Here is a 57,671-nt window from a genome sequence, read left to right as displayed (position 1 = left end):
CCTCGACAATGCCTACCAGCGCGAGCTGATGCGCATTCTCACCCAACTCACGGCCCAGCTGCGCCCCCACATTCCAGACCTGCGCAAGGCCTACCAATACCTGGGGCTGATTGACTTCATCCGAGCCAAGGCCCAACTGGCCCGCCGCCTCGAAGCTACGCTGCCGGTGCTGCACCCGCAGCCGATGATGCGCTGGAAGCAGGTGCGCCATCCGCTGCTCTACCTCACCTTCCTGGCCCACGCCAAGGACAACCCCCGCGAGGTAGTGCCGCTCGATATTGAGCTGACGCCCGAGCAGCGCATTTTGCTGATTTCGGGACCGAATGCCGGCGGTAAGTCGGTGAGTATGAAAACGGTGGGCCTGGTGCAGTACATGCTGCAATGCGGGTTGCTGATTCCGGCCGGCGAGAAGTCGGAGGCCGGCATGTTTGATGATGTATTCATTGATATCGGCGACGAGCAGAGTCTGGAAAACGACCTGAGCACGTACTCCTCGCACCTGCTTAATATGAAGCAGTTTATCACGCTGGCTAATAAGCGCAGCCTAGTGCTGATCGACGAATTTGGTACCGGCACCGAGCCTAGCCTGGGCGGCGCCATTGCCGAGGCCGTGTTGGAGCAGCTCAACCGGGCCCGCGCGTTCGGCGTCATCACCACCCACTACACCAACTTGAAAAACTACGCCGAGCGCACGCCCGGCATCGTGAACGGGGCCATGCGCTACGACCCCGATAAGCTACAGCCGCTTTACCGCCTCGAAATTGGTAAGCCGGGTTCCTCGTTTGCCATCGAAATTGCCCGCAAGATTGGCCTGCCCCGGCAGCTCGTGGAGCGGGCCAGCCAGCTCGTGGGCAAGGATAAAATCCGCTACGACCAGCTGCTCGAAGGTCTCGAAAAGGAGAAAACCGAGCTGGAGCAGCGCACCGCCGAAGCCGCCAAAGCCGAGCGCCGCCTGAAAAAAGCCGCCCAGGAATACCAGGACCTCAAACGCTACCTCGACGATACCACCCAGGAAACCCTGCGCACGGCCAAGGCCCAGGCCAAAACGCTGCTCCGCGACACCAACCAGCAAATCGAGGCCACCATCCAGGAAATCCGGTTGGGCCAGGCCGACAAGGAGCGCACCAAGGAAGCCCGTGGCAAGCTCGACACCTTCGTGCGCGAGAAGCTGCAGATTGAGCCGCCGAAAGCCCGCGCCACCCGTGAGCTGGCCGACCCGGCCACCCTTAAGCCCGGCGACAAAGTGGCGCTGCTGGGCCAGGAGGGCCACGGCGAAATCATGAGCGTGAAGGGCAAAACCGCCGAGGTATCGTTCGGCGGCATGAAAACCATCGTCAAGATTGGCCAACTCGAAAAGCTCACGCGTTCCGAAATCCGGGAGCGGGAGAAGAAGGCGGCCCGGCTGGCTCCGGCTCAGTATGCGGGTTCGGGCTTCAATACCACTGGCCGCATGGCTACCTTCAACCCCACGCTGGATTTGCGCGGCGAGCGGGCCGAAGATGCGCTGACCAAAATTCAGAGCTACGTCGACGATGCCATCATGCTGGGCATCCCGGAAATCAGAATCCTGCACGGCCGCGGCAACGGCGTGCTACGCCAGATTGCCCGCGACTACCTGCACCGCGCCCGCGAAGTAGCCAGCGTAGCCGACGAGCACGCCGACCGCGGCGGCGACGGCGTAACCGTGGCCGTATTGAAGTAGGCCGAGATAATTAACAAACAAGAACGTCATGCTTCGGCTCCGCTCAGCATGACGTTCTTCGAAAGCAGTACCTTACCGAAAAGCAGCCAATCAAGGCTCGCTCACATCAAAACCATCCTCCTCTTGCATCCTCGCAACCCCCACAACGGCCGCTACGATTTCGCCCAACTCACGGCCGCCAGTCCTGCCCTTGCGCCCTTCGTGGTGTCCAATCCGGCCGGTGATAATAGCATCGACTTCGCTAACCCTGCCGCCGTGAAGGCCCTGAACCAGGCGCTGCTACGGCAGCACTACGACGTGCAGCACTGGGACGTGCCGGCCGGCTACCTCTGCCCGCCCATCCCTGGCCGCGCCGACTACCTGCACTACGCCGCCGACCTGCTGGCCACCGACAACGCGGGCACCGTACCCACCGACAAAGCCGTGCACGTGCTCGACATTGGCGTGGGCGCTAATTGCGTGTACCCCATCATCGGCACCAAAGCCTATGGCTGGCGCTTTGTGGGCTCCGAAACTGATTCGGTGGCCTTGAAAGCGGCCAAGAGCATGGTGGCGGCCAACCCGGCACTGGCGAATCGGGTGGAGCTGCGGGCGCAGAGCCATCAGGCTTTTGTGTTCGAGGATATTGTGAAGCCCCGCGAGGAGTTCGATCTGGTGGTATGCAACCCGCCGTTCCACGCCTCGGCCGAGGAAGCCGCCAGCGGCAGCCGCCGCAAGGGCCGCAACCTGGGCTACCCCAAAACGAGTGGTGCGCCGGTGCTCAATTTCGGGGGGCAGAACACGGAGCTGTGGTGTGAAGGTGGCGAGGAGGGATTTTTGAAGCGCATGGTAGCCCAGAGCGTGGGTGTGCGCGAGCGGGTGCTGTGGTTCAGCACGCTCATCTCCAAAAAGGAAACCCTGCCCAGCATCTACCACTTCCTCAAACTAGCCGGCTCGCCCGAAACCCGTACCATCGAGATGAAGCAGGGCCAGAAAATCAGCCGCATCGTGGCCTGGACCTTCCAGACCCCCGAGCAGCGCCAGGAGTGGGCCGCGCGTCGCTGGAAGGCACACCAGCAAGCGTCGCAGCCGATTTAACAAAGCGTTTGTCAACGCAAAAAGCGTCTCCCCGGTATGGGGAGACGCTTTTTGTCTTTATTCAACATTTGATTTGCACCGACTACTACCTAGCGGCCGGCAGTACCGCGAATCATGATAGTACCGGGCGCGGATTCGGTCTTGGGCGACTGAGCCAGCCACACATCCACGAGCGTGGCGGTTTGCCCGGCCGTGGGGCGCACAATGTGCAGCTGGCCGATGGCAGCTGGCGCAATGCGCAGGCCGGCCACTGTGGGCGCGTCGAGCGGGTGGCCATTGAGGGCGAACAGGACTGGGCCGTTTATGCCCAGCTGCTTGCCCAACTTGGCAAACGACTGGCTTTTTATGCGTTTGGCCAGTTTAATATCTATGATGCCCGCCCCGAGGTTCCGGAGCTGAACGGGATATTCTGCTTTGTTGCCCTTATACACCATCACCGCTTTGATATCGTTCGGGGGCAATTTGTTCAGCATGCCATTGACGATAATAGTGGAGTTCAGCACAAAGACGGCTTGCGCCTGAACCACTGAAGGCAGGGTATACGCGGTGGTTTGCTGGGCTAGGGTAGTGTAGGCATTTCCCCAGCCGCAGGCCAGCAGGATACCCGTCAGATAAAGTCGATTTGTACGCATATGGGATAGTAAAAAGAGTGGATGGAAAGGTCGTGAAACGTAAATAGAAAGTGGTTGCCGCATTGCTATAAAGCTCAGTAATATATTGCTAATCAGTTTAAAAAAAAGGCAGCTCCCTTTTCGGGAGCTGCCTTTTACGACTTGCCAGAGCCGGTGAAAATTCTCACCTCTCCGTTCTGGCAACCTACTCCACAACCACGCGGCTGATCTGCGTGGCTTCGGGGGTTACGATTTGCACTATGTACAGACCGGCTTTCAGGGCGGAGGCGTCTACGCTCACGTCCTGGCCGTTAAGGGGCTTGGTCTGGTCGAGTACCACGCGGCCGGTGGCGTCGCGTAGCACTACGCGGGCCGTGCGGGCAGCACCCGTCTGCACCCGCAGGCTGAACTTGCCGGTGGTGGGGTTGGGGTACACCTGCACGCTGCTGCGCTGGATGCTGGCGTTTTTGGTGGCCAGCACTAGGTTGCACACCTGCACGCCGTTGTTCTGGTCGGCAATGCGCTGGGCAAACTCCTGGTAGTACTGGTTGGTAATGCGCTCATCATGCACAATCAGCGTATTCTCGTCGTTTTCGGTGTTGGCCGACAGGCTCCAGTTGTGCGAGCCCACGAACACCTGCGGGTCCGACTGGGGCGCGGTAGCGTCGATGATGGCGTACTTGTGGTGCATGATGCCGGTCGGGTTGTCCAGCATGAGGCGCGCGCCAAGTACAGTTTTGATGTTGTCGAAGATGTCTTGGGCGGCGGAGTTGGCCTGAATGCTCTCCATCAGCATCTCCGAGCAGCCGGCTATGTTTTTAGTCCGGATCTGGTTGGCAATGGCGTTGCCGATATCGGTTTGGGTGAGCAGCATGGTAGCAATGTGCAGGTCCTGATCGGCCGACTGGATGGCGTCAATCAGGCGGCCATTCACGTTGTCGGTGGGCGAGAACCACGACTCTACCTGCTTGCCGGCAATGCTGAAGTAGTGCGGCGTGTTGTCGGTTTTGCGCGAGCCGAACAGGGCCGTAGCCTGGGTGCCGCCGCCCCACATTTCGTTGAACTCGACGGTGTAGGTGCGGGCCAGCGACTGGTCCTGCACGGCAATGGAGTTGTTGCGGTCGGTGCTGAGCTGGGCGGGCGTCCAGTTGGTCGAGCCGGTCCAGACCCAGGGCTGGTTGGGCTCGGCGCTGTTGGCGTCAATCACCACAAACTTGTTGTGCATGATGTTCTGCAGCGTCTGGCGCTTAATGCGCGGGATGGCGGGGTCGAGGCTGGAAAGGCTGATGTTGGCGTTTTCACCTTCGTAGATAACGCGCACGTTTACACCGCGGGTTTTGGCGGCATTCACGGCCGTTACAATTGTGGCGCTGTTCCAGTTATAGATGGCAATGTCGAGCGTCTGCTTGGCCAGGCCAATGTAGCGGGCCACCGTGTCAGCCATGGCGCCGTTGGGCAGGTACAGGGCAGTGTTGCCGGGCAGGGCCAGCGCCGAATTCACGGTGCTGGTGAAGTAGGTGCGCATCTTGCCCGTCGAGTTTGAAGCCGTAATCATGGGCACTACCCGCGACTCGGAGAGGCCCACGGCGTTGGTGCTGCTGGCCTTCACGTAGTAAATGGTGGCCGGCTGCAGGCCCGTGATAGCGAGGCTGTGGCTGGTAGTGCTGGCCGTGTTATTTACGGCCGTAAACGGGCCAGCAGGGCTGGAGGCGTACTCCAGCTTGCTGCTGCCGGCGTTCTGGGTAACGAAGTTTACCGTGAAGCCGGTGGTGCTGATATTGGTAGGGTAGGGCGTAGCCAGGAAATTAGGCGTGTTGCCCTGCCGGAAGTCGGCGTAGAGGCGCGGCAGCAGCTGGTAGCCAGCCGCAGCACCGCCGCCCGTCGGGGCCGTGTTGGTGAACTGGCTCATGATACCGACCACATCGAAAACGCCGGTAGGCGAGGGCTTGCCCACCAGCCCGTCGGGCCCGTCGGAAGCCCGGTTCACGTACATCACGGTAGCGGCGTTGCCACTCACCCGGTAAGAGGTGTTGGCCGAAAAGGCCGATACCGGCGCGCCCGCAACAGTGGTTACGGTGGTGGCATCTACCAGCTTCACCAGCTGGCCCTCGTACTGCTCGGCGTAGGCGGCAGTGGCAGTAGCCACCGAAAACTCGACAGGCTTAGGCAGCGGCCGGTTGCCGGCTACTACCTCAAGCGAGGTGATGGGGTCGATTTCAAGCAGCCCCCGGAAATCCTTGAGCACGCCGGTAACCAGAATCGAGTCGCCGGCTACTACCGAGCCGAGTTGGGTGGCCGAATACACGGCAATGCCGCCGGTGCCGTCCTGCATGTAGCGGATGGCCCCTAGCTCGGCGCCGTTGGTAACGATGCCACGCAGCGTAACGGTGGCTCCCGAGGTATTGAAAGTTGGTGCCTGCACCCGGGCGGCCCCAATAGTAATAGCAGTTTGCGCCTGCGCCGACTGCCAGCCGGCCAGACTCAGCAGCAACGCCAGCAAGGGTAATTTTTTCATCAAACGAGAGGCAGAAAAGGGGTGGAAAAAGTAGGCTACCCGCAGGCAGACATGAGACAAAGATCTTGATTTCAGCGACAAAATGCGAGGCGGCCGGATGAAGTTTGCATGATGCCGGCCTTGGCCGGCCCGCGGCTACATAATGTTCACTTCGGGGTGCAGCTCGATGCCGAACTTCTCGCGCACTGAGGCAATGATTTCGTAGGCCAGGTCGCGAATATCCTGGCCTTGGGCGCCGCCGTGGTTCACGAGCACCAGCGCCTGCCGGTCGTGTACGCCGTGGGGGCCGCGGCGCTGGCCTTTCCAGCCGCACTGCTCGATCAGCCAGGCGGCAGGTACCTTCACGCCGCCCGGCACGGGGTAACCCGGCAGACCCTCAAACTGGCTTTTCAGCTCATCGAACTTGGCCTGCGAGACTTCGGGGTTTTTGAAGAACGAGCCCGCGTTGCCAATCTGGGCCGGGTCGGGCAGCTTGCTGCGGCGGATGCTGCTGACAGCCTCACTGATATGCAGCGGCGTAGGCTCGCCCTCGATGCCCATGTCCTGGAGCGTCGTCTGGATGTCGCCGTAGCGCACGTTGGGGCGCGCCTGGCGATGCAGCCGTAGCAGCACGCTGGTAACGATGAACTGATTTTTGAGCGGGCCTTTGAATACGCTTTCGCGGTAGCCGAAGCCGCACTCGGCCCCCAAAAACGTGCGCAGCCGGCCGGTAGCCAGCTCCAGGGCCTCCAGCTGCTCGAACGTGTCTTTCAGCTCGGCCCCGTAGGCGCCGATGTTCTGGAGCGGAGCCGCGCCCACCGTGCCCGGTATTAACGACAGGTTCTCGATGCCGCTCAGCTCCTGGCCCAGCGCATACTGCACCAGCGCATGCCACGATTCGCCGGCGCCTGACCGTACCAGGGCTGTTTCGTCGTCTTGGTCCACCACTTCGAGCCCCCGGATTTCGTTTTTGAGCACCACGCCCTCGAAGTTGCGGGTGAACAGCAGGTTGGAGCCGCCGCCGAGAATAAGCTTTTCGGCGGCCTGCACCTCGGGTAGCGCCAGAAGCGCCCGTAACTCATCAACCGAAGCAAAGCGGGCAAACCAGCGGGCCGTTACTTCGAGGCCAAAGGTGTTGTAGGGGCGGAGCGAAACGTTGGATTCAAGCGTGGGGGCGGGGTTCATAGCAGCGGCGAAACGTGAGAACCCAAAGGTACATTAGTTGTCAGTTGTCAATGGGCAGCCCGACAAGCCCCGCCCCTACACCATGCTGTTTCCAACCTGCCAGTAACTCCCGCCCCAATTACAACTGTTCAGACTGCCAACTCCGTATATGCCAGCCCGGCCCTACCAGCCGGTCACTTCTTCCGAACATTTCCTTCTGATATGCAGCGTATTTCCCGCTTTACTTCCCGCCTGGCCTTGGGTACTTTGCTGACTGCCGGCGCGCTGGCTTCCGGCGGCTGCGGCTACGTTGGCTACCTGATTCCGCTCAACCCAACCTCGCAGGACGGCCGCACTCTCGACCATTCGGCCTGGGATGGGCTGCTCAAAAAGTACGTCGATGAGCAAGGAATGGTGAATTATAAGGGCCTCAAGCAGGATAGCGCCTCGCTGAATTCCTATCTGAAAACCCTCGGTGACAACCTGCCAGCCAAGAATTCGCCCGCTGATGAGAAACTGGCCTACTGGATCAACGTTTATAATGCCTTCACGCTGCAGCGCATTATCCGGTCGTATCCGGTAAAGAGCATCAAAGACTTAGGCGGCGACAAAATCTTCGTCAATACCGTCTGGGACCAGGATTTCATCCCGCTCGGCGGCAAGCGCTACACGCTCAACGACATCGAGCACCGCATCATCCGCAAGCAGTTCGACGACAACCGCATTCATTACGCGCTGGTGTGCGCCGCCATGTCGTGCCCGCCGCTACGGCAGGAGGCGTATGTGGGTGCCAGAGTGCAGGAACAGCTCGCCGACCAGGGCCGCAGCTTCATCAACAACCCCCAGAAAAACGACCTCACGCCTGCCGCCACTCCCACGCTGTCGGCCATCTACAACTTCTACCCCGGCGACTTCGAAAAGAACGGCAGCACTTCCATCCAGGATGCCGTAAACCGCTACGCCAAGCAGAAGATAGCCCCTGACGCAAAGCTGAGCTACAAGGAGTATAATTGGAGTCTGAACGAGCAGTAAGGAGTTGGTCACTTGTTAACGATGTAGGGGCGGGGCTTGTCCCCGCCCCTACATCGTGCTTCACTGCGCGCTGGATGACGTTCTAACAGCTAACCACGCTGGACCCGGTAGCCGTTCAGGGCGTAAAATAGCAGGTAGGCATAGCAGAGGGCGGGTAGGATGAAGGCCACACGCAGGCCACCGCCGTGGGTAGCTACCAAGCCCATGAGCGGGGGGATAATAGCCCCGCCCACGATAGCCATAATCAGGTACGACGAGCCTTGTTTGGTGAATCGGCCCAGCCCCGTAATGGCCAGCGGGAACACTACGGGCCAGATAATAGCATTACATAGGCCGCAGAGCACCACCAGCCACAGCGCAGTTTCGCCTTGGCTGAAAATGGAGAGCGTAACCAGCGCCACGCCCGCCGCGCACACGCCCGCCAGCAGCTTGCGGGCATCGAAGCGGCTGAGCAGCGGAATGCCGATGATGCGGCCCACCATCACGCCAAACCAGTAGGAGGCCACCAGCACCGCGCCCACGGCCTTGGTGAAACCGGCTGTGGTGTCGATGGCTTCGGGCGTGTTGCCGAACAGTGCGGCGGCCCAGTTGGTGGCCAGGCTGAGGATGCGCACCAGCTCCTGCGTAAAGCCGCTGAGTTGGCGGATATCCTGGGCTTCACCGTAGCGGATGATGAACGAGCCGATGCCCACTTCCACGCCCACGTACACGAAAATGGCCACTACGCCTAGCGTCAGGTGCCGGAAGCTGAGGGCTGAGGAGCGGCCGGTTTCGGCGGCGGCCTGCGCGGCGGCAGCGTCCTCATCGGCGGGCAGGCTCTCAATTTCGGGCAGGCGCACCAGGAAAAACAGCAGCGCCAATATCCCTAGAAATACGGCCAGGCCGATGTAAAGCGGTTTTACAAGCGCGGCTTCCTCGCTCAGGCGCTGCTCCAGCGGCAGTTGGGCCAACTGCGCCTTGAGCATCGTGGAGCCCCCGAATAGGATCAGGCCGCCGATGAGCGGCGAAAGGGTGCCGCCCAGCCCGTTGGCCACACCCACGATGCTCACCCGGCTGGCGGCAGTGCGGGCCGGGCCCAGCACACTCACGTAGGGGTTGGCCGCCACCTGCAATAGCGTAATGCCGGCCCCCAAAAAGCTAAGCGCCAGCAGAAACAGCGAAAACGTACGCGAGTTGGCAGCTGGTACGAACAGCAGCGCGCCCACGCCCATCACGAGCAGGCCCAGCACAATGCCGCGCTTAAACCCCAGCTTTTCCAGCACCCGCCCTGCCGGCAACGACATCAAGAAATAGGCCCCAAAAAAAGCCGACTGCACGGCCGTCGACTGGAAATCGGTGAGCTGGCACACGTCCTTGAGGTAGGGCATGAGCACGTCGTTGAAGTTAGTGACGGCCCCGAACAGGAAGAACAGGGTGGTCATGAGCACCATCGGCCCCACGTAGGAGCGGGCGGTGGCCGGCGCGGCGGCAGTAGCGGAAGAAGAGGCGAGGGGAGCGGCCATGGGGGAAAGTAAAAAGCCGGCGCACGGGCCGGCTCAGCAATGCTACGGATTTTGGGTGAAATGCCGGGAGATTTAGCACTTTTTCGTCCTGGCTCTTCGGCCCCGGAAACACGCTTAACCTCCCAGTAGCGCCAGCGTCCGTGGGTCTGACTCGCCGCCGAAAAACCGCTCCAGCACCGCCCCAAACACCGCCGACGCGCCCGGCACGGCCCCGAACAGCGTCATCGAGGAGCTGAGCTTCAAATCGTCGGGGCTGCCGAGGATGCGGGTCGCGTCGGACGAATCCAGTTGCAACAGTGCCTCGCAGATGTCGAGCAGCCGCGGCCCCAGCACCGGGTGGGCCAGGTAGGCGGCGGCTTCGGCCGCATCCGCTATGCCGTAGAAGCGGGCCGTTTCGCTGAAACCCAGGCCCCGAAGCTGCGGGAAAATAAACCACATCCAATGGCTGCGCTTGCGGCCGTTGCGGATTTCCGTTAGGGCCGTTGGGTACGTGGCCTGCTGGGCGTCGAGGAAGCGTTGGAGGGTGGGCATGGATTGGTAGTCTAAATTTCTTCAGCTGCCGGACTTTGTGCAGATAGGTCGATACTTTTGGAAGCCTTGGACATTGTCTCTATATTTTCAATTTCTTGTTGTAATTTGTCAATGAAGTAAACTAGATAGATTGCGACCATATTAAACCCCATGATTATAAATTCTTCCTCACTATTGATAGTAAATTGAGATTCGGAAAGTGAAAAATTAAAAGTGAATTTAAAGTCATCAGTGTAATCAATGCTTGCTATCAGTGCGAGCCCTGCAACAAACTTGAAAGCAAACCCCGAAACTGAAAAATTTATCACTTGTAGGGCTTGATTAATTATTGAAAGTTTAAGTCCAATCTCTGTTTCTTCTTTCAACAAATGATTTCCGCAGTAGATAGAGAATGAATAAAGTCCAGCGGCAAAAATAAAAATTAGAATTAAAATCCCGGTTATTGTCACTGTTTGCGCAATTAGCCATATTATCAGTATGATGCCAATTACACCGCCAAAAATTTGATAGTATGCAAGCCGTTTGATTTTCGTTTGTATGTCGTCATTCAAAATCTTATTCTTAGATGTCGATGTCATTTACTCGTCTTTAGTATTAGCCATAACACTCTGATTAACGCAGCTCAATGGCGCTTACCTAACTGATAATGGCCCGATACCTGCCACCATCCGCCGCCCCAAGATACACGCTTGCCCCAGATTTCCGACCTTTGCGGCTTCACCTGACTCTTCCCTATGTCTGCCAACCGCCGCGACCAGCCGTTTTACATGACCGCCACCACCCAGTTCGGGCTCGAAGAAGTGCTGGCTCAGGAGTTGCGCGAGCTGGGCGCGAAAATCGAGAAGGTGGGGCAGCGGGCCATTGAGTTCAGCGGCAACCAACAGCTGCTCTACGAGGCCTGCCTGTGGTGCCGCACCGCCGTGCGCATCCTGCGGCCCTTCGCCGGCTTCTCCGCCCCCGACGAAAAATCTCTGTACCGCGAGGTGGGCCGAATCGACTGGACCAAGTACCTGCGCCAGGACCAGACGTTTGCCATCACGGCCGTCGTCAACAAGTCCAACCTGGAGCACTCGTTGTTCGTGGCCCAGCTCACCAAAGACGCCATCGTGGATCAGTTCCGCAACCGCACCGGCGAGCGGCCCAACGTAGATGTGCGCAACCCCGACATCCGGCTGCATCTGCACATGCTGGAGAACGAGGTGGTGTTGAGCCTCGATGCCTCGGGCGAGTCGCTGCACAAGCGCGGCTACCGCCAGCAAACCAACGTGGCCCCGCTGAATGAGGCCCTGGCCGCCGGCCTGCTGCTGCTGTCGGGCTGGGATGGCAAAACGACCCTCGTGGACCCCATGTGCGGCTCGGGCACCATTCTTACCGAGGCCGCCCTCATCGCCCAGCGCATCGCGCCGGGGCTGTACCACCAGGGCAAGTTCGGGTTCGAGCACTGGGCCGATTTCGACGCTGTGCTCTGGGAAACCGTGCAGATGGATGCCCGCCAAATGCGCCTGGAGGAGCCCCAGTGCTATATCGGCGGCTCCGACCTGAGCCGGGACTTCATCGAGCTGGCCCGCGAAAACATAGCCGCCGCCGACCTCGAAGACTTCATCCGCCTCGGCGTGCGCGACGTGAAGGACGCCGCCGCCCCCGCCCGCGCCGAGCCCGGCATTGTGCTGACCAACCCACCCTACGGCGAGCGAATCGGCGAAGAAACCGAGATGGACGACCTCTACAAAACCATCGGCGACACGCTGAAAACCGGTTTCCAGGGCTACGACGCGTATATTTTCACCGGCAACCTACTGGCGGCTAAACGCGTCGGCCTGAAAGCCTCGCGCCGTATTCCTTTATATAATGGCCCGATTGACTGCCGGTTGCTGAAGTACGAGCTGTACCGGGGCACGCGGAAAGTGGTGAAGGAAGGCGAAGAGGGAAGCGAGCAGGAACGGACGAAAACTGAATAGAAAGAGTGAAAACTAGTCCGTCATGCTGAGCGAAGGCGCAGCCGTAGTCGAAGCATCTCTACCGCAGTGCTAACTCTTTCGCCTGCTTAGTCATTGCAACGAAGCGGTAGAGATGTTTCGACTACGGCTGCGCCTTCACTCAGCATGACGTTCTATTGTGCCAATTTACCTGTTTAACTTACGCATCAACCTCACCCCGCTCATGAAAAAACTGCTCCTGCTGCTGTTGGTCCTGTTGCCGCTGCTGACTTTTGCCCAGTCTATCACTCGCGTAAACCCGACCAACTGGTGGGTGGGCATGCAGGAGCCGAAGGTACAGTTGCTCGTGTACGGCCCTCAGGCTGGCACACTGACCTACACGGTCGAATATCCCGGCGTCACGCTTACCAAAACTGGCACCGTTGAGAACCCCAATTACGCCTTTCTCGACCTGACTATTGCGCCCGATGCCAAGCCCGGCACCGTGCGGCTGGTGGGCCGGAGCGGCAACAAGCTCATCACCCACAAATGGGAGCTGAAGGCCCGTGACAACCGCCCTAAGGGTCAGGGCGTAACCGATGCCGACCTGATTTACCTGGCCATGCCCGACCGGTTCGTGAACGGCGACCCGAAAAACGATAAGTTCAAAGACCTGGCCGACCCCGACGCCGACCGCGCCAACCCCTTTTACCGGCATGGCGGCGACCTACAGGGCGCGGCTCAGAAACTCGATTACCTGCAGGACTTGGGCGTAACGGCAGTTTGGCTCACGCCGGTCATCGAAAACAACCAGCCCCTCACTGATGAGGGCGGCACTATGCGCTCGGCCTACCATGGCTACGGTTTCACCGACCATTACACCGTTGATAAGCGGCTGGGTGGCAACGCGGCCTACCTCGATTTCGTGCAGCAGGCGCATACCAAGGGCCTGAAAGTGGTGCAGGATGCCGTGTACAACCACGTGGGCATCAACCACTGGTTTGTGAAGGACTTGCCCTCTAAGGACTGGCTGCACCAGTGGCCCAGCTACACCAACACCAGCTACCGCTACCAGCCCATTACCGACCCGCACGCAGCCAAAACCGACCGGCTCGTGACCACCGACGGTTGGTTTGTACCCTTCCTGCCCGACCTCAATCAGCAAAACCCTTACGTGGCCAACTTCCTGATCCAGCACGCGCTGTGGTCAGTCGAAAACTTTGGGGTGGATGCCTGGCGGATTGACACCTACCTCTACAACGACCAGCCGTTCATGAACCGCTGCAACGCGGCGCTACTGGCCCAATACCCCAACATTCACATCTTCGGCGAGTCGTGGGTGAACAACGTGGTGGACCAGGCCTACTATGTGCGTAACAAGCTGGATTTCCCCTTCAAGTCCAATCAGCCCGGCGCCCTCGACTTTGTGCTGGAGGGTGGCATGCTGGCTGCCCTGAAGGAAGTGGGCACCCCCGGCGCCACCGGCTGGGACAACGGTGCCCAGCGCGTGTACCAGGCCCTGGCCCAGGATGCCGTGTACCAGGACCCCAATAAGCTGGTTACCTTCCTCGACAACCACGACCACAACCGCTACCTCTCGGAAGTAGGGGAGGATGTGGACAAGTATAAAATGGGGCTGACCTGGATGCTGACTACCCGCGGCATTCCGAGCATCTATTACGGCACCGAAATCCTGATGAAAAACTACAAGGACCCCTCGGATGCCGAAGTGCGCCGCGACTTTCCCGGCGGCTTCCCCGGCGACAAAGACAATAAGTTTACGGTGGCCGGGCGCACCGCTGCCGAAAACGACGCCTTCAACTTCGTGCGCACCCTGGCTACCTACCGCCGTACGCACCCCGTGCTCAGCTCGGGCCAGCTGATGCAGTATCTGCCCGAAAACGGCCTCTACGTGTACTTTCGCTACGATGCTAACGGCACGGTAATGGTCGCCACCAACACCACCGACAAGGAGGCTTCATTGCCCACCGTCCGCTTTTCGGAGCGTATGAGTGGCTTCACGCAGGCGAAAAACGTGCTGACGGGAGAAGCCGTAGCCAACCTGAACACGCTGACGCTGCCCGCCAAAACGGCCGTGGTGCTGGAGCTGGGGAAGTAGTATAAAGCTACCAGAACGGCGTAGGGTGCGGGGCTTGTCCCCGCCCGCCGTTGAACAGTCCGCGTGGGATTCGTTCAATGGCGGGCGGGGACGAGCCCCGCACCCTACGCCGTTTTGGTGGAAGGATTTACTTCCTAGGGTTATTTCTGGTAGCTCTTGCAGGCCTCCACGCAGGCGCGGCAGGCTTCAGCGCACTTCTGGCAATGGTCGTGCTTATGCTTCCCGCACTCGTCGGCGCACTTCTGGCAGATTTCGATGCACTCCTTAAGCACGTGCTGGGCGTGGTCGGAGCCGCGGGCGATGAAGGCGTGAGTGAGGCGGCAGATGTCGGCGCAGTCGCGGTCGAGGCGGATGCAGGTCACCATCATCTTGATATCATCTTCGTTCAGGCAGGCGGTGGCGCACATTTCGCAGGCGGCAATGCAGCGGGCGAGAGCATCGAGAACCTGCTGGTTCTGGGTGGCGGAAGTGGTGGATTGGCTCATACTGGAAAGGAGATAGATTAAATGAATTACTAGCCTCTTGTACGGGAGCCTGCTACGGCCGGACGTGCACGATTTTGCAGGCCGCGTGCACGATTCCCGCTTTGCGCAGGTTCATTTCCTGCTTTCCCCCGCCGCCATTTACCTTACCTTTGCGCTATGCTATTCGCCGCCGAACCCCTCGCCCCAACCATCGAATCTGCCCGCCTTGTGCTGAAAAAGTACTACGGCTACGACACGTTTCGGCCGATGCAGGAGGATATCATCAGCAACATCATGGGCGGGAAGGACACGGTGGTGCTCATGCCCACCGGCGGCGGCAAAAGTGTCTGTTTCCAGGTGCCGGCCGTGGTGCAGGAGGGCGTCTGCATCGTAGTGTCGCCGCTGATTGCCCTGATGAAAGACCAGGTGGAAGCCCTGAAGGCCAACGGTATTCCGGCGGCATACATCAACTCCAGCATCGGCACCAGCGAGGCCAACAACATCGCCGCCGACTGCCTCAACGGCCACCTCAAGCTCCTCTACGTAAGCCCAGAAAAGCTGCTTTCCGATGGCTTTCTGAGCTTTTTGAAGCGGCTGCGGGTGAGTATGTTCGCCATCGACGAGGCCCACTGCATCAGCTCCTGGGGCCACGACTTCCGGCCCGAGTACACCAAGCTCCGGGTGCTGCGCGAGCAGTTCCCCGAGGTGCCCATCATCGCCCTCACCGCCACCGCCGACCGCCTCACCCGCCGCGATATTCAGCAGCAGTTGCGCCTGACCAAGCCCAAGGTGTTCCTGTCAAGTTTTGACCGGCCCAACCTCAACCTCATTGTGCGGCCGGGTCAGGACCGGGTAGGGGGCATTCTGGAGTTTCTGGAGCGCCACCAGGGTGAGGCGGGCATCATCTACTGCCTGAGCCGCAAGCAGTGCGAAACGCTGGCCCAGAAAATTCAGGCCAAGGGCATTAAGGCCGGCTACTATCATGCCGGCCTAACGCCCAACCAGCGTAGTGCGGTGCAGGAAGGATTTCTGAAGGATGACCTGCAGGTGATTGTGGCTACCATTGCTTTCGGCATGGGCATCGACAAGAGCAACGTGCGCTGGGTGATTCACTACAACCTGCCCAAAAACATCGAGGGCTACTACCAGGAAATCGGTCGGGCCGGCCGCGACGGCTCGCCCGCCACGGCCCTGCTGTTCTACTCGTTTGGCGACGTGATGAGCCTGCGCGACATGCTCACCAAGGAAAATCCGCAGCTCAACCAGCTCAACCTCACCAAACTGGAGCGCATGCAGCAGTTTGCCGAGGCCGCCGGCTGCCGGCGCCGCGTGCTGCTCAACTACTTCGGCGAAACGCTGCCCCACGACTGCGGCAACTGTGACATCTGCCGCAACCCGCCCACTACCTTCGACGGCACCGAAATAGCCCAGAAAGCCCTTTCGGCGCTGGTGAGGGGCCGCGAGCGGCTTAGCATTAGCCTGCTGATTGACGTGCTGCGCGGCATGCGCAACCAGGCCGTGCTCAGCGGCGGCTTCGACCAGATAAAAACTTACGGTGCCGGCCGCGACCTGCCCTACCTCGATTGGTACAGCTACGTGCACCAGATGCTGAATGACGGCTTGGTGTACATTGCCTACGAGGAAGGCTACGCGCTGAAAATCACCGACCTGGGCCGCGAAGTCCTGCTGGGCCAGCGTCCGGTGTCGATGAAGAAATTTCAGCCCGCCGAGAAGGCCGAGAAAAAGCCCCGGGGCCGCAAAGCTGCCGCTACCGCTTCGGCCGCGGCTCCTACTTCGCGCGAGGCCCAGCTGTTCGAGGCCTTGCGCGCCCTGCGCAAGCGCATTGCCGACGAGCAGGGCGTGCCGCCTTACGTCATCTTCACCGACGCCACGCTGACCGAAATGGCGGCCGAGCGGCCCGTGAACCGAGTGGCCATGCTGGGTATTTCGGGTGTGGGCATGAAGAAGTTCGACACCTACGGCGAGGCCTTCATCCGCGAGGTGATGGCCCACGGCGGCAACCCCGCCGCCCAAGCCGAGTTCGACGACGAGCTGCCCGCCGGGCTCGACCCCGACGATGCTGGCGCGGCGCGTGCCCCGCGCAAAAAAGAGGCAGTTAAGAAGGAAGCGAATACTGAGGCGGGCTCCACTGTTGAGACCACCTACCAGCTCCACCGTATGGGTCTGAGCCTCGAGGCCATTGCCGAGCGCCGCGGCCTGGCCCTGAGCACCATCCAGAGCCACCTAACCACGGTCTATACCAACGGTTTCGAGCTGCGGATGGAGGACTTTCTGTCGTCGCAGGACCTGGCTAACATCCAGACTGCCGTAGCCCAGCTCGGCGGCCAGCCCCTGCTGCGCGACCTGTTTGACCATTTGCGCGAAGACTACGACTACTTCCGGCTGCGGCTGGCCCAGCAGTATTTCCGGCGGCTACGCGGCGAGTAGAGTCGCTGTTGTCATCCCGCTTGTCTAATCACCGGCTTCCGGCGAAGCACAAAAATATTAGTAAATATCTCAGCTAATTGAATTAGTATTATCGTAACGTAGTTCCTATCTTCGTGAGCCGGTCCATACTTGCCCTTATCGTTTCGTTTTCCCGGCTTTCCCTGCGTTATGATTAACACTAACCTCAAATTCTGGCGGCGCGAATTAAGCCTGACTCAGGCTCAGATGGCCGAAAAACTGGGCATTAAACGTTCGTTGGTAGGCGCTTATGAGGAGGGCCGGGCCGAACCTAAGCTGGCTACCCTCGTGAACATGGCCCGCCTGTTCGGCATCACGCTCGATGCGCTGGTAACCACCGACTTCAGCAAGAAAAAGAACGCCAAGGCCGCTGCCCAGCTGCAGGCCCAGAATGCCCAAATGGCTGCTACTGATACCAGCGCCGATTATGCGGGTGGCGGAAAGCTGCGCATCCTGGCCCTGACCGTAGACCGCGAGCAGAACGAGAACATCGAGTTGGTGCCCCAAAAGGCCGCTGCCGGCTACCTCAACGGTTACGCCGACCCCGAGTACCTGGAGGAATTGCCCAAGTTCCGGCTGCCCATGCTGGGTAGCTCGGGCACGTTCCGGGCCTTCGAAATTGCCGGCGACTCGATGCTACCCATTGCCAGCGGCACCGTTATCGTGGGCCGCTACGTCGATGACTGGCTGAACCTCAAGGACGGCACGCCCTGCATTATCGTCAGCAGCAAGGAAGGTATCGTGTTCAAGCGCGTCTTCAATCGGCTCAAAGACAACGCCATGCTGGCGCTGCACTCTGATAACCCGCTGTACTCGCCCTACGAAATCGATGTGGAGGATGTGGTGGAAATCTGGGAGGCCAAGGCCTACATCAGCAGCACCTTCCCCATTGCCGACCTTTCGCTGACTCGCCTGGCCAGCATCGTGCTCGACTTGCAGCAGCAGGTTTCGACTATGAAAAAAGTATAACTACACTGCCCCGTTGGCCTAGGCTGATAAGGTAGTTGCCTATGAGATACTACAGTAATCTGGAGGTATCTTTAACGGTGTCCATTTTCCGGCCCTGCTGTCTTTGTTGGCGGCAGGGCCGGATCTTGATATAGGCGCTGCCTAACTTCCGGGGGCGGGCTGCGTAAATCGGAACACTACTCACCTGACTTCTCTTTCCTGATGCTGAAGCTGATTCCTGCCACCGACCGATACCACGCCACTCCAACCAACTGGCTAAGCAGCTACTATCTGCTCAGTTATGCCGATTACAACGACTCCGATAACGAGCACTTTGGCCCGCTACGGGCGTTCAACGACGCGACTATTCAAGGAAAGGGCGGCTATCCGCAGCAGCCGCGCTCCGAAATGGAGATTGTGACGCTGATACTCGACGGCGAATTGCAGCACGACGACACAGTGGGCAACCGCGGAACCATTAAAAAAGGTGATGCGCAGCGTATTACGGCCGGTACAGGCCTAGCGCATGCCGAAATGAACGCCACCGATACGCCCACGCACATTTACCAGATCTGGCTGCTGCCGAGCCAGAGTGGCCTGGCCCCCTGCTACGAGCAGAAAGATGTGAGTCTGTTTGATACCAGCAACAAGCTGATTCCGGTGGCCTCGGGCCAGAAAGTACTCGAAGACCTACTGTACATCAATTCCAACAGCACTATTTACTGGTGCAACCTCGACGCCGACGAAACGGTGCGCTTTAAAACCTTTCCCATCCGGAATACATTCATCTACGTGCTTGAGGGGCAGATTTTTGTCAACGGGCTCGATGTGGGCACCAGCGACCAGCTTCGGGCCACCGATGAGCACGTATTGGAGATTCGGGCGACGGCCGACGCCCGCTTTGTATTGCTCGACCTACCGGGTTCTCCGGCGAACTACTAAATTTACTGCATGAGCATTTCCTTTCCCGATAGCCTGATTCCAGCCGATGAGGCTGCCCGGCTGCGGGCCCTGCACCTTTACCAGATTGCCAATACACCTCCTGAACCCATTTTTGACGAATTCGTTGCCTGGGCAGCTCAGCTGTTCAGTACCCCCATTGCTATAATTTCGCTGGTCGATGAAGAGCACGTCTGGTTCAAGGCGGTGGCCGGAGTAGAGGACCTGTCGGAGTTGCCCCGCAACTCCAGCCTTTGTTCGGCAGCCATCTTGGTCGATGTGCCTATCGTTACCTCCGACTATTCGCCCGACAGCTGCCAGATCATCAAACCCGATGTGGCTTTGCAGATGGGCCTGAGCTTTTATGCCGGCGCAGCCCTACGCACGCCCGACGGCTCCCGCATCGGCATGATGGCCGTAATCGGGAAGGAGAATCGAGTTTTGTCGGAGACGGAAGAAGAAGTGTTGAATCAATTGTCGATACTCGTTAGCCGCACTATTGAGTTGCGGTTTAAGTATTTGCAGGCCGAGCATAATGCCGACTGGGAGGCTGCGCAGCGCGAGCTTTCTGTTACCCTCGACGACAACGCGACGCTCACCCGCTACCTCATGGCCCGCAACAACGGCCTTAACCTCAACGACCCCGACATCCATTCGCTGGTGCTTGCCCGCATGGTTGGCATGACCAAAGTGCTGGACCGCCGAATGGGCGAAACCAACGCATTGTAACAATCGGTTGCTGTATGCTACCAAAAAAAGACTGCTCCTCTCGGGCAGTCTTTTTTTGGTATTTATGGCTCGTGCAAAAAGCCGGTAGTGCGAAACTCCGGCTTTGCTTAGCGTTGGGTATTCTCCAAACTACGGTCCGGCAGAGTTGCCGGGCCGGAGGAAATTACATGGTGTACTTGCGGCCTTTGTTCTTCTCCTTGAGATAGGCCATCAGGGGCTGAAAGTACTCGACCATAGCGCGGGCCGAGAGGTCTTCGCCGGTTTTCTCCTTTAGCACCGTGCGCCAGTTCTTGCTGGCACCGGGCCGCATAATGTCGGCCAGGAACGTACCGACCTCTTTGCTGCCGTAGTAGTTGGTGGCGTGCGGGTCTTGCTTGAGGATGTTTTTGGCAATGTGGTCGTGGAGCTGGAACAGGATGACGTAGCTTAGGGCGTAGTCGTAATACTGCGCCGGGTCGTCGTTGATGTGGGTTTTGGTGGCCGGGTCGAGGTACTGCTCGCCTCGGGAAGTGGGCGGTACGATGCCCTGGTACTGCTTGGCCAGCTCCCACCAGCGGGCGTTCAGCTGGTCGGCGGGCAGGTTGTCGGCATAAAAACTGTTTTCCCACTCGCTCATCACGCCCGAGGCAAACGGAATAAACACCACCGAGCCCAGCGCCTCTTTCAGCAACGACTGCATCTCGTCGGTTTTCACCTTGGGGTCAATTAGCCCCAGCCCGGCCAGAAACGGCTTTTGCTTGGCCGCCAAGCCCATCAGGCTGCCCATGGCCTCGTGGTAGGCGCGGTTGGCCCCACCGCGCAGCAGCACCGGCACTTCGGGGTTGGTGTAGCTGAGGTAGTAGTAAATGTGGCCCAGCTCGTGGTGGGTGGTTTCGTACCACTCGGTGTTGGGCTCCACACTCATCAGGCTGCGCACGTCCTGCTCCAGGTTCATGTGCCAGGCCGAGGCGTGGTTGTTCTTCTTGTAATCAGCTCCCTTGGGCAGCGGGTACAAACTGGATTTCTCGTAGAAAACCGGCGGCAGTGCCGGGAAGCCCAGGCTCTGGTAGAACCGCTCGGCTTGCTGCACCTGCCACTCGGCTCCCTTCTTGGCCAGTACAGGGTCGAGGTCGAGGCCCTTTACGTCTACCATGCTGCTCCAGTCCTGGCCCCAACGGTTGGGCAGCCACGAGGCCGGCAGGTAGTCGGGCACCTGCTTCACGCCGTACTGTTTGGCCAGCTCGTAGCGGGCATATGTGTGCAGCTCGCGGTAGAGCGGGCGTAGCTCGTCGTTGAGCTGGCGCACCAGCGTCATCATCTCCTGCCGGTTTAGGCCGTAATCGGAAGCCTGGTAGGTGAAGTAGTCGGGGTAGCCTAGGGCCTGCACCGTCTGGTTGCGCAGGTCGCGCAGGTTCAGCAGGCCGGGCTTCAGTGTTGGTCCAATCTCCTTGCTGGCTTCCCAGAGTTTTTGCCGCCGGGCGGGGTTTTTCTCCTTGCGCAGCAGCTCATCCAGGTCGTTGGTAGTTACCGACTTGCCCTGGTATTTGTAGTCGAAGCCGTAGAGTTTTTCGGTCTGCTGGGTTTCGGCCTTGATGCGGGCCTTCACCACGTTGGCAATGGTTTGGGGCGAGTTGGCAGCGTTGTAAAGGGCCGTTTCGAGCTGCTTCACCTGCAAATCGGTCAGCTCGACTTGGTGCTCCAGCAGCTGGCGCAGGCGGGTAATATTTTCCGTCGAGCCAGTAAAGGCCGCCATCCGCTCGTTGGCGCGGGCCGTGGCCCCCGCATTGGCCGTATCGCCGGGCACAATATGGGTGTTGGAGCGCCACTCGGCCTCGGCCGATGCCGTGTACAGGCGTTGGTATTCGCCCGAATAGTAGGTTAGGTAGGTTTCAGCCAGCGAAGGCCAGTGGGGTGCAGCCGCTACGGCGGGCTGATCGATAATAGGGGGCGCAGTGGCTACCGGAGCTTTGGCAGTAGGGGCGCAGGCCGCCAGCAGGGAGGTGGCGGCGAATACGGGGAGGAAGTTTCTTTTCACGGGCGGGCAAGGAGTTACTAAGGGGATGTTTCGGATAGCCAAGTTACACTCCCAGCCGAAATGCCCTACGCGGCTGCCTGCTCCTGAGCCAGGTGGCAATCCTTGTATTTCTTGCCGCTGCCGCAGGGGCAGGGCGAGTTGCGGCCAAACTTCCGGCGGCTCCTCAGCGTCTTCAGCCACTCGCGCGGATCGACGGCGCGGCGCAGGAAACGACTCTTGGGGTTTTGGCGGAAGGCCAGCAGCAGCAGGCCATATAGCTCGGGGTGGTGCTGCTGCAACTTCTCGGGCTTCTCGAAGAAGTACTCCGTAACCACGGCAAAAAACTCGGCCTCGTTGGTGCCCGCGTAGTCGTTTATCTCGGAGTTGCCGGCCCGGATGGCCTCGATTTCGCGCTTCATCACGGCTTCCCACTCGGGGCGCAGGGCGGCGGGTAGGGCCAGGCCGGGCACGCCGTCAATTACACCATCGGCCTCATCAAGCAAGTGGGCAAACTCATGGATACCCACATTCTGGCGGTCGAGCGAATCCTGGAAGCCCCGCTCCAGCGACGTTTTCGACAGGCGCATATAGTGCGACGTCTGGAAGCCCTGCACGCTGCCGAGTAGGGTGCCCTCGAGGCCCACGTACTCCTTGTTGGGGTCGCGTTGCAGCGTCCAGGCATCGGGCACTACCAGCACCTCGCTCAAGTTGCCGTACTCCCAATCCGGGAAGCCAAACACCGGGATAATGGCCGAGGCGGCTACCAGCAACCGGGTGGAATCGTCCAGCTCAGTTTGCACGCCCGTTACGCGGGTCTGGGCCAGAAACAGCTGCACACGCTTCTCGAAGCGCGCTCTGTCGATTTCAGTAAGCGACAGGTAGAAGGCCACCCGCTCGCTGAGCACCAAGCGCCAGGCCGCCGGAAATTCATCGGCCAAGGCTGCCTTTTTCAGGCGAGTATCCTGGGTGAGGTAACGATAGAAAAAGAAGCCCACCAGGGCTATCAGCGCAAAAAAGAACAAGTAAGGCATGAGGCGCTAAACGGCCGGCCAGTGCTTATGGTTGGGGCTGCTGAACGGTGCTATACCCCGTTCGCCTTCACACCTTGGCTGCGGATTGAGCCAGCCGGCCGGTCGAAATGTTGACTTTCTGCGCAGCGTCGCCGATATAAGTGTGCTGCCGGCTCGACTGATTGTCATTTTTTACGTTAGCAGTTGACATGCTTTTCCAGGCCGCCAGCTTCCACATATCTGCTGGCCTGCCAACGCTTCTTTCAATTCCCATCAATTCCCACTTTTTATGAAAATTCCCTTACTCGTTGTGGGGCCCCCAGCCTTGCGCCGTGTGGCCCCCTGGCCTCTGTTAGGCGCGGCACTGCTCGGCGGCGGCAGCCAGGCAAGTGCCGCAGTCCGGGCATCAACTGACCTGAGTGTTCTCAGCTGGCCTGTTCAAGGCCCGACGGCCGCACAACCCGATGCGCCCGTAACGGGCCGGGTAGTGGACGAGAAGGGCGGCGGGCTGCCCGGCGTGAACGTGGTGGTAAAAGGCACCAACAACGGCACCTAGACCGATGCTGACGGCCGCTTCACCCTCACGGTGCCCGACAACGCCACGCTTATCTTTTCATCTGTTGGCTACACCAACCAGGAAGTAGCTGTTAACGGCCGCGCTACGCTGGACATCAGCCTGGCGCCCGATGCGCAGGCACTGAGCGAGGTAGTGGTAGTGGGCTATGGCACGCAGCAGAAGCGCGACCTAACCGGCTCGGTGGCCCGCATTGAGGCCAAGGAAATTGTAAACCAGCCTGTGCAGACGCCTACCCAGGCGCTGCAGGGTAAAACGGCCGGCGTGCAGATTATCAGCAACGGCACGCCCAATGGCCAGCCCACCGTGCGCATCCGGGGCACGGGCACGCTGCTGGCCGGCGCCAGCCCGCTGTACGTGGTAGACGGGGTGCAGACTACGGACATCCGGAACCTGAGCAACTCCGACATCGAAACTATCGACGTACTGAAGGATGCTTCGGCCGCCGCTATTTATGGTGTGCGTGGTGCCAACGGGGTAATTATTGTGACCACCAAAAAGGGCAAGCAGGGCAAGCCCGTGCTGAGCTACAACAACACTGTAGGCTTCAAGCAGGCCACCCGACTGGTAGACATGGCCGATGCAGGCCAGTATGTAAACTACCTCCAGGATACGGCTCCCAACGTGACGCTGCCTGACTTTACGGGCACTACCAACTGGTACGACCAGATTCTGCGCACTGCCACCTACCAGAACCACAACCTGGCCGTGTCGGGGGCCAACGAGAACGTGCGTTACTACTTCAGCGGCAACCTGCTGCAGGACGACGGGCTGGCCATCACCAACCGCTTCAAACGGCTGACGGTGCGCTCGAACACCGAATTCATCCTCTCCTCCAAGGTCAGTATCAGTTCGCAGGCGTCGTTCAGCCGGGCCGATACGCGCGACGTGAATTTCGGCACGGCTTTCCAGAACGCCTACCGGGCCTCGCCGCTTATTACTGCCAAGCAGGACGGGCGCTACGGCAATACCTCGGCCTTTGGCAACGTGGGCAACCCGCTGCTCGATATCGAGAAGAACGATAATAAGTCGCTCGAGAATCGTTTGCAGGGCAATGTGGGGCTCAACCTGACGCCCATTGAGGGCTTAACGCTACGCTCGGCCATCAACGTAGACCTGACCTACAACAACCGCCGGGTGTACAACTACCAGTACGCCAACGACGAGATAACCTTTCTGGAAGCCGGCGGCAACCAGCGCAACGACCGGAGTGCCCTGTTCGTGACGCAGATTAACAGCACCCGCTACCTGTGGGAGAACACGGCCACCTATCAGCGCCTACTCGGCGACAAGCACAACCTGACCGTGCTGGTGGGCACCGTGACGGAGGAGGGCCAGACCAACTCGCTGGCCGGCTCGCGCTTCGATGTGCCCGCCGACCCCAACCAGTGGTATTTGGGCACTGGCGACCCCAACACGGCCGTTAACAGCTCGCCAGCTCTGGGCAAAGACCGCCGCTTGTCAGCGCTGGGCCGCATTAACTACGTGTACGATGGTAAGTATCTGTTCACGAGCAACCTGCGCTACGACGGAACTTCCAAATTTAACTCGGACCAGCGCTGGGGCCTGTTCCCGTCGGTGGGTTTGGGTTGGGTGCTTACCGAGGAAAACTTCCTGAAAGACCAGCAGCTGCTGAGCTTCCTGAAGCTGCGGGCCAGCTACGGCCGCCTCGGCAACGACCAGATCGACCCCAATTCCTACATCACGACGGCCGACATCAACATCCCGTACGTGTTCAACTCCCGGCCGGTGCTCGGGGCTGTCATCAATCAGATAAAGGACCGCAACGTGCGCTGGGAAGTAACCCGCGAGTACGACGCCGCCATTGAATTCGGCCTGCTCGATAACCGCCTGAGCGGCGAGGTAACCTACTACGACAAGCTGACCACCGACGCGCTGATTCCGGTGAACATCCCGGCCCTGTTCGGCGACCCCGATAACCAGTACATCACCAACGCCGCCGACATCAGCAACCGGGGCCTGGAGGCGGCCCTGAACTGGCGCGCCAATGTGGGGGAGCGGTTCAGCTACAATTTCGGGGTGAATGCCACCTTCAATAAAAACCGCATTGAGAAGCTGAATGGCGGGCAGGCCCTGTTTGGAGGTGCCAACAACGTAACGCGCTCCGGTAACGGCGTGGCGGCGGGTACCTTCTATGTGCTTAAGGCCGTGGGCGTGTTCCAGAACCAGGCTGAAATCGATGCCTATCCGAAGTACACTTTTGAGACGCCGAAGCCCGGCGACCTGAAGTACGCCGACGCCAACGGCGACGGTACCATTGACCTGCGCGACCGGGTGAATGCGGGTTCTTACCAGCCGCCTATGTATTTCGGTATCAACGGCGGCCTAACCTTCAGCGGTGTTGACCTCTCATTCGTGTTCAGCGGCAACGTGAACAACGACGTGTACAATCGCAAAAAGCAGGCAACTGGGCAGGTGACCGACAACATCGAGGCCGACTTTGCCGACAACCGCTGGACGCCAACTAACCCCTCGAACACCGATCCGGCCAGCATCCGCAACAACACGCCCAACTCCACCTACTTCATCGAGTCGGGCTCCTACATCCGGCTCAATAACCTGGTGCTGGGCTATACGCTTCCCACCGAGCTGGTCAAAAAAATCCGCATGTCGTCGTTGCGCATCTATGCCACGGGCCAGAACCTGTTTACGGTTACCAATTACTCGGGCTTCACGCCGGAGCTGCCGGGTGGCCCACTGGATTCGGGTATCGAAGCCACTACGTACCCTACCAGCCGCACGCTGGCGCTGGGCCTGAACGTTAACTTTTAGTCTGCACCGCACATGAAAACGATATTTTCTCCCTTAAACCGCCGCTTCCGGTTGGCCGCCCTCGGGCTGGCTCTCACCGTTGGGGCCGCGGGCTGCAAAGACTTCCTCGAGGTGGCACCGCAGGGCCAGCTCACCGAAGACCAGATTAAAACCGACCCCGCCGCCGCCCAGAAACTGGTGGATGGCGTGTACAACGTAATGTACTTAGGGGGCTTCGGCTCCGACATTCACGGGCTGCAGTACGTGATGCTGACCGACGTGGCTTCCGACGACGCCGACAAGGGTAGCTCGCCCCAGGATTACGGCTCGGCCCTGGAGGTGGATAACTTAACCCTTAACTCCACCAACGACATCGTTAACAACGCCTGGCAGGGCTATTTCCAGGGCATCAATCGGGCCAACCAAGCCCTCGATAAGCTGCCGCTGAGCCCTGCTCCCGAGGCCACCCGCAACCGCCTGATAGGGGAGGTGCGCTTTTTGCGCGGCTACTTCTACTTCAACATGGTGCGCCTGTTTGGGGGAGTGCCCAAGCTTGATCGGGTGCCGCTGGCCTCGGAAATAAACGACCCCAGCCTGCAGAGGCGGGCCACGGCCGAAGAAATATACCAGCTCATCATCGACGACCTGCAGTTTGGGGTCGATAATCTGCCGCTGAAAGGGGCCACCGAAACCGGCCGCGCCACCAAGGCCGCCGCCCAGGCGCTGCTGGCCAAAGTGTATCTCTACCAGAAAAACTACCAGAAAGCCTACGATCTGACCAGCGAGATTGTGCAGGGCAATTCGGGCAACTACGGGCTGCTGCCCAACTACGAAAACATCTGGCGCGAAGTGGGGGCCAACAGCGAGGAATCGGTGTTTGAGGTGCAGACCGGCATCAACGCGGCCTGCAACAACTCGGCCGTGAACCTATATGTGGTCAGCCAGGGTCCGCGCTCGGGTGGCAAAGGTGGCTGGGCTGATCTGGGCTTCGGCTTCAACAACCCCAGCAGGCAACTGGCCGATGCCTACGAGCCCGGCGACAAGCGTCGGGAGGGCAGCATCATCTTCATCACGACGGCCAAAACCGGCACCGTGCTCTGGGATGGATTCCGCATTCCAAGCCAGGATTCGGTGGAGAACTCGCGCTACAGCTACAAGGCCTACCACAGCCGCACCATGGAAAGAAACTGCGGCAACAACGACTACTTGCCCAAGAACATCCGCATTATGCGCTACGGCGAGGTGCTGCTGCTGAACGCTGAGGCGGCTTTCCAGCTGGGCAGAACGGCCGAGGCCACCACGGTGCTCAACCGGCTGCGCACCCGCGCCGGCCTGCCCGCCCGTACCGGCCTCACGCTACAGCAAATCTGGCAGGAGCGCCGGGTAGAGCTAGCCCTGGAACACGACCGGTTTTTCGACCTGGTGCGCCAGGAAAGCGTGCAGCCCGGCCGCATTGTGCCGTTGTACGCCGCTCACGGCAAAACCTTTACCAAGGGTAAAAACGAGCTCTTTCCTATTCCGCAGCAGCAGATTGACCTGAGCGGTGGGGTGCTTACCCAAAACCCCGGCTATTAATGCCGACAGTAGCGCGAAGCATCCGCTTCGCGCGCCGTTGCCGACTGCCGAACAACATCGTTTAACGAGACGCGAAGCACCCGCTTTGCGCTACGGCACCCATTCCTTACTTGGCCCGGTATGCGGCCCTGAATCGCGCGCGTGGCGCGTGGTTCAGGGCCCTGCCATATCCCATTTCAGCGCTATGAAGCCATTCTTTCTGTTTTTTCTAGGCCTCGCGCTGCTACTGCCTGAACCCGGGCAGGCGCAGCGCAAACCGGCCGCTAAAAAGGCCGCCCTAGCCACTGCCGCAGTAGGTCTCACGCCGGCCGCCAGCGGAGCCAAACGCCCCCGCAACCTCACCGATGAGCAGCTACTGGACTTGGTGCAACGCCAGACTTTCCGCTATTTCTGGGACTTTGGCCACCCAGTTTCGGGCATGGCCCGCGAGCGAAGCAACGTGAGCTTCGACTACGGTAGCGAGGTGGTAACCACCGGCGGCACCGGCTTCGGGCTGATGGCCATTATTGTGGCGGCTGAGCGCGGCTGGATTACCCGCGAGCAGGCCGCCGAGCGCACGCTCAAAATCGTGAACTTCCTCTGGAAGGCCGACATGTACCATGGCGTATTTCCGCACTGGCTCGACGGCACCACCGGCAAAACCATCCGCTTCAGCCCCAAAGACGATGGGGCCGATATTGTAGAAACCTCGTTTCTGTTTGAGGGCCTGATTTGCGCCCGCCAATATTTCAGCCGCGACCTGCTGGCCGAAAGCGCGCTCCGCAACAAGATTCTGTGGATGTGGGAAGGCGTGGAGTGGACCTGGTTTCAGCAGGGTAACCAAAACGTGCTGTACTGGCACTGGAGCCCCAACAACGGCTGGAGCATGAACCACCAAATTCATGGCTGGAACGAGTGCCTGGTAACCTACGTGCTGGCTGCCAGCTCGCCCCGCTACGCCATCAGCAAGGCCGTGTACGACCAGGGTTTTGCCACCGGCGACGCCTTTCTCAATGGCAAGGAGTTCTACAAAACCAAGCTGCCGCTGGGCATTGATTACGGCGGGCCACTGTTTTTCTCGCACTACTCGTTTCTGGGCATCGACCCGCGCGGCTTAAAGGACCAGTACGCCGATTACTTCGCCCAGAACAAGGCCCACACGCTCATCAACCGCGCCTACTGCATCGATAATCCCAAGGGCTACAAGGGCTACGGCCCGAACAGTTGGGGCCTCACGGCCTCCGACAGCTACAAGGGCTACGCCGCGCATTCGCCTACCGAGGATCTGGGCGTGATTTCGCCCACGGCGGCCATTTCTGCTATGCCCTACACACCGGAGTTTTCGATGCAGGCGCTACGCCATTTCTACGACGACAAGGGCGACAGCCTCTGGGGTGAGTATGGCTTCGTCGATGCTTTCAGCGAGCAGCATAACTGGTACGCCAAATCGTATCTGGCCATCGACCAGGGGCCGATTGTGAGCATGATTGAAAACCATCGTACGGGCCTGCTCTGGAAGCTGTTCATGAGCAGCCCCGACGTGCAACGTGGCCTTACCAAGCTCGGTTTCGAAAGCCCGCACCTCAAAAAATAGGCGTGGGCACGACATTACCGAAGCCGGCCAAATATCGAGGGTCGCAGTTCGGGTCCGGCAAAGGCGCTTTCCCGGCTGTTTTGGTTGACGCCGGGGCACTCGATGTAGCGCGCCCGCGCCCGGCCCCTTCCTCCACTATTTCAATTCACAACTCCTTATGAAACATCCGTTCCGCACTGCCCTGCTGCTGAGCCTGGGGCTACTTACGCCCCTGCTCAATACACCCCAATCGGTGGCCGCTGCTCCGGCTGCCGCCGCCGCGCCCGGTTCCGCAGCCGACGACGACCAGGCCAAGATGAATAAGTTCATTGCCGACCTGATGCAGAAGATGACGGTGGACGAAAAAATCGGCCAGCTCAACCTGATTACCGTGGGTTTCGACGTAACCGGGCCGGTGGTGAGCAAGGATGTGGACGCCAGCATCCGGCGCGGCGCAGTGGGGGGCGTGTTCAATACCTTCACGCCCAAAGCCGCCCGCAAGCTCCAAGAAATGGCCGTTAAGCAGACGCGCCTGCGCATTCCGCTTATGTTCGGTTACGACGTTATCCACGGCCACCGCACCATTTTCCCTATTTCGCTGGGGCTGGCCGCCAGCTGGGATTTGGCGGCCATTGAGCAGAGCGCCCGCATTGCGGCCGAGGAAGCTTCGGCCGATGGCCTGAACTGGGTGTTTTCGCCGATGGTCGATATTAGCCGTGACCCGCGCTGGGGCCGCATTTCCGAGAGTGCGGGCGAAGACCCCTACCTGGGCTCGGAGATTGGCCGCGTGATGGTGCGCGGCTACCAGGGCTCCGACCTGACGAAAAGCAATACCGTAATGGCCTGCGTAAAGCATTTCGCCCTATATGGCGCTGCGGAGGGCGGCCGCGACTACAACACCACCGACATGAGCCAGGTGCGCATGTACAACGAGTACCTGCCACCCTACAAGGCGGCCATTGATGCCGGAGCGGGTTCGGTCATGTCCTCGTTCAACGACATCAACGGCGTACCCGCCACCGGTAATAAGTGGCTGATGACCGATTTGCTGCGCAAGCAGTGGGGCTTCCCCGGCTTCGTGGTAACCGACTACACGGCCATCAACGAAATGACGGCCCACGGCATGGGAGACGATGCCCAGGTGTCGGCGCTGGCCCTGAACGCCGGTATTGACCAGGATATGGTGGGCGAGATTTTCCTTAAGAACCTGGCCCGCAACCTGAAAGACGGCACCGTGCAGCAGATGGATATTGACACGGCCTGCCGCCGGATTCTGGAGGCCAAGTGGAAGCTGGGCTTGTTTGAGGACCCCTACCGCTACACCAACGAGAAGCGGGCCAAGCAAACCATGATGAAACCCGAATTCGTGGCCGCCGCCCGCGACATTGCCCGCAAAAGCCTAGTGCTGCTCAAAAACCAAAACCAGGCCCTGCCGCTGCGCTCCACCGGTACCATTGCTCTGGTAGGCCCGCTGGCCTCGCGCCAGCGCGACATGATTGGCTCGTGGAGTGGGGCCGGCGACTGGAAACAGGCCGTGTCGCTGGAGCAGGGCCTCCGCAACGTGGCGGGTAGCGCAGTGAAAATTGTAACGGCCCAGGGCGCCAATTTCACCGATGACGCGCAGATGATTGCCCGCCTCAACACCCACGGCGGCGAGCTGAACGTGGACCCGCGTAGTGCCGACGAGATGATTGCCGAAGCCGTAAAAGCCGCCCAGAGTGCCGACGTAATTGTGGCCGCCGTGGGCGAGTCGCAGGGCATGACGGGCGAGGCCGCCAGCCGCGCCGATATTGGCCTGCCCGCCCCCCAGATGGCGCTGCTGAAGGCGCTGAAGAAAACCGGCAAGCCGCTGGTCATCGTGCTGATGGCGGGCCGGCCGCTCACGCTGCCCTGGGAAGAGCAGAACGCCGATGCCATTCTGGAAACCTGGTTTGCGGGCTCGCAGGCCGGCAACGCCATTGCCGATGTGCTGTTCGGCCGCTACAACCCCTCGGGTAAGCTGCCGGCTACCTTCCCCGAGTCGGTGGGCCAGATTCCGCTGTACTACAACCACAAAAGCACCGGCCGGCCCTACGCCGGCGTGGCCCTCGACAAGTACAAGTCGCGCTACCTGGACGTCAGCAACGACCCGCTTTACCCGTTTGGTTTTGGCCTGAGCTACACCACCTTCAAGTACGGTAAGCCCGAGCTGAGCACCTCTAGTCTGGCCCCCGGCGCTACGCTTGATGTGAAGGTAACGGTGCAAAACACCGGCGATTCTGACGGCGAGGAAGTGGCCCAGCTCTACCTACGCGACCTAGTAGGCTCGATTTCGCGGCCCGTAAAGGAGTTGAAAGGCTTCCAGAAAGTAATGCTGAAAAAGGGCGAAACCCGCACGCTTACTTTCCGCCTCAGTCCCGCCGACCTGAGTTTCTACAACACCGACCTACAGTTTGTAGCCGAGCCCGGCGACTTCGAGGTGATGGTCGGCGGCAACTCCCGCGACGTGCAAACGGCTGCTTTCAAGCTGCAGAGTAAATAAACAGCTTGGGTATTTAGCCAAAAGAGCGGTGCCTCCTCAGGAAGCACCGCTCTTTTAGTTGTATAGGCATCAGGCGAAAATTATGCCACCGCCGGACGGTGGCCCTTGAGGCCATACCACGTAATGTAGGCGTAGCACAGCACTGGCAGAATAAAGGCCCAGCGCAGCCCGCTGCTGTCGGCTACCATACCAAATAGCAGCGGGATGATGGCGCCGCCCACAATACCCACATTGAGTAGGCCCGAAGCTTCCTCGGTATTGCGGCCCAGGTCGCGCACGGCCAGCGTGAAGATGGTGGCAAACATAATAGAGTTCATCAGGCCCACGGCCAACAGGCTCCACATGGCTAGCGCGCCGGTGGTGCTCACCGACAGCAGCACCAGCAGCACCGCGCCCAGCGCGTTAAAGGCCAGCAGGCGGCCCGGGTTGAACTTGTTGAGTAGATAAGCCCCCATGAAGCGACCCACCATCGCCCCGCCCCAGTACCAGGCCACCTTATCGCCGGCCATTTTGGGCGAGAGGCTCATCACGTCGGGTAGGTGTAGATAGTTGACAATGTGCGAGCCGATGGCTACCTCACCGCCTACGTAAGCAAAAATAGCCACCACACCGAATACAAGGTGGCGGTAGTGGTAAGCCCGACGGCTCAAATCCTCGTTTTCTGCCTGCGCATGCGTAATTTTAGGCAGCTTGAGCATGGCCAGCAGCAGGCTGATGAGCACGAGTACGCCGCCAATAGCCAAGTAAGGCGTCTGCACGGCTTTCACATCGATGGCTGCGGCTGAGGCAGCAGTATCGAGGTCAGGCAGGTTGTTGAGGATGAGGGCCGAACCCAGTAGTGGGGCCACTGTAGTGCCCAGCGAGTTGAAGGCCTGCGTGAGTGTAAGCCGCGCCGGTGCCGACTGCGCCGGCCCCAGAATGGCCACATACGGGTTGCCCGCAACCTGCAGCAACACCACGCCAGTGGCCAGCACGAATAGCGCCCCCAGAAACAACCCGTAGCTGCGGCTGTCGGCGGCCGGGTAGAACAGGAACGACCCAAGTGCGGCAATCAGAAAGCCGGTGAGCATACCCCCTTTATAGCCCACGCGCTGCACCAGTCGCCCAGCCGGAATGCCCATCACGAAATAGGCCCCAAAAAAGCACAGATTAATCAGGTTGGCCTGCGTGTAAGTAAGGCTGAAGATGGCCTTCAGATAGGGAATCAGAATGTCGTTCAGACAGGTGATAAAGCCCATCATAAAAAAAAGCACCGTGAGCGATGCCAGGGCGGGCGTATAATTCGGGGCTTCGGCCCCGGCAGGGGCGGCGGCGGCAGTCTGAGAAGTGACGGATATGGGAGCAGCCATAGCGGAAAGGAGAGGTACAGAAAAACCAGAAGCCGCGTCTAAGGTCAGACGCGGCTTCCAAATTAGCCTATTTTTAGCGTAGTAGCCGTGTTCTGCTTGCTAAGCCACAATCGACACGCGCACCTTGCGGCCCTTTACCTTAGTACCAGCCAGGCGTTCGGCTACCAGCTGGGCCTGTTCGCGGGGTACGGCCACGTAGCTGTAGTAGTCGAACACCTCAATGTGGCCCACCTGCTCGCGAGCTACACCGCCCACATTCACGAAGGCACCTACCAAGTCGTGGGCGCTTACTTTATCCTTTTTGCCGGCCGATACGTGTAGGGTTACGTTCTCGGGGCGCGGGGCTTTGGGGGCGGCGGGCGGCAGCTTGGGCGCGTGCAACGGCGTCCATTTGATGCCTTCGGCTATGGGCCACTTGCTCACGTGGGCGCGCTCTTTTTCGGTGGCCAACAGGTGGGCCGTACCAGCGGCACCGGCGCGGGCCGTGCGGCCGGCCCGGTGCTGGAATCCGTCGGCTTTATCGGGGGCGTCGTACTGCACCACCGTATCGAGCTGCGTTACGTCGATGCCGCGGGCGGCTACATCGGTGGCTACCAGCACTTGGCTGGAGCCGTTGCGCAGTTTCAGCAGGGCCTTGTCGCGCTCGGGCTGGGGCATTTTGCCGTGCAGCACCTCGGCCGCTATGCCGCGGCCCACCAGAAAGCGGGTCAGCTCCATGCACCGGTCGCGGGTGTTGCAGAAGATGAGGGCGCGGCCCGTTTCGGGCAGATTCAGCAAGTGCAGCAGCGCGGCCGGCTTCTGCTCGATAGCGCCGAAGTGGCCGAGCAGCGTCAGGTTTTCGGGCAGCTCGTCGGTGTCCTGGCCCGCGTTTACCACGCGCGGCCGGGTCAGGTTCTTCCGAATCAGGTCCAGCACTTTATCCGACATCGTGGCGGAGAACAGCAAGGTCTGGCGGCGGCGCGGCAGGCGCTTGATAATCTCCACCAGCTCCTCTTGAAAGCCCAGCTCCAGCAGCTTGTCGGCCTCGTCAAGAATCAGAGTTTTGAGCTGGTTAGGGATGATGGAGCGCCGCTCGAAGTGGTCGAGCAGACGGCCGGGCGTGGCCACCACAATGTGCGGGGCCTGAGTGAGCGAAGCCGTTTCTTCGCGGAAGGCGTGGCCGCCGTAGAAAGCCGCCACTCGCAGGTTGGGCATATACTTACCCAGCTTCTTGAGGGCGTCGCGCACCTGCAGAGCCAGCTCGCGGGCCGGCACCAGCACAATTACCTGCACCGCGTCCTGCTTCAGATCGAGCAATTGCAGTACCGAGAGGCCATAGGCGGCGGTTTTACCCGAGCCGGTAGGTGCTTGCCCGGCCACATCCTGACCGGCCAGGGCCATGGGTACTACCTGCTCCTGCACGGGCGTGGGCGTCTGGAACTGGAGCTCTTCCAGGGCTTTCAGCAGCTCGGGCGTCAGGCCTAAGTCGGCGAAAGTAGCGGCGGCGGCGGCGGGGGTATTCGGTTCGGTCGGAGTCATAATCTGGGATTCAATCAGCAAAGGTAAGGCTTTGCGAGAGGGCAGAGGCGAACTTATTAAGGTTGGTGTGAGAACGTCATTCGGAGCGCAGCCGAAGAATCTCTACCGCTCCACATGAATCGTTACAACGAAGCAGTTGCGGTTCTCCGGCTGCGCTCCGAATGACGTTCTTTCGCTAACCACTAACCACTAACCACTAACCGCCTCTTCCTCAACTACATCGACCAGTTTGTAGCGCACGGCCGATTTTTTGGGGCGGATATCCAGCCCTGCGTACTGGGCGTAGGCCTTGGTGAAACAGGCGCCGAAATAGAAAATCATGGCCGAATAGAACACGAACAGCAGCACTAGCACGATGCTGGAAGCCGGTCCGTAGATGGGGCCTAGGTTGCGTGGTACCAGCAGCAGCCCCAGCACGCTTTCGCCCAGGCTGATGAGGCTGCCCGTGAGCAGTGCCCCGCGCCAGACAGCCTTACGCGGTATTTTGGCCGAACTCAGGTTGCGGAACGTAACGCCGCACCAGCCCACCAGAATCAGCAGTGAAAACAGCCGGTTGGCTACCTCCAGCACGGCATTGCCGACCGTGGCATTGAAGTAATCGGCATAGCTGGCTACAAAGCCCAGAGCAGCATCCGACAAAAAGGCCAGCATCGAGAGTAGGCCCGTGGCCAGCAGCAGGCCCAGTGAGCGGGCCCGCTCCTTGAGTACAGTGCGTAGCTGGCCGGTGCGGCGGCGTACCCGCACCTGCCATATCTGGTTGAGCGAGTGTTGAATAACGCCGAACAGGGTAGTGGCAATGAACAGCAAAAACGTGAAGCCCAGCCATGTAACCAGCCGGCTGCGCTGCACATCGGTTACGTTGCGCAGAATCTGCTCGACCAACCCAGCCGCCGAGGCCCCCAGCATGTGCGAGAGTTTGGTGAGTAGCAACACCCGCACCTGCGAGGCTGAGTACAGATAGCCCAGCCCCTGAATGAGAATGATGACGATAGGCGGCAGAGCAAACGTGGCAAAGAAAGCCGTGGCCGCCCCCAGCCGCAGCGGGTCGTGGTTGCCGAACTCGCGGGCCGCGTGGCGCAGCAGCAGCCAGAATACAACGAACGGACGGCGGGCCACGGGCCGCAGGTGTACTTTTGTCATGGAAGGCACCGTCCGGGGCTAAAGGCAGTCTGGCCGACGAAGCGTGCTGCACGAAGATACAAGCTGCCTGGCCTATGCGTAGTGAATCTGGTGAGCCCGGGTAAGCTGTGCGTCTATTGTACCAGCCGCTTAGGCCAACGGTCCCAGTGCCAGCTTTCTAAGTAGCTTCATGAAAAGGGGCTGCTAAGCAAGCGTGCTGCGGTTAGTTTTATTTTGCTTTTGAAGTTGTTTATTGTGTCTGAATCCTTGCCTTCACCCGCCACCACCCAAACCCGTAGCTGGTGGCAGCGCCGGGTTACTGACCCCTTGTTCGGGCTGTTGCGCCAAGGCCTTACGCCGCACCAACTGGCTCTTACGGTAGTGTTGGGTTCGGCCTGCGGGGTTATTCCGGTACTGGGCCTAACGACACTTACGGCTACGTTTGCGGCGTTGCGGCTGCGCCTGAATGTGGCCGCCACCCTACTCATCGCCCACCTCTGGAGTCCGGTTCAGCTGCTGCTCGTCATTCCACTGCTGCGGCAGGGGGCCTTACTTTGGGGCGACCAAGCTCCCGCACTCACGCTCGACAAACTGCGCTACCTGCTGGCCAACGATTGGCTGGCGGCGCTGCATCTGCTCTGGCAGGCCATGTTGGGCGCATTGCTGCTCTGGGCCGGCGCTTTTATGGTACTGGGGCCGGTTGTGTATTTCGTGTTGCGCCCGCTGCTGGTGAAGGCTATACGTAACAAGAATTCAGTGCCGACGGGACTGGGGTAGAAGATCAGCGTTAGACGATGGCGCCTGACAAACTTAAAAATTCAGGATACGACGGTGGTTAGGAAGTCAAAAGAACGTCATGCTGAGCGCAGTCGAAGTATCTCTACCGCTTCGTTGAACTACCCTTGCAACGAAGCGGTAGAGATGATTCGGCTACGCTCAGCATGACGTTCTGCTGAATTTATAACCAGCTACAAAAGAAAAGAACGCCACTCCGTTCGGAATGACGTTCTTTTCTAATCTCTAATCTCTAATCTCTAATCTCTAAGCCCGGGCGTACACCGGCTCGGTGGTGAGCAGGTACTGAATCAGCGGCTCCTCGGAAGTGGGATCAATCAGCATCAGGTCCACGAACTGCGCTTCGGCAATGTTGCCCTTGATGATAGGTCCCAGGTCCTGCATGAAGGCCGGGTCGGTTTCTTCGGTATCGAAAGCTACGAGCAGCCGCGACTGCTCGGGAGCGTTCTGCATGCGCATTTCGGCCAGATACACGTTGCGGATAGCTGGCTGGGTGGCGCTGTACTCGCGCAGGCCGTCGAGCAGGGCCGTGGGCTCGGGCTCGGGCTGGTGCAGGGTTACCTGCACATCCTGCTGCGGCGCGCCCTCGAAGAGCTGGCCGGATACCAGGGCCTTGATTTCGTCGGCCGGCATCAGCTTGCCCACCGCCGAGAAGGGGTTAATGGCGCAATCAGCGTCCTGCACCATGGTGAAGAAGTCGTGGCCCCGCAGGCGCATGTAGGTAACGCTGCCCTCGGGTACGGCACCGTTATCGAAAATGCGCTCTACGGCCGTGAAAATAGCGATTTTGCCATCGTGCAGCGCCTGGAGCTGAATTTCCATCCCTTCGGTAGGCGTAATCTCGCCGGGCTCCTGATCTTCGCGGGCAGCCAGCACCACCGTCAGCTCCTCGCCTAGCAGTGCCTGGTAGAAGGGCGGCCGGAACTGCGGGTCGTAGGAAGCCTGCATCAGCAGCTGCTCCAGAATATTGGTGGGCTCGAAAGCGGGCTGTTCAGACATGCCGCCGTCGGGCTGGCCCGTCATCATGCCGGGCATGGCAATGGGCGGAGCCGGCGGAATGATGGGCATGGGAGCCGGGACTTCCGGGGCAGGCATCTGGTAGTTGGAGCCTTTGTAGCGGGGGCCGGCCGGCTCGGCCGGCGTAGCTGGGGCAGTTGGCGCGTCGCCGGATCCGGCAGCCGTAGCAGGAGTTGCAGGTGCCGAAGTGTTGTCTTCGGACTTCTTCTTCAGAAAGTCAAACAGGGCCATATTCAAGCAAAGAAATGAAGGTGCAAGCTAAGCAGGTTTGGGCGAAGATGCACGACCAAAACCCGCTGCCAGCCGAGCGGCTGACTAAAAAGAACGGCCTCCATTGGCTAGCAGTTCCCGCCCGGCAACCGGCTGCCAGTGTCTTGTTGCCGCCTGGCCGGTTATGTGTCGCCCAGGCAGCAGGAAGCTTGTGGCTCAAACGTTTTTAGGTGCGGGGCTATCTTTTTGCTGTCGTTTACTGCCCATCCGAACCGTTGCAACGCCCGAGTAGCTCGGCCGTTTCGCGGATGGTATAGGGCTGGTTGGTATTGCCCCAGTTGGTTTGCAGAAAGTTGAGCAGGTTGGTGATTTGAGAGTCGGTCAGGTCCTCATGCCCCGGCATTATCTGGTTGTAATGGATGCCGTTCACCACAATGTCGCCCTGCATGCCCTTGCGAATAATGCAGGGCAGTTCGGCGCGGTTGCTAGCAATGTAGTCGGCGGCGGCTACAGGCGGGATGAGGCGCTCCAGGCCCTGGCCCTGGTCGCCGTGGCAACTGCTGCAATGGGCGGTGTACAGCTGGGCGCCCTCGTTCTGGCGCTCGGTAAAGCAGCTGCCCAGCGAAAAGGTGAGCGTGAGCAGCAGGCCACCGGCACCCAGCAGCCGCAACGAATGGCCGCGCATCCTCATTTGGCCGCCACGGGCTGCGCCTGTGCCTCCTCCTTCAGCAACACCGGAATATCCTTGATCAGCTGATCGACCTGCTCGGCAACCATGCCATCGTACACGCCCCGCACCCGCCGCTGCGAATCGACGAGGGCAAACGTGCCGCTGTGGGCAAAGCCGCCGGGCACGGTGGCATCCACCTCCGCGCCCGTCATGTAGGCCTTGGCCAGGGCAAAAACCGAGTCGCGGCCGGTCGTGGCGAAGTGCCAGCGCGAGGCGTCGTTGATGCCCAGCCGCTCGGCGTAGTCGCGCAGCACCGGAATCGAGTCGTGGGCCGGGTCGATGGTGTGACTCAGAAACAGCACCTTGGGGTTTGCTTTGAACGCCTTGTATACGCGCAGCAGCTCGCTCTGCATTTTGGGACAGATGCTGGGGCAAGTGGCAAAGAAGAAGTCGGTGACGTACACCTTGCCCGCAAAGGTTTGGTTGGTAATCACCTGCCGGTCCTGGTTGGTGAGGCGGAAGGCGGGGATGGGGTCGGGCAGCGTGTCGGAGGGCGAAGTGGGCTCAGTAGATTTGAAACCCAGCACTGGCAGGCGCTCAGCGGCTTGTTCGGTGGAAGAAGAGGAGCAGCCGCCGAGCGAGAAGCTCAGGACCAGCCCGGCAGCGGCCAGCAGCTGGCCGGCACGACGAAGCGAAGTAGTCATCAAAAAAACAGCTTATTGAGTAACGGAAGACGAAGGGCCCGCGGCCGCGGGGGCGGCCCCCAGCAGCTGGCGGGCGGCCGCCTGACTGCTCTTAAACAAACGGCCCACCGAATCGATGCGTTCCTGCTGCCGGGCGTAATAAGCCAGTCGCCGGGCGTCGGCCACTGTATCGGCCGGGCGGTGGTAGCGGTGCATCCAGTCCATCATACCATTTTCGGCACCCACTATTGCCCGCCGGGCCTGGCCAATGGCTACGGTATCGGCGGCCGGCAGTTTGGCCAGCTGCTGGCGCAGCTCATAGAGCCGGCCCATCTGCACCATAAGCGAGTCATGATCAGCAAGTACAGTCTTCTCGGCCTCGGCCACCTGCTGGCCGGTTTCAGGTTGAGATGAAGAGGGTTGGCAGGCCGCCAGCAACAGCAGTAGCGGAACCAATTGAAGGATTTTCATGCTCCAAAGGTAGGCATGCCGGGCCTGAGCGACATCGACGGCGCAACAGGCACTACCTTACCACTGCACCGATTCGCCCCAGTTCCACAGCACCGAACCCAGCCACCAGGCGGCCCACACCAGCAGCCCCCCCAGCGCCAGCAGCACCAGAGTCAGCACCAGCAACAGGCCCTTGCCCGAACCCTGGTGCCGGCCCTCGGCGTAATGAGCGCGCAGCAGCGCCACGTTGCGGTTGTTGGCTTTATAAGCGAAGTCGAAGATGTTGCCCACTATCGGAATCGCGCCAATCAGCGCGTCGAGCACTACATTGAATACCATGCGCACCACCAAGTTGCCGCTGGCGCCATGGCGTATCATGGTCAGAATCAGCAGGCCCGAAACAGCCAGCGAAGGCAGCCCGCCTACTACCGGCAGCAGGCCCATAATCGGGTCGAGGCCGAAGCGCCAGTTGGTGCCGGGCACCCGAAACTGGCTGTCGAGCAGGCGCGAAACGCGCTCTACCCACTGCAGGCGGTCATCTCGGTCGAAGGTGGGAACAGACATAGCAGAGAATTGGGAAAGAGAGAAAGCAAGTGCTGCTACCGCCAAACGGGTGGTAGTAGGTCAATCCAGCCGTCTTCGCTTACCACAACGGCCAGCACCGGGTAGCGACTACTTTCTACGTAGCGCAAAACGGAATTATAGCGCGAGCCGCGGCTGGAGTCACCTTTCTCGGTGGCCAGTCCGTCGAGAATAGCCCCAATGGCGTGGCAGGTGCCGCTCGGCTCGATAAGCACGGCCCCGTCGATGTTGGTGACCAGGCGCAGCACCGAGGGCGTCATCAGGCGCGGCGTCACGCGGAAACACTGGGGCGAAAGCCGGACGGCTTCCTGGGCCGCACCCTCCGAAATCAGCAGAATAGTGCCATGTTCCTGCTTGGCGGCGCTCAGCGTCAGCTCCCACAGGTAGGCAATGCCGGCCGCATCAAGCGTCGAGAAAATGCGGCCCACGGCCGTGGTGAAGTTGTTTTCGTCGATGGTGCCCTGCGGCAGGCGGGGCGTGTTCGATACCACTTTCATCATTCGGTGCCCATCGTGGCTTAGTTCCCAGCTGTAGTGCTTGGTGAAATGCACCGTGAACAGGGGCTCGTACTGCGCATCGTCGGGCTCCACCAAGTAACCCAGCCCGAATACGTCGGTGGCATCGGTAATGAGGGCGTGGCGGTCCTCGCTTAGCTCCAGTAGCTTGCGAATGCGGCGGTGGTCGCGCAACGGTACCGGCGTGTCGAGCATAAGTACCGGCACCACGGCCGGGTGGTTGCGTTTCGAAATGAGCATGGTGCCCACGCCCTCATCGCCTTCGTGGCGCAGGGCGGCTACGCCGTTGCAGGCATCATAGAGCCCGTGGCTGCCGGCGGCAGCGCGCAACATAAAGCGGCGGCCGGCGGCGCGCAGCACCTCGTTGTAGTCGCGGTTGAGCACCAACCGGTCATCGTCGGCGTGGTCGGACTCACGCAGGGCCCGCGAGGCATCGCTCAGCAACTCCTCAACGGTGGCCGCCAGCAGCGACGCCGGCCGGTTGGGCACGGCCGCCCCCGGCAGGGCATAATAGCTGTGGTAGGCATCAGCCGAGAGCTGTAGTACAATCAGTACCTGGTAGCCCCCCGTGCTCACGGGCATCGAGCAGAAGCTCACCCGGTCTTCCTGGCGCCGGGCTACCAGCTCGTGCAGGGTGTGCTCGGTGGCGCGGCGTAGCAGCTCGTACCAGCGCTGCTTTTCGTAGCGGTCATGGTCGAGCTGCTGCAGATGGTACACCACTTCACGAGGGCCATCGGGCTCCAGGGCCACGGCGTGGGCCTTCACGGCCGCAAAATCGGGGCCGGCGTAGCGGTGGCTCTGCGGCTCGATAAGTACAGCCTGGGGCTCGTCGGTTTCGCGGGCCGAGGCAATTCCCAGCAAAAAAATCTCCGGCTTCAGCGCCCGGTCGAGCAGGTTAAATACGCCGTCGGCAAACAGCTGGGCGGATACGCGAAACAGACTTTGGTTTTCCCACATAGGGGCAGCGGGCAGAATGTGGAGAGCGGAAAGGGGCAGTTACGCAAAAAGCTCGCCGAAAGATGGATTTTGCCGGCCCGCGGCCGCAACCTTCACGCTCCGGGCGGGTTAGCAGCAGGTGTCCCCCCTTTGCCCGGCTACCGATAATATGCCCGGCTACCGATAATACCGTATCTTCCGTAACGATTTAGTTTTCCCACCGCTCAGCTCCGGCCCCATGTTTATCGATTTAGCTATTGCGGGCCTGTTTGCCATGTCGCTGGTTCCGCTGGTAACCGGCTATTGCGCCTATAGCTACGGCCGCTCGTTCTGGCTGTGGTTTGCATTGGGGCTGCTGCTGCCGATCGTGTCGTATTTCGTGCTCTTCGCCCTTATCCTGCGTCAGCAGCTCGACCACGGCCAGCGCTTGCTCAACGAAGCCAAAGCCGTGCTGGCCGAAGCTGAAGAAGTTGAGCGCGCGGAGCGGGAAAAGTAAGGGCCTAAGGACTATTCTCAAGCCAGTGCAGAATGCCGCGGGCGGCCCAAGCACCGGTACTGAAACAGCCCTGCAACAGGTAGCCGCCGGTAGGCGCTTCCCAATCGAGCATTTCGCCAGCCACGAAGGTGCCGGGCCGGACCCGCAGCATCAGGTGCTCATCGAGGGCTTCCCACGCCACGCCGCCAGCCGTGCTGATGGCCTCATCGAGCGGGCGTAGGCCAGTTACAGGTATCGGGAGGGCCGAAAGCAGGGCGGCGGCTTCGGTGGGTGCGGCTGGAAATGCGGCCGGGCTCAGCTCGCGCAACAGCGTTGGCACCGGCGAACCCAGGCGCAGCGCTTCACCCAGAAATGAAGCCACCGACTTGCCCGGCTTGCGCCGCGCCAGCTTATCCAGCAGTTGAGTCGAGCTCAGATCGGGTTTGAGATGCAGATGCAGCAGGGCCGGCGTTCCGGTGGCCAGGGCGGCCCGCAGCTGCGGCGTGAGGGCGTACACCGGCGTGCCTTCGAGGCCGTAGTCGGTAAGCATGATTTCTCCGTGTACCGTAGCCCCGCCGCAGCTTAGTGCTATGTTTTTGAGCGGTTGACGGCCCACCTTTGCCCGGAAAAACTCCGACCAAGCCACCCCGGCCCCGCAGTTGCCGGGCATGAAGGGCACTACCGACACGCCGGCGCGCTCCAGCTCGGGCAGCCAGGCTCCATCGGAGCCGGTTTTGGCCCAGCTGGCCCCGCCCAGGGCCAGCAGCGTGGCGGCGGGCTGCAAGGTGGTTCGCTCGCCGGTGGTTTCGTTGCGCAGGTAAAGCGCACCGTCGGGGCCAAAACCCAGCCAGCGGTGGCGCACGTGCAGTTCTACGCCCAAGGCCTGCAGCCGTGTCACCCAGGCGCGCAGCAGGTCGGCGGGTTTGTGGTGGGCTTCCGGAAACACCCGGCCGCTGGTGCCCACAAAGGTGCCGATGCCCAACTCGGTGGCCCAGGCGCGCAGGTCGGTGGGGGAGAAGTGGGCCAGGAAACCAGCGAAATCGGAAGTGCGGGCGGCGTAGCGGGCGGCAAAGGGGGTGGCGTCTTCGGCATTGCTTAGGTTGAAGCCCCCGTGGCCGGCTACCAGAAACTTGCGGCCCACCGTGGCCTGGGCTTCGTAGAGGCGCACCCGGCAGCCCGCTTCGGCCAGGCGCTGGGCGGCCAGCAGGCCCGCTGGCCCACCGCCTACCACGGCTACTTCTTTCCCCAAAGGCTGTTGCATAAGGCAAAGGTACATTGCGTGCCCACGCAGACCCAATTCGACCGGCAGGCCCATGCTACCGCCGTTGAAAGCGTATCTTCGCCGTTCCGGATTTTCTAAACCCCGGCCAACCGCCCCTTATTCCGGCTCGTATAGCCGGAATTACTTTTGGGCCAAGCCTCAATCTATGGGTTCTTATACCATTCTTATCGGCCTCAGTCTGGCCGTGATTCTGTCCTACCTCTTCGACCTGATTGCCCGTGCCACTAAGGTGCCATCGGTACTCATGCTACTGCTCTCGGGTATTGCTCTGCGCCAGGCCGCCGACTACTTCGAATTTACCTTCGTCGCGCCTAAAGTAATTCTGGAAATATTCGGAGTTATCGGGCTGATTATGATTGTGCTAGAGGGGGCGCTGGATCTCAAAATAACCCGCGAAAAATTTCCTCTAATCCGGCGTTCCTTTTTTGCGGCCGTGCTTATGCTGGTCGTGCAGTCGTTGGCCATTGCCCTTATTCTGCACTATTGGTTGGGGGTTAACTTCCAAAGCTGCCTGGTAAATGCCATTCCGCTGGCCGTTATCAGTTCAGCCATTGCTATTCCCAGTGTGGCGGGTCTTACGGGCGAAAAGCAGGAGTTCATCATCTACGAGAGCACCTTTTCCGATATTCTGGGCATTATGCTCTTCAACTTCGCCCTGCAGGCCAACTTCGGCCAGGGTATGTCGGTGGCTACGTTCGGGCTCGATGTAATAGCCGTTGCCTTTGTGGCCATTATAAGCACCGCCGCGCTCATCTTCCTGCTCGACCGTATCCGGCTGCACGTCAAGTTCTTCCTGATTCTGGCCTTCCTGATTTTGCTCTACAGCGTCGCTAAAAACCTGCATCTGTCGTCGCTGGTGCTGGTGCTGGTATTTGGGCTGGCCGTTAATAATGCCGAGCAGTTCATGGTGGGGCCCATCAAAACCTGGTTCAACCCGGCCCGCCTTACCGAGGAGCTGCATCAGCTGCGTAGCATCACGGCTGAATCGGCCTTCCTGATCCGGACGTTCTTCTTTCTGCTGTTTGGCTTCAGTATTACGGTCAGCAAGCTGATGAGCCCGCAGCTGCTGATTCAAGGCGTGCTTATCGTGGCGGCCCTCACGGCTATCCGCTACTTTTACCTGCGCTTCATTGCCAAAACCGACCTTATTCCGGAGCTGTTTATCGCCCCGAAAGGCCTTATTACGGTGCTGCTGTTCTATAGCATTCCCCAGCAACACCTCATCGGCGAAGTTTCCGAAAACATCCTCTTCATCGTTATCCTGCTGACAGGTGTGCTGATGATGGTAGGCCTGTTGATGAGCCGCGAGGAACCTGTCATCGGGGAATACTGACGAACGCAGAGGTGCGAGTTTAGACCTGATTACCAGGAAGTGAGAGGTGCGCCTTTCGTGCTGTCAGCCCTATTTGGCCGGGCAGCACGAAAGGCGCACCTCTCACTTCCTGGTAATCAGGTCTTACTAGAAATTCGTTTTAAACAGTTTGATGGCAATGGCCAGCAGAATGACGCCGAATACACGGCGCAGAATATCCTCGCCGGCCTTGCCAAGTTTACGCTCAATCCAGGGGGAACTTTTGATGACCAGGTACACGAAAACCAGGTTTACGAGCACGCCGGCCAGCACGTTGGGCAGCGCGTAGGCGGCCCGCAGCGAGAGGAGCGTGGTCATGGTGCCGGCGCCTACGATAAGCGGGAAAGCCAGCGGCACAATCGAGCCCGTGCCCGCTGCCGGGTCGTGCCGGAACAGCTCGATGCCCAGAATCATCTCCATGCCAATGAGGAAGATGATGATGGCACCGGCCAAGGCAAACGATTGAAAATCAACGCCAAAAAGCGACAGGATGCTCTGGCCCACGAACAGAAAGCTCACCATCAGAATGCCCGCCACGATAGTGGCCTTCTCGGCATTTACGCCGCCTTCACGCTGCCGAATCTGGATGATAATGGGCACCGAGCCCAGAATATCAATGATGGCGAACAGGGTGAGCGTGACGGAGGCTATTTCCTTGAGACTGAACATGAATTACAGATGGTTCAGATAGTGCAGATTCGTTCTGAGAACGGAGCATTTTCAGGGGCAACAAACCTAAAACTGCTCCTCATAAATAAGCATTCGGCCGGTTCGGGTTTGCAGGTAATATACGCCGCTGACACCGAGACGCGAGTAAGCGCTGAAGGAGCTGTCGGGGCTAAACCAGCGTGGGGAATCGGGTGGCAGAATACGGTTTGGCACTCCGTTGTTCGGCACGAGCCCATTTTGACGGATGTACTCCTGGCTCCATTCAGCAGTAGTAGTCAGGTCCAGGTAAGTAATGTATTCGCGGGTAAAATGAGCAGATTGCCAGTATTGACCGTGGTTAACAGTCACTTCTGCCGGTACTGGTGTCATCGCCCAATACTTGTAAGCTTCGTTCGAATCTGTCGTACTGGTTTCCATGCAGCTGCTTAGGAGCAGTCCGGAAAAGCAGAAAGTAAGCACGAGGTTTCTGCTCACGAGAACTCCTTGGCGAAGAACTGCACGAGCTGCTCGAAGGCGGCATCGGGGATGGCGGGGAAGTTGGCAATGCGCAGGCTGGTGGCTTTCAGGTCGCCGTAGCCGCTGCCGATGTACAGGTTCTGGGCCAGGGCGCGGCGCCTGACCTCCTCGATGAGGGCTGGGGCGGCTTGCAGGCCGATGACGGTGTAGGAGCGGGTCTCGGGGTTGGTAACCAGCGGCCGGAGCTGAGTGGCCTGGTCGAAGTAGTCGTAGAGCTTGGTGGCCCGCTCGACTACGTGCTGGTGAATGGTTTTAATGGGCGGGTTGTCGTGGATGGCGCGGCTCAGAAGGTAGATTCCCAGCACGTTGGGCGTGTGGGTGGTCTGGAAGTTGAGCATCTTCTCGTACTGGTCGGCCAGCGAGTTGTAGTGGCCGCGCTCCTTCAGCTGGCGCACCCGCTCGATGGCCCGCGGCGAAAGCACCATCACCGAAAGGCCCGCCGGCAGCCCGAAACACTTCTGCACCGACGCGTACCAGATGTCGCCCTTAATGTACTTGATCTGCACCCCGGCCATCGACGAAGTGGCATCGACGGCCAGCAAAGCTCTGGACGGCAGTCGGTTGTACAGGTTGAGGATAACGCCGTCGCGCAGCTGGGTGGTGGTGGAGGTTTCGTTCTGGGTAATGCACACCAGGTCGGTCTGCTCGTCTAGGCCCGGTAGCCGGTCGGTGTCGGGCACCTCATCAATCCCAAATTTCAGGCCGGCCGAGGCCGGACGAAGGGCTTTGGCAGTTTCGTACCACTTCTGGCCGAAAGCGCCATTATAAAGGTGGAAGCTTTTGGTGGGCGTGAGGCTTTGGGCCAGCACTTCCCAGCATTCGGTGGCCGAGCTGAGGAAAAAAATGGTGTAGTCCTGCGGGATGTGGAGCTTGGCTTTGAGCTCCTGCACCGTCTGGCGCATCAGCTGCACAAACTTCTCGCCCCGGTGCGGCGCCGAAAGCCAGCCTTCATCAAAGGCATCCTGTAGATACTGGCGCACCTGCGGATACACCTGCGAAGGCCCGGGATTGAATGTATACATAGCGGCGGATTGCTTGGTAAGGAAATACAAAGGTAGGAAAGGGAATGAGGGCCGGCAGGGTAAACGCCAGATATCCGCCCCCTCGCGCTGCCTTACACCCGAAACCCCATGCGCTTGGGCCGCTGGCCATCGAGGTAGTGCAGGGCCAGCCGGTAGCTTTCCAGCCCGAAGCCGCTGATGCTGCCGGCGCAGTGGCGGCCCAGCAGGCTACGCTGCCGGAACTCCTCGCGGGCGTGCAGGTTGCTTAGGTGCACCTCGATTACCGGCGAGCCGATGGCGGCCACCGCGTCGGCCAGCGCTACGCTGGTGTGGGTGAAGCCGCCGGCATTCAGCACGATGCCATGGTAGCTGAAGCCCACTTCGTGCAGCTTATCGATGAGGCCGCCTTCGTGGTTGCTCTGGAAGTACACCAGCTCGAACTGCGGAAAGGCCTCCACCAGTTCGGGCAGGTAGTCTTCGAAGGAGCGGGTGCCGTAGATGCCGGGCTCGCGCCGGCCCAGCAGGTTGAGGTTGGGGCCGTTGAGCAGCAGGATTTGCATAGTGTTGGGAGTATTATAAGGTTTAGGGACAAAGGAACGTCATTCTGAGCAGAGCGAAGAATCTCGCGTGCCAAGGCTGTGGCAGATGGGCGGGCAGTTTACTTGATGACTTAGGCTACTTGGGCCGGCGAGATTCTTCGCTTCGCTCTGAATGACGTTTCTTTACACTCATTCACCTATTCACTCACGCGTGTCGCCCTGGAATCTTGCCATTAAACAGTTCGAGGGCTACCTGCAGCTCGAAAAGTCGTTGTCGGCCAACTCGGTGGAGGCGTATGCGCGCGACGTGCACAAGCTGCGCCAGTACCTGGAGCTGGAGCGGCTACCGGCTTCGCCCCAGCAGGTCACCACCCGCCTGCTGCGCGACTTCCTCACCTGGCTGGGCGGCATGGGCCTGGAGGCCACCTCGCAGGCCCGTACCCTGTCGGGCATCAAGGCCTTTTACCGCTTCCTGATCATGGAGGATATGCTTTCCATCGACCCCACCGACACGCTGGAAGCGCCCAAAACCGGCCGCAAGCTGCCCGATACGCTCACCTACATTGAAATCGAACAACTGCTGGCCGCCATCGACCTGAGTACGCCCGAAGGCACCCGCAACCGGGCCATACTGGAGGTGCTTTACAGCTCAGGCCTGCGCGTAAGCGAACTGACCGGCCTGCGCCTGTCTAACCTCTACGCCGACCAGGGCTTTGTGCGGGTAACGGGCAAGGGCAACAAGGAGCGGCTGGTGCCCATCGGTCGCGACGCGCTCAAGCACTTGGGCTTCTACCTGCAGGGCATCCGGGCCCACCTCGATATCAAGCCCGGCCACGAAGACACCGTGTTTCTCAACAAGCGGGGCGCGGGCCTTTCCAGGGTGATGATTTTCCACATCATCAAGGCGGCCGCCGAAAAAGCGGGCATTGCCAAGAGCATCAGCCCGCACACCTTCCGCCACAGTTTTGCTACGCACCTAATTGAGGGCGGCGCCGATTTAAGGGCCGTGCAGGAAATGCTGGGCCACGAAAGCATTACCACCACCGAAATCTACACCCACCTCGACCGCGACTACCTGCGCCAGGTTATCACTCAGTTTCATCCGCGCAGCTAGCGTGCCAGCAGTAACCGGCCCGTATTCAGTGCGCTGGATGCTGCCGGCTCGAGGCCAGCCAATCGTTGGCTTCCGCCAGGATGTCAAAAAACTGGATTTCGAATTGGGTGAATAAGTGGTGGGTAGGCGTGCCCAGAAAGGTGGTAGCCAGGGTGCCGGCCCGCACTACATGGGCCACATATTGCACACCAGCCTGAGCAGCGGCCGGGGCCCAGCGCTGCGCCACCCACATCATCGAATCAAACCAGGGACCCTCTAAGTCCGTGTTGTCGTTGAGTAGGCAGCAGCACGGGTACTGGCGCAGAATGTCGAGCGCGGCCTGAGCTCCTTCGTAAGCCATTGGCCCCGTTACATAACCCTGCCAGGTGACAGTGAGCTGCTTCTGCTCCACCGAATAGCGTAACTGGCAATAGTCAAGACATTCAGGAGTAGATAGTAAATTCTCTATCATGTTAAAAGTATAAAAAAAGCAGAAATTGTTTTAACGTGTGGCTTGCCGGTCAGGATGCGTTTTGCCGTAAAAAGGCAGCTACTTTTACGGCCCCGTTCCTGCTGCTGCTTTCATGCCTGCTCTTTTTAGCGCCATTGCTTTGCCGTTTCGCCTTCGCCACGCCCTACTGGGGGCAGTAGCGGCACTACTGTTGCTGGCCCTGGCCTATATAGGCCCCGCCGGCCGTACCTACATCCTGCTCAACGACAACCTCGACACCGAGCTGGCTACCGGCTATGCGCTGGTAACCGAAGGCAAGGCCCTTGACTACCGGCCGGGCATCGTGGTGAACCGCCTGCTGAACGGACTTCCCCGCAATGCCTTGCGACCCGGTTTGCAACCCTTGGTAGGCCTGCAGGCCCTGCTGCCTACATTGCCTGCCTACCTGCTGCACGAGCTACTGGTACGTTTGGCGGGGCTGCTGAGTATGTACTGGCTTTTGCGCCGCCACCTGCTACCCGGCCCCCGCAACGCTGCGCTGTGTGCCGGGCTGGCCCTGGCCTGGGCGGTGCTGCCGGCCTACACTACCTACGGTGTATCGGTGCTGGGGCAACCGGCGGTGGCGGTGGCCCTGCTACAGTTGCGCCACGGCCCTGCCCGCTGGCCCTACTGGGTGGTGTTGGTGGCCTTCGGACTGTGGTCAAGCTTGGTTCTGGCGGGGGTATTTGTGCTGCTGGCGGGTGGAGTGCTGCTGTTGTGGGACACCTGGCGGGGCTGTTACCGGGCCGCCGGCCGCCTGCTGCTAGGGCTGGTTGTGCTGGCAGCCACGTATCTGGTGGTGGAGTATCCGCTGGTTTCGGGGCTGCTCGGCGGGCAGTTCGTATCGCACCGGCTGGAGTTCGATTATGAGCGACTGGCCCCGGTTGGGGTAGGAGTAGGGCTGCTGGCAGCTGCGCGCTATTTTCTGCTGGGTCACTACCACAGCGGGCTGCTGGTGTGGCTGGCCCCGCTGCTGGCCGCCGGGGCGGCTGCGTTTCTGGTTCCGGTCGGCCCGGCCCGCCACCAGCTGCGGCAATGGCTAGCCGGAGCAATGCTGGCCCTAGCCGGGGCCGCGCTGTTTTGCGGTTTCTACCCGCAGCTGACAGCGGTGGGCCAGCAGGCGCTGCCGCTGCTCCGGGCTTTCAATCTTTCGCGGCTTCACTTTCTGTTGCCGCTGGCGTGGTTTGCCCTGCTGGCTTTAAGCCTGCGCCAGCTGCCGGCCGGTCGGGGCCGCTGGGCGCTGGTGGCGTTGCAGCTGGCCATCGGGCTGGGGTTCAATACCGAATGGACGCTAAATGTGCGCCGTCTGCTGGGCCGGCTACCGGTTTCGGAGCCCACCTATGCCGCCTATGTAGCCCCCAATCTGTTTGAGCGGGTTCAACAAGCTATTACCGAGCGCACCGGCCAGCAGTCGGCAGCCTACAGGGTAGCATGCCTGGGCTTTCCACCGGCCGTGGCTACGCTCAACGGTTTTTTTACCCTCGATGCCTACCTCAACAACTACCCGCTGGCCTACAAGCACGCCTTCCGACCTCTAATAGCTGGTGAGCTGGCCAAAAGCCCGGAGTTGGCCACGTACTTCGATGCCTGGGGCAACCGCTGCTACCTGTTTTCGGCCGAGTTGGGTAAGAATTTCCGGGTGCCTGCCACGCCGGCCCGCACCGTGCAGCACTGGCAGTTCGATGCCGCGGCTTTCCGCCGGCTCGGCGGGCGCTACGTATTGTCGGCGGCCCGGCTGGCCCGGCCCGGAGCCAGCGGCCTGCGCCTGTTTGGCCAGTACGCCGCCCCAGACGCCTACTGGCACCTGTGGGTGTATGAGGTGCTATAGGGAACCCGAGAGCAGGCGCACCGGGCGTTTGCACGCGCGGGCCGTGCAGGCTAAGTGTTCGGGCTCAATGGCCTAGCGCCAGCCGGCGGGCCGCTGCGGCCCTACAGCGCCAAACGCCCGGGTTCATCATCTCACTATCTTGGCTTGGATTTTCTCGCCTTTTCACCTCTTTTATACCTAGATTTGGTATCTGGCGTACTTTTCTAATGGCTAAAAATACCTACAAGCAACCGGCTGAAACCCCCACCCGCCGCGGCAACGAGCCTCGTCCGGCGGAGCCGCGGCCGGCCCGCAATCAACCCCGCCCCGCTGCTGCTTCCGCCGACGTGCCTCCGCGCGAAAACCGGCGCAACGAGCCGAAGTCGGCGGCCGCGGCCAAGCCCAAAAAAGAGCGTAAGCCGCTTAAACTGCCGGTATTTCAACTGGGAGGTATCTTCGATTTCCTGCGCGACCGGCGCTTCCAGCTGTTTATGGGCTTTTTTCTGCTCTTCAGCTCCATCTACCTCACCATTGCCTTCGTCTCGTTCCTGTTCACCGGCCATGCCGACCAGAGCGTGACCGAAAGCGTGGGCCGCACCGCCCTACGCGATGCAGGCCAGGAAACCGGCAACTGGCTGGGCGTGGTGGGCGCGCTGCTGGCCGAATGGCTGATTCAGGACGGTTTTGGCGTGGCCGCGTTTGCCCTGATTCCGATAGTCTTTTTCCTAGGCTATAAAATTGTGTTTCGACGCGGGGCCGTGTCGTTCAGCTACGTGCTGGCCTTGTGCCTGTTCACTACGCTCTGGCTGAGTGTGCTGCTGGGCTACGTGGTGCTCTCGCTGCAAACCCCCGGCATCGACCCCGTACTGGCCCATAGCCTCGACTTTTTGTGCGGCGGCGTGGGTTACGAAACGGCTTTCTGGCTCGACAGCCTCATTGGCTGGGGCACGGTGCTGTTGCTGGCCTTCCTGCTGATTTCGTTCGTGGTGTTCTTCTTTAATGTCACTACCCTCAACCTGGGTAGCAGCCCCGCCGATGATGCGGCCGACGAAACCGAGCCCGCCGCCAACCGCCGCGTCACCAACGAGCCCGCTCCCTGGGCCGTGGACGCTCCTTCGGCTATTGATGCCGACGACAACCCCCTGGGCCTCACGATGCGCGATACGCGCGGTTCGCAGGCCGTGGCAGTTGAGGAGCAGGAGGAAGCCGACGACGAATTCGAAGACGACGAAGCGGACCCCATACCGCTCCGGACCGGCGCCGTGGCTTCGTCGGCGCTGGCGGCGGCCAACACAGTAGGAGGGGGGCTGGCGGCCGGTGCTTCGGCGCTGCCCCTGAGCGTGGCTCCGGTGGCTGCTGCTGCGGCAGCAGTAATAGCACCAAAGTCCAGCGGCCCCAGCTTCTCTATTGAAGTAGCCGAGCCCGAGCCCGACCGCGCACCGGTGGCCCCGGCTGCGCCCCTGGCCGCCAGCGTGCCCACGCCACTTTCGCTGGCCGATTTGGCTGATGATGATGCCCCGCTGCCGGCTTCTCTGCCGTTGCCAGTTGCCGCGCCGGCTAAGCCCGTAGGGCTCTCGTTCGAGGTAGAAGATGCCACCGGGAAGCCTGAGCTCGACCCTTCGGCCGGACCCGATATGGCCGTTATTGCCGAGGAAGACGAGGAGGCCGAGGCCATGCCGACCGGCGAGTACGACCCGACCCTCGACCTGCCCCGCTACCAGTACCCTACTCTGGAGTTGCTCAACGACTACGGCCAGGCCAAAGCCCAGGTAACCAAGGAGGAGCTGGAAGCCAATAAGGACCGCATTGTAGAAACGCTGGGCCACTATGGCATCAATATCGCCAGCATCAAGGCCACCATCGGCCCCACGGTCACGCTCTACGAAATCGTGCCCGACGCCGGGGTGCGCATCAGTAAAATCAAGAGCCTCGAAGACGATATCGCGCTGAGTTTGGCTGCGTTGGGTATCCGTATCATCGCGCCTATTCCGGGCAAGGGTACCATTGGTATCGAGGTGCCGAATGCCAAGAAGGAGATGGTGAGCATCCGCTCGGTGTTCAACACAGACAAGTTCATTTCTACGGAAATGGACCTGCCCATTGCCTTCGGCCGCACCATTACCAACGAGGTATTTGTAGTCGATCTGGCCAAGATGCCCCACCTGCTGATGGCCGGCGCCACGGGCCAGGGTAAGTCGGTGGGCCTGAACGTGATTCTGGCTTCGCTGATTTACAAGCGCCACCCCAGCCAGCTTAAGTTTGTGCTCGTCGACCCCAAAAAGGTGGAATTGAGCATCTTCAACAAGATTGAGCGCCACTTCCTGGCCAAGCTACCCGACACCGAGGAGCCCATCATCACCGACACCAAGAAGGTGGTTAACACGCTCAACTCGCTGTGTATGGAGATGGACAAGCGCTACGATTTGCTTAAGGATGCCGGTTGCCGCAACCTGAAGGAGTACAACCGCAAGTTCGTGGAGCGCCGCCTAAATCCCAAGAAGGGCCACCGCTATATGCCCTTCATTGTGCTGGTGATTGACGAGCTGGCCGACCTGATGATGACGGCCGGGAAGGAGGTGGAAACGCCCATTGCCCGCCTCGCTCAGTTGGCTCGCGCCATCGGCATCCACCTGATTGTGGCCACCCAGCGCCCCTCGGTAAACGTGATTACCGGCATCATCAAGGCCAACTTCCCCTGCCGGATTTCCTTCAAGGTGACGAGCAAAATCGACTCGCGCACCATCCTCGATGCCGGCGGCGCCGACCAGCTCATCGGCCAGGGCGACATGCTGATTTCGCAGGGCTCCGACATTATCCGGGTGCAGTGCGCGTTTATCGACACGCCCGAGGTGGACCGCCTGTGCGACTTCGTGGGCGGGCAGCAGGGCTACCCCGACGCCTACCACCTGCCCGAAGTGGTGGGCGAGGACGGCGGCGGCAATGGCAACAGCGACGATTTCGACCCCGCCGACCGCGACAATATGTTCGAGGAGGCGGCCCGCGTTATTGTTACGCACCAACAGGGCAGTACCTCGCTGCTGCAGCGCCGTCTCAAGCTCGGCTACAACCGCGCCGGCCGCCTGATTGACCAGTTGGAAAACGCTGGTATCGTGGGACCATTCGAAGGCAGCAAGGCCCGGGAGGTATTAATTCCGGATGAGTACAGTTTGGAACAGTTGTTGAATACGTTGCCCAAGTAAGTGGTTGTATGAAGTAGTTGGGCTGGATTTGTAGGCTAAGTGTGGTCGGGGTACCGAACTTTTCTTCGCCTTACATTGAACAAAGTCCCGCTTCGCACGTCTCACTACTCAATACTGTAAAAGACACCTTTCCCTCTGCAATGAAAAAGTACCTTGCTCTGCTCGCTTTATCCGTTTCGTTTACCTCCGTGGCTTCGGCTCAGCAGGACCCCAAAGCGGAGAAGATTCTGGATCAGATGAGCGCGAAATACAAGGCTATGAAGGCCTTTAAAGCCACTTTCACCCAAACCCTCGAAAACGATGCGGCCAAAGTGAAGGAGAACTTGAGCGGCGACATTACGGTGAGCGGCCAGAAGTTCCGGCTGAAGATGAGTGGCCAGGAGGTCATCAACAACGGCCAGACCATGTGGACCTACATGAAGTCGGAAAACGAGGTGAACGTGTCCGACTACGAGGCCGACGAGCAGGAAGTATCGCCCTCGCAGATTTATACGCTCTACAAGAAAGGCTACAAGTACAACTACGCCGGCGAAGCCAAGGAAGGCGGCGAGATGGTCGACATCATCGACTTGTCGCCTGAGGACCGCAACAATCCAGTGTATAAAGTGCGCCTGAAAGTAGGCCGAACCGATAAAGCGGTGAAAAGCTGGCAGATGTACAAGAAGAACGGCAACCGCTACACCTACCGCATCAGCAAGTTCCTGCCCAACGCGCCGGTGGACGCCACCACCTTCAACTTCGATAAGACCAAGTACAAAGGTGTAAAGGTGATTGACCTACGCTAGTCGCTAAGCCTGTAAGTCTAACTGGCCCGCTCCTGCTATTTCTGCGGGGGCGGGCCGGTTTTTTTTAGAACGATTCGCCCGTGATCAAGGCGAGCTCGATAGCCGCTTTCTGATGGCCGAATTTTGCGGCCCACTGAAAATATTCTTTGGCCTCCCGGGAGCGACCGGGAATGTAGTGACCCAGCAAAGCCGCTTTTCCAAGCTGGTACAAAGCTCTGGCGCTTTCCTCTTGAGGGCCCTGCTCCACAGCTCGTTCATACCAACCTAAGGCCTGCTCCCAATCCGGGGGGGATAACAGTGTACAGTAATTGCCCAGAGCCACCGCCGCCATTGCTTCGCCTGCCGCGTGGGCCGCGGCCAGCCACTGCTTGGCTGCGGGCAGCCTTACGGGGCCTCCGATGCCGCGCAGGTAACATCGCCCTAATTCGTGCATAGCCGTAGCGTACCCGGCGATGGCTGCTTTTCTGTACCAATAGCGGGCTTTGGGATGGTCCTTTTCGGTGCCGGTGCCTTGCTCGTACATCGTGCCGAGCGCGTGCATGGCGTCGGCATATTGCAGGTTGGCCGCCGCCGCGAATAGCTGAAACGCCTGGCTGGCACTCTTGGGCACGCCTAGGCCGTTATCGTGGGCTATGGCCAGATTATAGAGTGCCAGCGGATGGTGGGCCGCCGCTGCTTTCTGCAGCCAGAAAATGGCTTTATCGTAATCTTCCGCCACGCCCCAACCATCCCCGTACATGAGGCCCAAAAAGGCCATAGCGCTGATGTTACCTAAATCTGCTGCCTGGTGGAGCAATACTGCGGCGCGCTTGATATATTTAGAGGAGTGGTTGCGGGTCCAGCGCGAACGGTAGAAAACCACCAGCGCCCGGCGGGTACTATCCGCCGCGATGCTGTAATCAAAAGGAAGAGGCAATTGAGAGATACGTAGAAGGCAAACTATAGAATTACCGTGCAAAATATGCAGGAAGATTTCCTCCACTACATCTGGCAGCATCAGTACTTCGATAAAATCGACCTGCAAACCGACGACGGCCAGCCGATAACCGTGTTGCGGCCCGGCCACCGCAACCCCGATGCCGGTCCCGATTTCTTGCAGGCTCGCCTCCTGCTGGGCAATGTGGAGTGGAGCGGGGCTGTGGAAATTCATTTGCGCGCCTCCGACTGGCACCGCCACCAGCACCAGACTGACCCCAAGTACGACCAGGTGGTGCTGCACGTAGTGCACGCGGCCGACGTGCCGGTGCAGCGCACCAACGGCTCCGAAATTCCAGTGCTGGCGCTGGCGGCGCGGCTGCCGGCCGGTGCCCTGGCCGCCTACGAGAAGCTGCGCAGCCAACCGCCCGAAACGCTGTTGCCCTGCGCCCCACTGCTGCCCGAGGTGTCGGAGCTAACGCGCACGATGATGTTGGGCCGCACGCTGCTGGAGCGCATGGAGCAAAAGGCCGACCGCGTAACCGAGCTTCACGAGCGGCTGGGCCAGGACTGGGAGGCTACCGCCTGGCACGCGTTGGCCGCGGCGTTTGGCTTCCAGAAGAACAGCGAGCCGCTGGCCCGCTTGGCCAAAGCCCTGCCGCTGGCACTATTGCGCCGTTATCGAGCCGATGTCCGCCAGCTGGCCGCGCTGGTGTTCGGGCAGGCCGGATTTCTGGAAGAGGAAACATTGAAAGAGCCATTGGATGAGTTCAGCCGCGACCTGCAGACCGAGTTCGGGTTTCTGCGCCACAAGCACAACCTGCACGGTACGGCGTTGGCCACCCACGAGTGGAACTTCCTGCGGTTGCGGCCGGCCAACTTCCCCACCGTGCGGCTGGCCCAGCTAGTGGCTCTGTTGCACGCCCGCCCCACGCTCTTCGACGCCCTGCTCACGGCCCGCGATGGGCGGGCGCTGGAGCAGTTTTTCCGGGCCCCGCTGCCCGAGTACTGGCAGACCCACACTCGCCCCGGCCGCCCCGGCAAAGTGGCGGAAATGGGCCGTAGCAGCGTGCATCTGCTGATAACCAACACCGTCGTCCCGCTACGCGTGGCCTACGCCCGCTCCGTTGGCAACCCCGAGCAGGTGGAAGCGGCCCTGAGCCTGCTCGACCAGTTGCCCGCCGAACGTAACCACTTCACCGACGCCTACGAAGCGGCCGGATTCCGGAACACCTGCGCCGCCGACTCGCAGGCCCTGCTGGCCCTGCACCGCGACTATTGCGCCCCGCGCCGCTGCGTGCACTGCGGCATTGGGGCCAGTCTGCTCCGTCCGCGTAGCTAAGGCAGGCGTAGCGCGATACAGGTTTTCGCAGTACATCTTGTGGCTTGCAGCTTGTAGCTTGCGGCTCAAATGAAGATTATTCTAGCCCTCCTGCTCAATACCGGCCTGCTGTGGCTGCTGTGGCGGTGGCTGCCCCGGGTGCGGCAGCTGCCGCAGGTAGGCCGTTGGGTGCTGCCCACGCTGGCCCTGAAGCTGCTGGCCACGGCTATTACTCTAGTCGCGCTGACCGAGGACGCAGTATATTTCCTGGATTGGAGCCGGCGCATGACCGACCAGTTGTGGCAGACCCCCGGCCAGTGGCTGCAGATGCTGCCGACCGACGAATTCCACTGGCAGGGCGCAAAGCTGGTATTTCACGGTTTCTCCAACACGCTTTTTCTGGTCAAGCTGCTATCGGTGCTGAACCTGGCCAGCCTGGGCAGCGCCACGCTGAACGTGCTGTATCTATCGGTGTTCAGCTTTGTGGGCAGTTGGGAACTAGTGCGGCAGCTGCGGCGGCTGTGGCCCGAGGCGGTGCCGCTGGCGGCCGTGGGTGCTTTCCTGCTCTGGCCCACGGTAATGTACTGGACTTCGGGCCTGACCAAGGAAAGCCTGCTGGTGGGCAGCGGGGCGCTGGTGTTGGCCGCTGTGCTGCGGCTGGCCTACGGGCCGCCCACAGGCCGGGCCTGGGT

At 60.3% G+C, this 57,671-nt stretch carries 46 protein-coding genes and 2 pseudogenes (1 of these 48 running past the window's edge); 23 read left to right on the top strand and 25 right to left on the bottom strand.

The window, feature by feature from the left end:
- On the top strand, positions 1–1,702 hold the 3' portion of the coding sequence (locus HW556_RS04230; protein ID WP_176898277.1) for an endonuclease MutS2. It extends 722 nt beyond the left edge of the window; only the last 1,702 of its 2,424 coding nucleotides appear in the window; its start codon lies off the left edge, out of view; it ends in the stop codon at positions 1,700–1,702.
- Positions 1,703–1,825: 123 nt separating this feature from the next.
- Entirely contained in the window at positions 1,826–2,779 is a 954-nt protein-coding gene (rlmF, locus tag HW556_RS04225; protein WP_176898275.1) for a 23S rRNA (adenine(1618)-N(6))-methyltransferase RlmF, read from the top strand.
- 89 nt (positions 2,780–2,868) lie between these two features.
- Here rlmF and HW556_RS04220 read toward each other — a convergent pair whose 3' ends face one another.
- The 3 genes from HW556_RS04220 to murB all read right to left on the bottom strand — a co-directional run bounded on the left by HW556_RS04220 (position 2,869) and on the right by murB (position 7,069).
- A complete protein-coding gene (locus HW556_RS04220; RefSeq protein ID WP_176898273.1) occupies positions 2,869–3,411 on the bottom strand; it encodes a hypothetical protein in 543 nt (180 codons plus the stop codon).
- A gap of 184 nt (positions 3,412–3,595) precedes the next feature.
- Positions 3,596–5,905 carry a phospholipase D-like domain-containing protein gene (locus tag HW556_RS04215; protein WP_176898271.1) on the bottom strand — a complete coding sequence of 770 codons (2,310 nt, stop codon included), beginning with the start codon at positions 5,903–5,905 and terminating at the stop codon, positions 3,596–3,598.
- A gap of 135 nt (positions 5,906–6,040) precedes the next feature.
- Positions 6,041–7,069 carry a UDP-N-acetylmuramate dehydrogenase gene (murB, locus tag HW556_RS04210; RefSeq protein WP_176898269.1) on the bottom strand — a complete coding sequence of 343 codons (1,029 nt, stop codon included), beginning with the start codon at positions 7,067–7,069 and terminating at the stop codon, positions 6,041–6,043.
- A gap of 201 nt (positions 7,070–7,270) precedes the next feature.
- On the opposite strand from murB, the gene HW556_RS04205 reads away from it, so the two are divergent.
- Complete coding sequence (locus HW556_RS04205) at positions 7,271–8,080, top strand: DUF547 domain-containing protein (protein ID WP_176898267.1); 810 nt, start codon at positions 7,271–7,273, stop codon at positions 8,078–8,080.
- An 89-nt stretch (positions 8,081–8,169) separates the two neighbouring features.
- Here the strand turns inward: HW556_RS04205 and HW556_RS04200 are convergent, their stop codons facing one another.
- From HW556_RS04200 to HW556_RS04190, 3 genes are all read right to left on the bottom strand, one after another.
- Positions 8,170–9,582: a sugar MFS transporter gene (locus HW556_RS04200; protein ID WP_176898265.1), complete on the bottom strand. Its 1,413-nt coding sequence runs from the start codon at positions 9,580–9,582 to the stop codon at positions 8,170–8,172.
- Positions 9,583–9,696: 114 nt separating this feature from the next.
- Positions 9,697–10,113, bottom strand: coding sequence for a DUF1810 domain-containing protein (locus HW556_RS04195; RefSeq protein WP_176898263.1), 417 nt, complete (start codon positions 10,111–10,113; stop codon positions 9,697–9,699).
- Between the two features lie 11 nt (positions 10,114–10,124).
- Positions 10,125–10,664 (bottom strand): hypothetical protein, encoded by a 540-nt coding sequence (locus tag HW556_RS04190; protein WP_176898261.1) that lies wholly within the window; start codon positions 10,662–10,664, stop codon positions 10,125–10,127.
- Between the two features lie 183 nt (positions 10,665–10,847).
- Here HW556_RS04190 and HW556_RS04185 point away from each other — a divergent pair, with 183 nt between their 5' ends.
- Positions 10,848–12,071: a THUMP domain-containing class I SAM-dependent RNA methyltransferase gene (locus HW556_RS04185; protein ID WP_176898259.1), complete on the top strand. Its 1,224-nt coding sequence runs from the start codon at positions 10,848–10,850 to the stop codon at positions 12,069–12,071.
- A gap of 202 nt (positions 12,072–12,273) precedes the next feature.
- The gene (locus tag HW556_RS04180; RefSeq protein ID WP_176898257.1) at positions 12,274–14,148 is read left to right on the top strand and encodes a glycoside hydrolase family 13 protein; all 1,875 of its coding nucleotides are present in this window, start codon (positions 12,274–12,276) and stop codon (positions 14,146–14,148) included.
- A gap of 140 nt (positions 14,149–14,288) precedes the next feature.
- Here HW556_RS04180 and HW556_RS04175 read toward each other — a convergent pair whose 3' ends face one another.
- Positions 14,289–14,633 carry a four-helix bundle copper-binding protein gene (locus HW556_RS04175; RefSeq protein ID WP_176898255.1) on the bottom strand — a complete coding sequence of 115 codons (345 nt, stop codon included), beginning with the start codon at positions 14,631–14,633 and terminating at the stop codon, positions 14,289–14,291.
- Positions 14,634–14,789: 156 nt separating this feature from the next.
- Here HW556_RS04175 and recQ point away from each other — a divergent pair, with 156 nt between their 5' ends.
- The 4 genes from recQ to HW556_RS04155 all read left to right on the top strand — a co-directional run bounded on the left by recQ (position 14,790) and on the right by HW556_RS04155 (position 19,694).
- Entirely contained in the window at positions 14,790–17,060 is a 2,271-nt protein-coding gene (gene recQ / locus HW556_RS04170; RefSeq protein ID WP_176898253.1) for a DNA helicase RecQ, read from the top strand.
- A gap of 168 nt (positions 17,061–17,228) precedes the next feature.
- A complete protein-coding gene (locus HW556_RS04165; RefSeq protein WP_176898252.1) occupies positions 17,229–18,047 on the top strand; it encodes a helix-turn-helix domain-containing protein in 819 nt (272 codons plus the stop codon).
- Between the two features lie 201 nt (positions 18,048–18,248).
- Complete coding sequence (locus HW556_RS04160; RefSeq protein ID WP_176898251.1) at positions 18,249–18,968, top strand: pirin family protein; 720 nt, start codon at positions 18,249–18,251, stop codon at positions 18,966–18,968.
- A gap of 9 nt (positions 18,969–18,977) precedes the next feature.
- Positions 18,978–19,694: a GAF domain-containing protein gene (locus HW556_RS04155; protein ID WP_176898250.1), complete on the top strand. Its 717-nt coding sequence runs from the start codon at positions 18,978–18,980 to the stop codon at positions 19,692–19,694.
- Positions 19,695–19,857: 163 nt separating this feature from the next.
- Here the strand turns inward: HW556_RS04155 and HW556_RS04150 are convergent, their stop codons facing one another.
- Together HW556_RS04150 and HW556_RS04145 are read right to left on the bottom strand one after the other, a co-directional pair.
- Complete coding sequence (locus HW556_RS04150) at positions 19,858–21,708, bottom strand: M2 family metallopeptidase (protein ID WP_176898249.1); 1,851 nt, start codon at positions 21,706–21,708, stop codon at positions 19,858–19,860.
- A 65-nt stretch (positions 21,709–21,773) separates the two neighbouring features.
- Positions 21,774–22,718: a M90 family metallopeptidase gene (locus tag HW556_RS04145; protein WP_176898248.1), complete on the bottom strand. Its 945-nt coding sequence runs from the start codon at positions 22,716–22,718 to the stop codon at positions 21,774–21,776.
- Between the two features lie 268 nt (positions 22,719–22,986).
- Between HW556_RS04145 and HW556_RS04140 the strand changes: the two genes are divergently transcribed.
- From HW556_RS04140 to bglX, 5 genes and pseudogenes are all read left to right on the top strand, one after another.
- Entirely contained in the window at positions 22,987–23,253 is a 267-nt protein-coding gene (locus HW556_RS04140; protein WP_176898247.1) for a hypothetical protein, read from the top strand.
- A gap of 12 nt (positions 23,254–23,265) precedes the next feature.
- A pseudogene (locus HW556_RS04135) lies at positions 23,266–26,064 on the top strand (SusC/RagA family TonB-linked outer membrane protein); the annotation flags it as partial.
- Between the two features lie 12 nt (positions 26,065–26,076).
- Complete coding sequence (locus tag HW556_RS04130; RefSeq protein WP_176898243.1) at positions 26,077–27,618, top strand: RagB/SusD family nutrient uptake outer membrane protein; 1,542 nt, start codon at positions 26,077–26,079, stop codon at positions 27,616–27,618.
- Between the two features lie 184 nt (positions 27,619–27,802).
- Positions 27,803–29,191 carry a glucoamylase family protein gene (locus HW556_RS04125; protein WP_176898241.1) on the top strand — a complete coding sequence of 463 codons (1,389 nt, stop codon included), beginning with the start codon at positions 27,803–27,805 and terminating at the stop codon, positions 29,189–29,191.
- 157 nt (positions 29,192–29,348) lie between these two features.
- Complete coding sequence (bglX, locus tag HW556_RS04120; protein WP_176898240.1) at positions 29,349–31,691, top strand: beta-glucosidase BglX; 2,343 nt, start codon at positions 29,349–29,351, stop codon at positions 31,689–31,691.
- A gap of 80 nt (positions 31,692–31,771) precedes the next feature.
- Here the strand turns inward: bglX and HW556_RS04115 are convergent, their stop codons facing one another.
- The 3 genes from HW556_RS04115 to HW556_RS04105 all read right to left on the bottom strand — a co-directional run bounded on the left by HW556_RS04115 (position 31,772) and on the right by HW556_RS04105 (position 35,698).
- A complete protein-coding gene (locus HW556_RS04115) occupies positions 31,772–33,040 on the bottom strand; it encodes a sugar MFS transporter (protein ID WP_176898238.1) in 1,269 nt (422 codons plus the stop codon).
- Between the two features lie 99 nt (positions 33,041–33,139).
- Positions 33,140–34,558: a DEAD/DEAH box helicase gene (locus tag HW556_RS04110; RefSeq protein ID WP_176898236.1), complete on the bottom strand. Its 1,419-nt coding sequence runs from the start codon at positions 34,556–34,558 to the stop codon at positions 33,140–33,142.
- 189 nt (positions 34,559–34,747) lie between these two features.
- Positions 34,748–35,698, bottom strand: a complete 951-nt coding sequence (locus tag HW556_RS04105) for a YihY/virulence factor BrkB family protein (protein ID WP_176898234.1) — start codon at positions 35,696–35,698, stop codon at positions 34,748–34,750.
- 234 nt (positions 35,699–35,932) lie between these two features.
- Between HW556_RS04105 and HW556_RS04100 the strand changes: the two genes are divergently transcribed.
- Complete coding sequence (locus tag HW556_RS04100; RefSeq protein WP_176898232.1) at positions 35,933–36,454, top strand: DUF2062 domain-containing protein; 522 nt, start codon at positions 35,933–35,935, stop codon at positions 36,452–36,454.
- Between the two features lie 264 nt (positions 36,455–36,718).
- On the opposite strand, the gene HW556_RS04095 is transcribed toward HW556_RS04100, so the two are convergent.
- The 6 genes from HW556_RS04095 to HW556_RS04070 form a co-directional block, all read right to left on the bottom strand.
- Positions 36,719–37,720, bottom strand: a complete 1,002-nt coding sequence (locus HW556_RS04095; RefSeq protein WP_176898230.1) for an enhanced serine sensitivity protein SseB — start codon at positions 37,718–37,720, stop codon at positions 36,719–36,721.
- A gap of 235 nt (positions 37,721–37,955) precedes the next feature.
- Positions 37,956–38,384, bottom strand: a complete 429-nt coding sequence (locus tag HW556_RS04090) for a c-type cytochrome (protein ID WP_246289513.1) — start codon at positions 38,382–38,384, stop codon at positions 37,956–37,958.
- A 2-nt stretch (positions 38,385–38,386) separates the two neighbouring features.
- Complete coding sequence (locus HW556_RS04085; RefSeq protein ID WP_176898228.1) at positions 38,387–39,073, bottom strand: SCO family protein; 687 nt, start codon at positions 39,071–39,073, stop codon at positions 38,387–38,389.
- A 12-nt stretch (positions 39,074–39,085) separates the two neighbouring features.
- On the bottom strand, positions 39,086–39,523 hold the full coding sequence (locus HW556_RS04080) for a hypothetical protein (protein WP_176898226.1): 438 nt from the start codon (positions 39,521–39,523) through the stop codon (positions 39,086–39,088).
- A 57-nt stretch (positions 39,524–39,580) separates the two neighbouring features.
- A complete protein-coding gene (locus HW556_RS04075) occupies positions 39,581–40,066 on the bottom strand; it encodes a DUF4112 domain-containing protein (RefSeq protein ID WP_176898224.1) in 486 nt (161 codons plus the stop codon).
- A 35-nt stretch (positions 40,067–40,101) separates the two neighbouring features.
- Positions 40,102–41,556 (bottom strand): diadenylate cyclase, encoded by a 1,455-nt coding sequence (locus HW556_RS04070; RefSeq protein ID WP_176898222.1) that lies wholly within the window; start codon positions 41,554–41,556, stop codon positions 40,102–40,104.
- 217 nt (positions 41,557–41,773) lie between these two features.
- On the opposite strand from HW556_RS04070, the gene HW556_RS04065 reads away from it, so the two are divergent.
- On the top strand, positions 41,774–42,031 hold the full coding sequence (locus HW556_RS04065) for a hypothetical protein (RefSeq protein ID WP_176898220.1): 258 nt from the start codon (positions 41,774–41,776) through the stop codon (positions 42,029–42,031).
- Between the two features lie 4 nt (positions 42,032–42,035).
- Here HW556_RS04065 and HW556_RS04060 read toward each other — a convergent pair whose 3' ends face one another.
- The gene (locus HW556_RS04060; RefSeq protein ID WP_176898218.1) at positions 42,036–43,271 is read right to left on the bottom strand and encodes a BaiN/RdsA family NAD(P)/FAD-dependent oxidoreductase; all 1,236 of its coding nucleotides are present in this window, start codon (positions 43,269–43,271) and stop codon (positions 42,036–42,038) included.
- Between the two features lie 166 nt (positions 43,272–43,437).
- Between HW556_RS04060 and HW556_RS04055 the strand changes: the two genes are divergently transcribed.
- Entirely contained in the window at positions 43,438–44,625 is a 1,188-nt protein-coding gene (locus HW556_RS04055; RefSeq protein ID WP_176898216.1) for a cation:proton antiporter domain-containing protein, read from the top strand.
- 126 nt (positions 44,626–44,751) lie between these two features.
- Here the strand turns inward: HW556_RS04055 and HW556_RS04050 are convergent, their stop codons facing one another.
- The 4 genes from HW556_RS04050 to aroQ all read right to left on the bottom strand — a co-directional run bounded on the left by HW556_RS04050 (position 44,752) and on the right by aroQ (position 47,389).
- Positions 44,752–45,312, bottom strand: coding sequence for a MarC family protein (locus HW556_RS04050; RefSeq protein ID WP_176898214.1), 561 nt, complete (start codon positions 45,310–45,312; stop codon positions 44,752–44,754).
- 66 nt (positions 45,313–45,378) lie between these two features.
- A complete protein-coding gene (locus HW556_RS04045; RefSeq protein WP_176898212.1) occupies positions 45,379–45,729 on the bottom strand; it encodes a hypothetical protein in 351 nt (116 codons plus the stop codon).
- 53 nt (positions 45,730–45,782) lie between these two features.
- Positions 45,783–46,850 carry an aminotransferase class V-fold PLP-dependent enzyme gene (locus HW556_RS04040; RefSeq protein ID WP_176898210.1) on the bottom strand — a complete coding sequence of 356 codons (1,068 nt, stop codon included), beginning with the start codon at positions 46,848–46,850 and terminating at the stop codon, positions 45,783–45,785.
- A 92-nt stretch (positions 46,851–46,942) separates the two neighbouring features.
- The gene (gene aroQ, locus HW556_RS04035) at positions 46,943–47,389 is read right to left on the bottom strand and encodes a type II 3-dehydroquinate dehydratase (protein WP_116939895.1); all 447 of its coding nucleotides are present in this window, start codon (positions 47,387–47,389) and stop codon (positions 46,943–46,945) included.
- 151 nt (positions 47,390–47,540) lie between these two features.
- Between aroQ and xerD the strand changes: the two genes are divergently transcribed.
- A complete protein-coding gene (gene xerD / locus HW556_RS04030) occupies positions 47,541–48,482 on the top strand; it encodes a site-specific tyrosine recombinase XerD (RefSeq protein ID WP_176898208.1) in 942 nt (313 codons plus the stop codon).
- Positions 48,483–48,507: 25 nt separating this feature from the next.
- On the opposite strand, the gene HW556_RS04025 is transcribed toward xerD, so the two are convergent.
- Positions 48,508–48,933 (bottom strand): hypothetical protein, encoded by a 426-nt coding sequence (locus tag HW556_RS04025; RefSeq protein WP_176898206.1) that lies wholly within the window; start codon positions 48,931–48,933, stop codon positions 48,508–48,510.
- Between the two features lie 112 nt (positions 48,934–49,045).
- Between HW556_RS04025 and HW556_RS04020 the strand changes: the two genes are divergently transcribed.
- The 3 genes from HW556_RS04020 to HW556_RS04010 all read left to right on the top strand — a co-directional run bounded on the left by HW556_RS04020 (position 49,046) and on the right by HW556_RS04010 (position 54,743).
- Positions 49,046–50,779, top strand: coding sequence for a DUF6044 family protein (locus HW556_RS04020; protein WP_176898203.1), 1,734 nt, complete (start codon positions 49,046–49,048; stop codon positions 50,777–50,779).
- Positions 50,780–50,985: 206 nt separating this feature from the next.
- Positions 50,986–53,958, top strand: coding sequence for an FtsK/SpoIIIE family DNA translocase (locus HW556_RS04015; RefSeq protein ID WP_176898201.1), 2,973 nt, complete (start codon positions 50,986–50,988; stop codon positions 53,956–53,958).
- Between the two features lie 140 nt (positions 53,959–54,098).
- The gene (locus HW556_RS04010) at positions 54,099–54,743 is read left to right on the top strand and encodes a LolA family protein (RefSeq protein ID WP_176898199.1); all 645 of its coding nucleotides are present in this window, start codon (positions 54,099–54,101) and stop codon (positions 54,741–54,743) included.
- Positions 54,744–54,807: 64 nt separating this feature from the next.
- Here HW556_RS04010 and HW556_RS04005 read toward each other — a convergent pair whose 3' ends face one another.
- Positions 54,808–55,740 (bottom strand): tetratricopeptide repeat protein, encoded by a 933-nt coding sequence (locus HW556_RS04005; RefSeq protein ID WP_176898197.1) that lies wholly within the window; start codon positions 55,738–55,740, stop codon positions 54,808–54,810.
- Between HW556_RS04005 and HW556_RS04000 the strand changes: the two genes are divergently transcribed.
- Positions 55,705–57,000 carry a DUF2851 family protein gene (locus HW556_RS04000; protein WP_176898195.1) on the top strand — a complete coding sequence of 432 codons (1,296 nt, stop codon included), beginning with the start codon at positions 55,705–55,707 and terminating at the stop codon, positions 56,998–57,000. The two genes, HW556_RS04005 and HW556_RS04000, sit on opposite strands and share 36 nt — an antisense overlap.
- 69 nt (positions 57,001–57,069) lie before the next feature.
- Positions 57,070–57,671 (top strand): annotated as a pseudogene (locus tag HW556_RS03995) (hypothetical protein); the annotation flags it as partial.

It is taken from the genome of Hymenobacter terrestris, from assembly GCF_013377905.1.
Lineage (GTDB): Bacteria > Bacteroidota > Bacteroidia > Cytophagales > Hymenobacteraceae > Hymenobacter > Hymenobacter terrestris.
The sequence above is the reverse complement of the archived record's forward strand: the minus strand, read 5'-3'. Positions and strand labels throughout refer to the sequence as shown.

Bases quoted from the DNA above. Each gene is read 5' to 3' on its own strand.
- HW556_RS04220 (WP_176898273.1), bottom strand. From the start codon at position 3,411: ATGCGTACAAATCGACTTTATCTGACGGGTATCCTGCTGGCCTGCGGC.
- HW556_RS04215 (WP_176898271.1), bottom strand. From the start codon at position 5,905: ATGAAAAAATTACCCTTGCTGGCGTTGCTGCTGAGTCTGGCCGGCTGG.
- murB (WP_176898269.1), bottom strand. From the start codon at position 7,069: ATGAACCCCGCCCCCACGCTTGAATCCAACGTTTCGCTCCGCCCCTAC.
- HW556_RS04205 (WP_176898267.1), top strand. From the start codon at position 7,271: ATGCAGCGTATTTCCCGCTTTACTTCCCGCCTGGCCTTGGGTACTTTG.
- HW556_RS04200 (WP_176898265.1), bottom strand. From the start codon at position 9,582: ATGGCCGCTCCCCTCGCCTCTTCTTCCGCTACTGCCGCCGCGCCGGCC.
- HW556_RS04195 (WP_176898263.1), bottom strand. From the start codon at position 10,113: ATGCCCACCCTCCAACGCTTCCTCGACGCCCAGCAGGCCACGTACCCA.
- HW556_RS04185 (WP_176898259.1), top strand. From the start codon at position 10,848: ATGTCTGCCAACCGCCGCGACCAGCCGTTTTACATGACCGCCACCACC.
- HW556_RS04180 (WP_176898257.1), top strand. From the start codon at position 12,274: ATGAAAAAACTGCTCCTGCTGCTGTTGGTCCTGTTGCCGCTGCTGACT.
- HW556_RS04175 (WP_176898255.1), bottom strand. From the start codon at position 14,633: ATGAGCCAATCCACCACTTCCGCCACCCAGAACCAGCAGGTTCTCGAT.
- recQ (WP_176898253.1), top strand. From the start codon at position 14,790: ATGCTATTCGCCGCCGAACCCCTCGCCCCAACCATCGAATCTGCCCGC.
- HW556_RS04165 (WP_176898252.1), top strand. From the start codon at position 17,229: ATGATTAACACTAACCTCAAATTCTGGCGGCGCGAATTAAGCCTGACT.
- HW556_RS04160 (WP_176898251.1), top strand. From the start codon at position 18,249: ATGCTGAAGCTGATTCCTGCCACCGACCGATACCACGCCACTCCAACC.
- HW556_RS04155 (WP_176898250.1), top strand. From the start codon at position 18,978: ATGAGCATTTCCTTTCCCGATAGCCTGATTCCAGCCGATGAGGCTGCC.
- HW556_RS04145 (WP_176898248.1), bottom strand. From the start codon at position 22,718: ATGCCTTACTTGTTCTTTTTTGCGCTGATAGCCCTGGTGGGCTTCTTT.
- HW556_RS04140 (WP_176898247.1), top strand. From the start codon at position 22,987: ATGAAAATTCCCTTACTCGTTGTGGGGCCCCCAGCCTTGCGCCGTGTG.
- HW556_RS04130 (WP_176898243.1), top strand. From the start codon at position 26,077: ATGAAAACGATATTTTCTCCCTTAAACCGCCGCTTCCGGTTGGCCGCC.
- HW556_RS04125 (WP_176898241.1), top strand. From the start codon at position 27,803: ATGAAGCCATTCTTTCTGTTTTTTCTAGGCCTCGCGCTGCTACTGCCT.
- bglX (WP_176898240.1), top strand. From the start codon at position 29,349: ATGAAACATCCGTTCCGCACTGCCCTGCTGCTGAGCCTGGGGCTACTT.
- HW556_RS04115 (WP_176898238.1), bottom strand. From the start codon at position 33,040: ATGGCTGCTCCCATATCCGTCACTTCTCAGACTGCCGCCGCCGCCCCT.
- HW556_RS04110 (WP_176898236.1), bottom strand. From the start codon at position 34,558: ATGACTCCGACCGAACCGAATACCCCCGCCGCCGCCGCCGCTACTTTC.
- HW556_RS04105 (WP_176898234.1), bottom strand. From the start codon at position 35,698: ATGACAAAAGTACACCTGCGGCCCGTGGCCCGCCGTCCGTTCGTTGTA.
- HW556_RS04095 (WP_176898230.1), bottom strand. From the start codon at position 37,720: ATGGCCCTGTTTGACTTTCTGAAGAAGAAGTCCGAAGACAACACTTCG.
- HW556_RS04090 (WP_246289513.1), bottom strand. From the start codon at position 38,384: ATGCGCGGCCATTCGTTGCGGCTGCTGGGTGCCGGTGGCCTGCTGCTC.
- HW556_RS04085 (WP_176898228.1), bottom strand. From the start codon at position 39,073: ATGACTACTTCGCTTCGTCGTGCCGGCCAGCTGCTGGCCGCTGCCGGG.
- HW556_RS04080 (WP_176898226.1), bottom strand. From the start codon at position 39,523: ATGAAAATCCTTCAATTGGTTCCGCTACTGCTGTTGCTGGCGGCCTGC.
- HW556_RS04075 (WP_176898224.1), bottom strand. From the start codon at position 40,066: ATGTCTGTTCCCACCTTCGACCGAGATGACCGCCTGCAGTGGGTAGAG.
- HW556_RS04070 (WP_176898222.1), bottom strand. From the start codon at position 41,556: ATGTGGGAAAACCAAAGTCTGTTTCGCGTATCCGCCCAGCTGTTTGCC.
- HW556_RS04065 (WP_176898220.1), top strand. From the start codon at position 41,774: ATGTTTATCGATTTAGCTATTGCGGGCCTGTTTGCCATGTCGCTGGTT.
- HW556_RS04060 (WP_176898218.1), bottom strand. From the start codon at position 43,271: ATGCAACAGCCTTTGGGGAAAGAAGTAGCCGTGGTAGGCGGTGGGCCA.
- HW556_RS04055 (WP_176898216.1), top strand. From the start codon at position 43,438: ATGGGTTCTTATACCATTCTTATCGGCCTCAGTCTGGCCGTGATTCTG.
- HW556_RS04050 (WP_176898214.1), bottom strand. From the start codon at position 45,312: ATGTTCAGTCTCAAGGAAATAGCCTCCGTCACGCTCACCCTGTTCGCC.
- HW556_RS04045 (WP_176898212.1), bottom strand. From the start codon at position 45,729: ATGGAAACCAGTACGACAGATTCGAACGAAGCTTACAAGTATTGGGCG.
- HW556_RS04040 (WP_176898210.1), bottom strand. From the start codon at position 46,850: ATGTATACATTCAATCCCGGGCCTTCGCAGGTGTATCCGCAGGTGCGC.
- aroQ (WP_116939895.1), bottom strand. From the start codon at position 47,389: ATGCAAATCCTGCTGCTCAACGGCCCCAACCTCAACCTGCTGGGCCGG.
- xerD (WP_176898208.1), top strand. From the start codon at position 47,541: ATGACGTTTCTTTACACTCATTCACCTATTCACTCACGCGTGTCGCCC.
- HW556_RS04025 (WP_176898206.1), bottom strand. From the start codon at position 48,933: ATGATAGAGAATTTACTATCTACTCCTGAATGTCTTGACTATTGCCAG.
- HW556_RS04020 (WP_176898203.1), top strand. From the start codon at position 49,046: ATGCCTGCTCTTTTTAGCGCCATTGCTTTGCCGTTTCGCCTTCGCCAC.
- HW556_RS04015 (WP_176898201.1), top strand. From the start codon at position 50,986: ATGGCTAAAAATACCTACAAGCAACCGGCTGAAACCCCCACCCGCCGC.
- HW556_RS04010 (WP_176898199.1), top strand. From the start codon at position 54,099: ATGAAAAAGTACCTTGCTCTGCTCGCTTTATCCGTTTCGTTTACCTCC.
- HW556_RS04000 (WP_176898195.1), top strand. From the start codon at position 55,705: ATGCAGGAAGATTTCCTCCACTACATCTGGCAGCATCAGTACTTCGAT.
- HW556_RS04005 (WP_176898197.1), bottom strand. From the start codon at position 55,740: ATGCTGCCAGATGTAGTGGAGGAAATCTTCCTGCATATTTTGCACGGT.